General features: G+C 42.6%; 48 protein-coding genes and 1 riboswitch (1 of these 49 only partly in view). Of the genes, 18 read left to right on the forward strand and 30 right to left on the reverse strand.

The features are described from left to right. Positions 1 to 66: 66 nt before the first annotated feature. Positions 67 to 543 (reverse strand): heme-binding domain-containing protein, encoded by a 477-nt coding sequence (locus tag G458_RS0106945; RefSeq protein ID WP_026951261.1) that lies wholly within the window; start codon positions 541 to 543, stop codon positions 67 to 69. Positions 544 to 545: 2 nt separating this feature from the next. Continuing rightward, positions 546 to 935 carry a heme-binding domain-containing protein gene (locus G458_RS0106950; RefSeq protein ID WP_026951262.1) on the reverse strand — a complete coding sequence of 130 codons (390 nt, stop codon included), beginning with the start codon at positions 933 to 935 and terminating at the stop codon, positions 546 to 548. Positions 936 to 1,238: 303 nt separating this feature from the next. Here G458_RS0106950 and G458_RS0106955 point away from each other — a divergent pair, with 303 nt between their 5' ends. Then, positions 1,239 to 1,952 (forward strand): class I SAM-dependent methyltransferase, encoded by a 714-nt coding sequence (locus G458_RS0106955; RefSeq protein WP_026951263.1) that lies wholly within the window; start codon positions 1,239 to 1,241, stop codon positions 1,950 to 1,952. A 63-nt stretch (positions 1,953 to 2,015) separates the two neighbouring features. Here the strand turns inward: G458_RS0106955 and G458_RS0106960 are convergent, their stop codons facing one another. Beyond that, positions 2,016 to 2,945, reverse strand: coding sequence for an alpha/beta hydrolase (locus tag G458_RS0106960; RefSeq protein WP_026951264.1), 930 nt, complete (start codon positions 2,943 to 2,945; stop codon positions 2,016 to 2,018). An 898-nt stretch (positions 2,946 to 3,843) separates the two neighbouring features. Here G458_RS0106960 and G458_RS0106970 point away from each other — a divergent pair. After that, positions 3,844 to 4,821, forward strand: coding sequence for a hypothetical protein (locus G458_RS0106970; protein WP_026951265.1), 978 nt, complete (start codon positions 3,844 to 3,846; stop codon positions 4,819 to 4,821). A 141-nt stretch (positions 4,822 to 4,962) separates the two neighbouring features. On the opposite strand, the gene G458_RS0106975 is transcribed toward G458_RS0106970, so the two are convergent. From G458_RS0106975 to G458_RS0106995, 5 genes are all read right to left on the reverse strand, one after another. Continuing rightward, a complete protein-coding gene (locus G458_RS0106975; protein ID WP_026951266.1) occupies positions 4,963 to 7,965 on the reverse strand; it encodes a PVC-type heme-binding CxxCH protein in 3,003 nt (1,000 codons plus the stop codon). Positions 7,966 to 8,049: 84 nt separating this feature from the next. After that, positions 8,050 to 8,700, reverse strand: coding sequence for a tetratricopeptide repeat protein (locus tag G458_RS0106980; RefSeq protein ID WP_026951267.1), 651 nt, complete (start codon positions 8,698 to 8,700; stop codon positions 8,050 to 8,052). A gap of 12 nt (positions 8,701 to 8,712) precedes the next feature. Next, a complete protein-coding gene (locus G458_RS0106985; RefSeq protein ID WP_026951268.1) occupies positions 8,713 to 9,696 on the reverse strand; it encodes an ABC transporter ATP-binding protein in 984 nt (327 codons plus the stop codon). Between the two features lie 4 nt (positions 9,697 to 9,700). After that, on the reverse strand, positions 9,701 to 10,720 hold the full coding sequence (locus G458_RS0106990) for an iron ABC transporter permease (protein WP_026951269.1): 1,020 nt from the start codon (positions 10,718 to 10,720) through the stop codon (positions 9,701 to 9,703). A 26-nt stretch (positions 10,721 to 10,746) separates the two neighbouring features. Beyond that, positions 10,747 to 11,913, reverse strand: a complete 1,167-nt coding sequence (locus G458_RS0106995; RefSeq protein WP_051287133.1) for an ABC transporter substrate-binding protein — start codon at positions 11,911 to 11,913, stop codon at positions 10,747 to 10,749. A gap of 101 nt (positions 11,914 to 12,014) precedes the next feature. Then, positions 12,015 to 12,265, forward strand: a riboswitch (cobalamin riboswitch). A 112-nt stretch (positions 12,266 to 12,377) separates the two neighbouring features. Here G458_RS0106995 and G458_RS0107010 point away from each other — a divergent pair. Continuing rightward, positions 12,378 to 14,222, forward strand: a complete 1,845-nt coding sequence (locus G458_RS0107010) for a TonB-dependent receptor plug domain-containing protein (protein ID WP_051287096.1) — start codon at positions 12,378 to 12,380, stop codon at positions 14,220 to 14,222. Continuing rightward, a complete protein-coding gene (locus G458_RS0107015; RefSeq protein WP_035467885.1) occupies positions 14,219 to 15,265 on the forward strand; it encodes a YncE family protein in 1,047 nt (348 codons plus the stop codon). Before G458_RS0107010 ends, G458_RS0107015 begins: the two co-directional genes overlap by 4 nt. Positions 15,266 to 15,419: 154 nt before the next feature. Here G458_RS0107015 and G458_RS0107020 read toward each other — a convergent pair whose 3' ends face one another. Further along, on the reverse strand, positions 15,420 to 15,842 hold the full coding sequence (locus tag G458_RS0107020) for a nucleotidyltransferase substrate binding protein (RefSeq protein WP_026951274.1): 423 nt from the start codon (positions 15,840 to 15,842) through the stop codon (positions 15,420 to 15,422). A 63-nt stretch (positions 15,843 to 15,905) separates the two neighbouring features. Continuing rightward, a complete protein-coding gene (locus G458_RS0107025) occupies positions 15,906 to 17,351 on the reverse strand; it encodes a S1C family serine protease (RefSeq protein WP_026951275.1) in 1,446 nt (481 codons plus the stop codon). Between the two features lie 219 nt (positions 17,352 to 17,570). Between G458_RS0107025 and G458_RS0107035 the strand changes: the two genes are divergently transcribed. Further along, on the forward strand, positions 17,571 to 18,737 hold the full coding sequence (locus tag G458_RS0107035; protein WP_026951276.1) for a 1-deoxy-D-xylulose-5-phosphate reductoisomerase: 1,167 nt from the start codon (positions 17,571 to 17,573) through the stop codon (positions 18,735 to 18,737). Further along, positions 18,738 to 20,057, forward strand: a complete 1,320-nt coding sequence (rseP, locus tag G458_RS0107040; RefSeq protein WP_026951277.1) for an RIP metalloprotease RseP — start codon at positions 18,738 to 18,740, stop codon at positions 20,055 to 20,057. 50 nt (positions 20,058 to 20,107) lie between these two features. Here rseP and G458_RS20345 read toward each other — a convergent pair whose 3' ends face one another. The 3 genes from G458_RS20345 to G458_RS0107055 are packed head-to-tail and all read right to left on the reverse strand — an operon-like array spanning position 20,108 to position 24,479. Further along, complete coding sequence (locus tag G458_RS20345; protein WP_035467886.1) at positions 20,108 to 21,379, reverse strand: cation:proton antiporter domain-containing protein; 1,272 nt, start codon at positions 21,377 to 21,379, stop codon at positions 20,108 to 20,110. Next, positions 21,379 to 22,074 (reverse strand): hypothetical protein, encoded by a 696-nt coding sequence (locus G458_RS0107050; protein WP_026951278.1) that lies wholly within the window; start codon positions 22,072 to 22,074, stop codon positions 21,379 to 21,381. The genes G458_RS20345 and G458_RS0107050 overlap by 1 nt, the downstream gene beginning before the upstream one ends. Before the next feature lie 11 nt (positions 22,075 to 22,085). Continuing rightward, a complete protein-coding gene (locus G458_RS0107055; RefSeq protein ID WP_026951279.1) occupies positions 22,086 to 24,479 on the reverse strand; it encodes a P-loop NTPase family protein in 2,394 nt (797 codons plus the stop codon). 286 nt (positions 24,480 to 24,765) lie between these two features. Between G458_RS0107055 and G458_RS0107065 the strand changes: the two genes are divergently transcribed. From G458_RS0107065 to G458_RS0107085, 5 genes are all read left to right on the forward strand, one after another. Then, positions 24,766 to 26,028, forward strand: a complete 1,263-nt coding sequence (locus G458_RS0107065) for a hypothetical protein (protein ID WP_026951280.1) — start codon at positions 24,766 to 24,768, stop codon at positions 26,026 to 26,028. Positions 26,029 to 26,038: 10 nt separating this feature from the next. Next, entirely contained in the window at positions 26,039 to 28,084 is a 2,046-nt protein-coding gene (locus tag G458_RS0107070) for a Kelch repeat-containing protein (protein WP_026951281.1), read from the forward strand. A gap of 244 nt (positions 28,085 to 28,328) precedes the next feature. Beyond that, positions 28,329 to 30,806 carry an endopeptidase La gene (gene lon, locus G458_RS0107075; protein WP_026951282.1) on the forward strand — a complete coding sequence of 826 codons (2,478 nt, stop codon included), beginning with the start codon at positions 28,329 to 28,331 and terminating at the stop codon, positions 30,804 to 30,806. Positions 30,807 to 30,874: 68 nt separating this feature from the next. Then, a complete protein-coding gene (gene hslU / locus G458_RS0107080; RefSeq protein ID WP_026951283.1) occupies positions 30,875 to 32,272 on the forward strand; it encodes an ATP-dependent protease ATPase subunit HslU in 1,398 nt (465 codons plus the stop codon). 35 nt (positions 32,273 to 32,307) lie between these two features. After that, positions 32,308 to 33,042: an SDR family NAD(P)-dependent oxidoreductase gene (locus G458_RS0107085; RefSeq protein WP_026951284.1), complete on the forward strand. Its 735-nt coding sequence runs from the start codon at positions 32,308 to 32,310 to the stop codon at positions 33,040 to 33,042. Here G458_RS0107085 and G458_RS0107090 read toward each other — a convergent pair. Beyond that, positions 33,039 to 33,530 carry a SixA phosphatase family protein gene (locus G458_RS0107090; RefSeq protein WP_026951285.1) on the reverse strand — a complete coding sequence of 164 codons (492 nt, stop codon included), beginning with the start codon at positions 33,528 to 33,530 and terminating at the stop codon, positions 33,039 to 33,041. The two genes, G458_RS0107085 and G458_RS0107090, sit on opposite strands and share 4 nt — an antisense overlap. Positions 33,531 to 33,617: 87 nt before the next feature. Between G458_RS0107090 and G458_RS0107095 the strand changes: the two genes are divergently transcribed. Further along, on the forward strand, positions 33,618 to 33,809 hold the full coding sequence (locus tag G458_RS0107095; RefSeq protein WP_026951286.1) for a cold-shock protein: 192 nt from the start codon (positions 33,618 to 33,620) through the stop codon (positions 33,807 to 33,809). A 38-nt stretch (positions 33,810 to 33,847) separates the two neighbouring features. Here G458_RS0107095 and G458_RS20350 read toward each other — a convergent pair whose 3' ends face one another. Further along, the gene (locus G458_RS20350; protein ID WP_051287097.1) at positions 33,848 to 36,343 is read right to left on the reverse strand and encodes a mechanosensitive ion channel family protein; all 2,496 of its coding nucleotides are present in this window, start codon (positions 36,341 to 36,343) and stop codon (positions 33,848 to 33,850) included. 185 nt (positions 36,344 to 36,528) lie between these two features. On the opposite strand from G458_RS20350, the gene G458_RS0107105 reads away from it, so the two are divergent. The 3 genes from G458_RS0107105 to G458_RS0107115 all read left to right on the forward strand — a co-directional run bounded on the left by G458_RS0107105 (position 36,529) and on the right by G458_RS0107115 (position 39,994). Next, entirely contained in the window at positions 36,529 to 36,957 is a 429-nt protein-coding gene (locus G458_RS0107105; RefSeq protein WP_026951287.1) for an Hsp20/alpha crystallin family protein, read from the forward strand. A 164-nt stretch (positions 36,958 to 37,121) separates the two neighbouring features. Beyond that, positions 37,122 to 38,624: a S1C family serine protease gene (locus G458_RS0107110; RefSeq protein WP_026951288.1), complete on the forward strand. Its 1,503-nt coding sequence runs from the start codon at positions 37,122 to 37,124 to the stop codon at positions 38,622 to 38,624. A 92-nt stretch (positions 38,625 to 38,716) separates the two neighbouring features. Then, the gene (locus tag G458_RS0107115) at positions 38,717 to 39,994 is read left to right on the forward strand and encodes a serine hydrolase domain-containing protein (RefSeq protein WP_026951289.1); all 1,278 of its coding nucleotides are present in this window, start codon (positions 38,717 to 38,719) and stop codon (positions 39,992 to 39,994) included. A 123-nt stretch (positions 39,995 to 40,117) separates the two neighbouring features. On the opposite strand, the gene G458_RS0107120 is transcribed toward G458_RS0107115, so the two are convergent. The 4 genes from G458_RS0107120 to G458_RS0107135 all read right to left on the reverse strand — a co-directional run bounded on the left by G458_RS0107120 (position 40,118) and on the right by G458_RS0107135 (position 43,709). Further along, on the reverse strand, positions 40,118 to 41,515 hold the full coding sequence (locus G458_RS0107120) for an MFS transporter (protein WP_026951290.1): 1,398 nt from the start codon (positions 41,513 to 41,515) through the stop codon (positions 40,118 to 40,120). A gap of 85 nt (positions 41,516 to 41,600) precedes the next feature. Continuing rightward, entirely contained in the window at positions 41,601 to 42,548 is a 948-nt protein-coding gene (locus tag G458_RS0107125; protein WP_026951291.1) for an FAD-dependent oxidoreductase, read from the reverse strand. Between the two features lie 61 nt (positions 42,549 to 42,609). Then, positions 42,610 to 42,975, reverse strand: a complete 366-nt coding sequence (locus tag G458_RS0107130; RefSeq protein WP_026951292.1) for a DUF2200 domain-containing protein — start codon at positions 42,973 to 42,975, stop codon at positions 42,610 to 42,612. After that, a complete protein-coding gene (locus G458_RS0107135) occupies positions 42,972 to 43,709 on the reverse strand; it encodes a gamma-glutamylcyclotransferase family protein (RefSeq protein ID WP_026951293.1) in 738 nt (245 codons plus the stop codon). Before G458_RS0107135 ends, G458_RS0107130 begins: the two co-directional genes overlap by 4 nt. A 101-nt stretch (positions 43,710 to 43,810) precedes the next feature. On the opposite strand from G458_RS0107135, the gene G458_RS0107140 reads away from it, so the two are divergent. Next, positions 43,811 to 44,647 carry a hypothetical protein gene (locus tag G458_RS0107140; protein WP_026951294.1) on the forward strand — a complete coding sequence of 279 codons (837 nt, stop codon included), beginning with the start codon at positions 43,811 to 43,813 and terminating at the stop codon, positions 44,645 to 44,647. A 27-nt stretch (positions 44,648 to 44,674) separates the two neighbouring features. Here G458_RS0107140 and G458_RS20355 read toward each other — a convergent pair whose 3' ends face one another. Beyond that, positions 44,675 to 45,616, reverse strand: a complete 942-nt coding sequence (locus G458_RS20355) for a tetratricopeptide repeat protein (protein WP_051287099.1) — start codon at positions 45,614 to 45,616, stop codon at positions 44,675 to 44,677. 71 nt (positions 45,617 to 45,687) lie between these two features. Continuing rightward, on the reverse strand, positions 45,688 to 46,506 hold the full coding sequence (locus tag G458_RS0107150) for an amidohydrolase family protein (RefSeq protein ID WP_026951295.1): 819 nt from the start codon (positions 46,504 to 46,506) through the stop codon (positions 45,688 to 45,690). A gap of 243 nt (positions 46,507 to 46,749) precedes the next feature. On the opposite strand from G458_RS0107150, the gene G458_RS0107155 reads away from it, so the two are divergent. Then, on the forward strand, positions 46,750 to 49,065 hold the full coding sequence (locus tag G458_RS0107155; protein WP_035467887.1) for a GH92 family glycosyl hydrolase: 2,316 nt from the start codon (positions 46,750 to 46,752) through the stop codon (positions 49,063 to 49,065). Positions 49,066 to 49,108: 43 nt separating this feature from the next. On the opposite strand, the gene G458_RS0107160 is transcribed toward G458_RS0107155, so the two are convergent. The 3 genes from G458_RS0107160 to G458_RS0107180 form a co-directional block, all read right to left on the reverse strand. Beyond that, on the reverse strand, positions 49,109 to 50,011 hold the full coding sequence (locus tag G458_RS0107160) for an NAD-dependent epimerase/dehydratase family protein (RefSeq protein ID WP_026951297.1): 903 nt from the start codon (positions 50,009 to 50,011) through the stop codon (positions 49,109 to 49,111). Positions 50,012 to 50,109: 98 nt separating this feature from the next. After that, a complete protein-coding gene (locus tag G458_RS0107165) occupies positions 50,110 to 52,599 on the reverse strand; it encodes an O-antigen ligase family protein (protein WP_084438834.1) in 2,490 nt (829 codons plus the stop codon). Positions 52,600 to 52,623: 24 nt separating this feature from the next. Next, on the reverse strand, positions 52,624 to 53,235 hold the full coding sequence (locus tag G458_RS0107180; RefSeq protein ID WP_245579243.1) for a protein-L-isoaspartate(D-aspartate) O-methyltransferase: 612 nt from the start codon (positions 53,233 to 53,235) through the stop codon (positions 52,624 to 52,626). A 201-nt stretch (positions 53,236 to 53,436) separates the two neighbouring features. Between G458_RS0107180 and G458_RS0107185 the strand changes: the two genes are divergently transcribed. Beyond that, the gene (locus G458_RS0107185) at positions 53,437 to 54,537 is read left to right on the forward strand and encodes a glycoside hydrolase family 130 protein (protein WP_026951300.1); all 1,101 of its coding nucleotides are present in this window, start codon (positions 53,437 to 53,439) and stop codon (positions 54,535 to 54,537) included. A gap of 116 nt (positions 54,538 to 54,653) precedes the next feature. On the opposite strand, the gene G458_RS20360 is transcribed toward G458_RS0107185, so the two are convergent. The 6 genes from G458_RS20360 to G458_RS0107215 all read right to left on the reverse strand — a co-directional run. Further along, the gene (locus G458_RS20360) at positions 54,654 to 55,487 is read right to left on the reverse strand and encodes an agmatine deiminase family protein (protein WP_051287101.1); all 834 of its coding nucleotides are present in this window, start codon (positions 55,485 to 55,487) and stop codon (positions 54,654 to 54,656) included. Next, positions 55,484 to 55,996, reverse strand: a complete 513-nt coding sequence (locus G458_RS21380) for a hypothetical protein (RefSeq protein WP_051287103.1) — start codon at positions 55,994 to 55,996, stop codon at positions 55,484 to 55,486. The genes G458_RS20360 and G458_RS21380 overlap by 4 nt, the downstream gene beginning before the upstream one ends. Before the next feature lie 44 nt (positions 55,997 to 56,040). Continuing rightward, positions 56,041 to 56,421, reverse strand: a complete 381-nt coding sequence (locus G458_RS0107200) for a hypothetical protein (protein WP_026951301.1) — start codon at positions 56,419 to 56,421, stop codon at positions 56,041 to 56,043. Next, a complete protein-coding gene (locus G458_RS0107205; RefSeq protein WP_026951302.1) occupies positions 56,418 to 56,978 on the reverse strand; it encodes a hypothetical protein in 561 nt (186 codons plus the stop codon). Before G458_RS0107205 ends, G458_RS0107200 begins: the two co-directional genes overlap by 4 nt. A 127-nt stretch (positions 56,979 to 57,105) precedes the next feature. Next, the gene (locus tag G458_RS0107210) at positions 57,106 to 57,432 is read right to left on the reverse strand and encodes a hypothetical protein (RefSeq protein WP_026951303.1); all 327 of its coding nucleotides are present in this window, start codon (positions 57,430 to 57,432) and stop codon (positions 57,106 to 57,108) included. A 35-nt stretch (positions 57,433 to 57,467) separates the two neighbouring features. Then, positions 57,468 to 57,671, reverse strand: the final stretch of a protein-coding gene (locus tag G458_RS0107215) for a VPS10 domain-containing protein (RefSeq protein WP_026951304.1). It continues 2,934 nt past the right edge of the window; the window shows 204 of its 3,138 coding nt (coding positions 2,935–3,138); its start codon lies off the right edge, out of view; it ends in the stop codon at positions 57,468 to 57,470.

Genomic DNA, 57,671 nt, shown 5'->3' on the forward strand with positions numbered 1-57,671 from the left:
TTGGGACAAAAGCTCAAAAAAATAGCGCAGGGACACTGCGCTATCCAATCAAAATTTTGGGAGGAATCAGAGTTCAGAATCATCCTCCTCAGCAATGATATCCATGGTAGCTTCTGCCCATTCCATAATTTTTTGGCGCTGAGCGGCATCAAGTTTAGCATCAGAATGCAACACAGTATAGATCGGCATTGGCATATGTTCTTCTTCCACTTCGGAGTAGATATCGTCCAAAATGGCCAATTTGCCCATCATGTCATAGTCATTCCAATTAGAAAAATTGACCTCTTCTCTAGCTTCCCGGATATCTTTGGCCACCAACCAAGAGGAAGGGGCCACATAGGCATACCAAGGATACCGGGTAGTATTGCTATGGCAATCGTAGCAGGATTTTTTGATCAAGGAGGCGACTTCGTCAGAAACGATTCCCGATCCGATGAGATCTCCGGGATTATCAGTCTTTACTTCTGGCAAATCATTGGGAACTAACTGAATAACCAAGAAGAGGATTCCTACTCCCCCAAGTAAATATTGCCAAGTCTTCATACTTATTTTTTCTTTTTTCCTGTGCTCCATTCCTTCAGTGTATTCACTTCAGCTTCTGTCAGTTTTTTATCAGGATTAGACGCCAAAAATCTTTCAGGAGGCATAGAGCCTTCGTCGAGGACTTCTGTGATTTTGCCCATGGTCGCCAGGGCTTTTGATTTTTTGGCATCTTCCAAAGCATCCCAATCCAATTTAGCCTTTCCTTTTTCATTTTTGGATTCTGCATTGTGGCAGCCGTAGCATTTTTGCTGGACGATGGCCTTGACTTCACTGGGTAGGGCAGGAGTCTCGGGATGCAAGGTGATAAGAGTGTCAGCTTCTGGTTTGGGGTTTGCTTGTAGGAATAGCATTCCTACTAGTGCTGCAATGGGAAGGAAAGATAATTTTTTCATAGGTGCATAAAAGGCTTTGTAAAATAAATTACTGTGAAAGTTTTAATTCAGCCAATTTTATTGGTTGAAATACTACTAGAAATATACTGATTCGCAAATGATTGGTTACATACCCAGATCCTAGTCCTATGGTTAGAATAGATGAATGGGGTCATATCAAGGGATGAATTCGTACATTTTCTCGACTAAATGACCGAAAAAAACTGGGTCATACCGGTTCATAAATCCTATTCGGGGAAGAATTGCCTTTAAAAAGAAGGAAAACACTTAGGGATTTAGCGTGTTTTTTAGAAAACAATTGACATGAAACGGATTTTAATGCTTCTGATTTGGGGATTTTCTTTAGCACTTCCAAGTTTGGGTCAAAAGAAAGACTCATCCTATTCCTATAAGTCTCCCAGTTACGATGGCATTGGAAAGGTGTACATGGGAAGGGAAATTTCCTTTGTGATGGGTTTTGAAGGCATGTCCTGGCTGGAGCGACGCAGCCGCGAACAGGAGGAAAGCGTGTCCTTGGCCATAAAAAATCTTCCGGTTACTCCTTCTAGCATTGTTGCAGACATCGGAGCAGGCTCGGGATATTATACGTTCAAAATTGCTCCCAAAGTACCTCAGGGAAAGGTTTACGCGGTGGACATTCAGGAAGCGGCAGTTAATTATTTGAAATCCAAATCGAAGGAATTGGGGTTTTCGAATGTGATCCCTGTGATGGGCTCTGAAAAGTCCCCCAATCTCCCGGAAAATTCCATAGATCTCGCCATCATGGTGGATGTGTATCATGAGCTCGAATTCCCAGTGGAAATGCTGGAGGCTATCCGCAAATCACTCAAGTCGGGAGGGAAGCTATTGCTGATCGAATACCGAGGCGAGGATCCAGAAGTGGCCATCAAACCGCTACACAAAATGACTGTCAAGCAGGCTGAAAAAGAACTGTCTGCAAGCGGATTCAAACTAGTCGATAATGGGAAGTTTATGAAAATCCAGCATTTTCTGGTTTTTGAGAAAAATGTAGATTGAAAATTGACAGCCTCTTTAGCATCAAAAAGCCCTGCCGAAGATTTAATTCGGCAGGGCTTTCTATTATTTTTTGATCAAAAACTGGTTGACGTCCAGCCAATGGATAAAGGCATCAAACCATCGGTTACTTGTCCGATTGGGATTCCCAAGTCCAAAGCCATGGCCGCCATTTTGGTAGAGGTGAAACTCTACCGGTCTGCCTGCTTTGTACCAAGACTCAATGATTCCGGATTGTCCGTTGTACAAAAAGTCATCCGTGGCAATCACATTAAACATCGGTGGGGCATCTGCAGGAACTTCCACCGGGCCCATGCCACCATAGATTGGACCAATAAAGGCCAGTTTCATGGTTTTGGAATTCAAGGTGGAATGCATGGTCAATCCTGCCCCGGCAGAAAAGCCAATCATGCCGATTCGATTGATGTCTACTCCCCATTCCTGAGCCCGATTGACGATCATGGCATAGGCAGCTTCTGCATCTTCCAATTGATTGGAAAGGTCACGCTGAGGAGGACGTGGAGCTGGAGTACCGGATTCGGTTGCTGCAGTAGGTGCCGGCGCAGTACGGGGACGGTTCATCCAAGTGGAAAAGTCCTCGAGTGCAGGCGGAGTTGGATTTAATCGGTACTTCAGGACAAATGCAGCGATGCCTTGCTTGGCTAAAGCTTCAGCCACTTCCCAGCCTTCATTTCCCATAGATAGCCAGCTAAAGCCACCTCCTGGAGCTACGATCACCGCGGCTCCATTGGCTTTCCCGGGTTCAGGTAGGAAAGGAGTCAAGGTCGCCGTAGAGATATTCCGTGCCATGGGATCACCCCACTGCCGAAACCAGGTTTCTGGTGCCGGTTGATTGTCAACCCCGCCTGTATTCAGAAGGATGGCATTGGGTTCAGCAGGGTTTTCGAGGGGGTAAATGGTGCCGTCTTGGGCGAATGCGGGAATGGAAAATGCCAGACAAAAGGCGATCAAGCCTGATGGGATCAGTTTGTTCATAGGGTTAGGTTTTTGGGGTTTGAAAGGAGTAAGATATTGGTTTTCTGTGGGAAAAGTCAGAGGGCTCACCAAATAGATTTTTTGCCGGGATATCTTTTAAAGAGCTGGAATAATACATCGTCCGTCCTGATGGGACTTTGGTCAATTGGGTGGTGATCCATGAAAACCAGAGGTCGAAACCTCTGGCAAGGTGATGGGCCGTCCCTACGGGACTGAAAAGAATAAATGCCGCAGGTATGAGCGATTTCCTAGCCAGCTATGGTTAGGGAGCGGCGGTTGGTCAGCGAAGTCGAACCAAGTCGAACTATTAATGGCTGGTATAATAGAATAAGCATCAGTTTTCCAAAAATGCCTTTAGGAATGGCTGATATTATCCTGAAAACAAAGCCAGAAATTAGTAAAATCAAGATTTGAATTTCTAGCGAATCAATAATTCGTTTGGATAGTCGAGCGTAGTTTCAAACTACGCATAGGCAAGCGTCAAACTACGCTCAGGGAGGGAATTGCAAATTCCTTAAAATAGAAGAGCAGAGCTGACATCTCCGTTTAGAGTCCAACAGTAATTTTGTAATCAGGTTAGAAACTAGTAGTCTAAATTAAGAGGAACCTTTGCTTATTCAACCTCTGATTCTAACCTCAGAAAGTGAACCCCACACCTTTGAAGTTTTTGCAAAATTTGCAATATCTAATGTAACTGATGTTTAATAAGTAAGAATCAATACATCCATTAGAAAATTGGAATCAGTTGAAGTGTTTATCAATAATATTAAAAAGTTATTTAGTCAGTTAAATTTCTCAACACGTATTTTCTAATGATACCTTTTTGTTGTCATTTAAAAAACAACAGGGATTGCTGAAAACCTGAGAAAGAGTAGGTAAAACTAAATGAATTATTTTTATGAAACCTGAACTAAAAACAACTCAGATTAGAGAAATTAGAAAGTCAATTCTATCTTATTATGATCGTGAGGACAAAAAAGAAAAAAGAAATTCAAATAATGTCCAATTTAAAAAGTCATCCACACTTATAGTGTCACCAGAAACCATTCAAACATTGGGTGAAAATGTAGAAGGTTCTGAAAGAGTAGGAAGAATGTTTGATACTCGTACACTTTATCCGCCACATGAATATTTCCATGAATCTTCAGTAAAAGCAAGTAAATTAGATCGTTCAGAAAGTGAATTTTTTCAATCTACAAATAGCTCAAAATCAGAAGATAATTGGCTAAATTTTTCCTTAGTATTGGGTCAATTATTCAATATTGTATATAAAGGAAATTCTTCAATTCCTAGTCTTTCGTATTTTACTACTGGTGGTTCATCTAGTTTTGGTGATATTATTCAATTTAGTACTCCATTTGACAGGAATATTTTTGTGAAATCAAAGATAAATGCATTATTACCAGATATAAAGAATCAATGGTTTTATCTAGATAGAGGAAATCTTGATATAGCAGAGATTGGTATTGAGGCTTATCTTCAAACGCATTTGGCCTGTAGGCCCAGCAATGGAAAGAGTATTCAGACTCAAAAATTCCATAAGTTTTTGGACGTATTTGATTCTGACGAAAATCATCGTGAATTTTATGAACAAAGTGTATTTACAGTTGAGAATTTCATAAAGATTCCAGCTGGTGTTTCGGAATTTACTTTTTCAGTTGGAATTAGGGGCAATATTTATTCAACGAAAGATTTTTCAAATTTTTCCTCTCTTGAAAGCGATAAATATGGATTTGCTCTCCTTGATTTAAGACACACATTATACGGAAAGCAAACCCCTATCTTAAGAGATCCTTTAGGAGCTTGGGAGAAACAACCTTCTGGCGGAGTACTATTATTTATAGAATTAGAATTTTATGAAGCCGAAACACTTTAGGTAAGTTTCCCCGCTAGAGGTGGTCAAATCTTGGTTTGGACTGGGTGGAATTTGTAATTCCACCCTCATATCCTTACCAATTTTTAATTGGTTTTTGTATTGATCTTATTCCATTTTCCTCTGCCAATTTTCTTATATCTATTACTTCAACCCCTCCAAATAACTCACCAAATCCACCAACTCCTGTTCGCTTAGCGGGAAGGCCGGCATCAGGGATTCGGAAAGTTGGGTGATGGATTCAATGTTAGCGAGTTTGTAGATTGTCTGCTCGCCGCTGCCGACCAGCTTCACGATCAGGTCGTTTTCAGTCTTGGAGTTCACAATGCAGCGGATTTCTTTTCCATCCTTGAATTTCACCAGTTGGGTTTCATACCCAAATCCCATTCCTTCAGAAGGATTGATGATGGCATTTATCATGGCGTCACGGCTGAGTTTGGCACCGATCTGGGTGAGCCCAGGTCCGAAGTCTATTCCCTCATTTCCAATTTTATGGCAAGCCAGACAATAGGTGTTGGCAATGGTTTTTCCTTTCTCCAGATCTCCTTTTGCCGAGAGCATTTTCACCAAATCGTAGCCTTGGGCAATGCTGTCCCCATACTTTTCCAGCGCGAGTTGTCGGATATTCCCATTCCAGGAGCTCATCAGGATTTTTTGGGCTGTAGGAAGGAGATCGGCTGGAATCTGGTCCTCCTTGGCAAACTCCCATAAGACAGGTTCAGATTGGTATCCTTTAGCTTCCTCCATGGCCGCAGTTCGGATGGCGTTGGAAGCTTGATCATTTTTCCAGAATTTGCTCAGCAGCCTGGCCATTTCAGGACTATCTACCGCTCCAAACTTCCGGATAGCCAAAATAGCTTTGGCCTCTTCTGGATTTCTCATGGCTTGCTCAGCTTCGGCAAGGCCATAGAGTTGCACAAAAAGCCCTGCAGACTGATTGGCAATAGATCGGTTTTCATCCTGATAAATCATTCCCAAAAGCCGCTCTTTTTGGTCTTTGAGTTGGTATTTTCTGACGATTTCCAGGAAATCACGATCATCTTCAATGCTTCCTGCTTTAGCCTTGGCCAAACTGAAAAGCTGGGAGTCCGGCTTTTTGGAGTCAAAAGCTACCTGTCTCAGGATGATGACCTGATCTTCGTTTTGGCCTTTGGCCAGCAGATTTTTCAGAGTTTGGTTTTTCAATTCTGATGATTGGAAATCCAAGGCTCTATAGTAGCGATGATCTGCGGGACTTTTTTCTGCTAAGATCAGTTCTTCCAAAAGTGCTGGTGTAGTCACCGACCTTGATCTCCAGATCAGATCTTTGGCTTCCTGGGAATTAGTCCATCCCTGACCTATTTTTGCCAAATAGGCCGATAAATAGCTGTTCCAGTGGTATTCGGCCGCAATCCCCAAGGCCTCGAGATACCAGCGGTCTCCGCTTCGATAGCCTTCCGCCAGTTTTAACCAAATTGCGAGGTTTTCTTCGTACCGGATGGCAATGGCCACTTCTCGCCGAACCTGATCGGAAGGATCGGCAGCGAGAACCGGCAAAAATGAAGGATCTTTGATCGGGTGGATTCTAGAAGCTCGGACTGCTGCTACCCGGATATTTTCATCGGCATCTGCAGCAGCTTGCCGGATATATTCCTCCCCGGTGGGAAGATGGCAGAGCACCCAAAATGCCCGGGCTTTCATACGGGAATCATCCGAGGCATAAAGTTTTTCCAAAGCAGCTTTTGCGTCTTCTCCTTTTTCCTTCAAGGCCATAAATGCCTTGAAATGGATCGCCCGATTGGGATTTTGCAGGAGTTCGATTAAGGATTCTACAGAAGAGTAATCTGGAGTCTCAATCTTGTATTTAGACTTTTTCGGAGCGAGACGGTAGATTCTCCCTTTTTCCAAATCACCCACGGCATGGCCACCCACTCCGGGATCGTACCAATCAGAGATGAAGATCGAACCGTCAGGCGCCACCGTCACATCGGAGGGTCGGAACCAGTTGTCTCGCTTGTTGCCATCCAGAATAGGCTTGACCTCTCCCGTAAAGCCTGCCCCGGCCGCTTGGACAGGATACATCCGGATCACATTGGGTCCGGCGTCGGCGTGGATGACTTGATTTTGATATTCAGAGGGGAGGAGCTTGCCTTCGTAGACCAAGATGCCAGTGGGCGAACCCGCATAGTTTTGGATCAAATTGGGAACGACTCCGGGATCATTCAGGTGCCAATGCTGGCGCCAAACCGAATCTTCCATATTCACACGACGGGTTCTCCAGTCGGCCTTGGTTATTTCATCTTTGAACCCATAGTTTCCATAGTCCATCACGTAGTTGATCCGTGTGGAACGGTTTCCATCGTCATCGTTGTCACTTTGCCACATGCGTCCATAGCTGTCTAAGGCGAGTTCGTAGTTGTTTCGGAAATTCCAGGCCAGTACCTCCGGATTGCTTCCATCAGGATCACATCGAAAAACCATCCCTTCCTGATAGGGTGCAGTTTCTGAAATAACTGGCCGGCCTAAAGGATCCAAAATCGGACTTCCATCAGCATAGTGAAGTCCTTTTCCCTCGTTTCCATAGTTGAAATATAGCTTGCCATCGGGTCCGAAGGTGAAGGCATGGATTCCATGATCGTGCTGCACGCCGCCCACACCCGTGAAAAGCACTTCTTTTTTGTCTGGCACATCGTCTCCGTTTTCATCGGTAAACACAAAGACATTGGGGCTGACGGAAACAAAGACCTTATTTCCAAAAATCGCAATTCCCAAAGCCGCATTGATATCCGTGCCTTGGTAGAAGACGGTGGATTTGTCGGCTTTTCCATCCCCATCGGTATCTTCCAAAATTAAAATACGATCACCTTCGGTCTTTACCGGGTTTTTGGGATTGAGTTGATTTCGATAGTTATAAGCTTCCGTAATCCAAACCCGACCCCGGTCGTCAATGTCCATGTTGGTCGGATTCATTAGCATGGGTTCGGAGGCAAAAAGGGTAAGTTCTAGACGCTCATCCATGACTTCTATTCCGTCTAGAGCATATTCCACTGAGCGCTTTTGCTCATCGGTGAGGGCATCGTATTCTTCTTGGGAGAGCTGAGGTCGGGAAGTTTCGCAGGAGAATGCCCATAGGGAAAGACCCAAAAATGAAAGCAATCGGAGTTTCATAAGGTTATTATAGGTTGAGTAGCTTCTTGAAAAATAGTCGATTGTGCTGAAAATGAAAAGGATAATCCCGACTCTGGATTTTACCTACTTCAATTTATCCAAAAGTTCAGTTGCCTTGTTGGAAAACTCTCCTTTCGCACTGCTTGCTATTTTCAGTTGTGCTTTTGCTTCATCTATCTTGTTCATCTGAAGATACCCCAGCGCCTTATACCATGCTATGGAGGCAGAATAGGGTGATTCCTTCGAGATCAAGCTGAAAATCGGAATAGCTTTTTCTGGTCTTCCTGATGCTAGGTGGCTTAGCCCTAGATGGAAAAGAACTTGATCTGACTCGGATTGGGCTAGTAATTGTTCAAAAATAGAAGTGGCTTGATCAAAGCGCTGGGCTTGATACGCCTCCAATCCTTGTTTGAGTTTTGGGTTTTGTGATTGACTGATGAGTCTATCTACCGGGTAAGGTTCGTAATATGCCGAAAACAACTTGGGCCCTTGAGGCAGTGCAAAAGTGTAAAACAAAAACACACCAGCGGCTACAATTATTAATGCGATTACTATTGAAATTAGGATGGATTTGACCCTTGAGCCGGAGCTCTCCGGGGTTTTCCAGGTTTTGCGAAATAGCTCCAATTCTGCTTGATAACGTGGGTTTTCTTCTAGAAGCTTTTCCAGTAAGCTCTTGTCCGAAGGGCTTAATTTCCCCTGAAGGTAGTTTCTAAAAAGCTCATCTTGGTCCATATCTAGAATGCTTCAGGCCGATTTTAAAAATTGGATTAATTCCTCCAAGCTTGCAAAGATTTTGGAATTAACCTCTAATTGAAAAGGATTTTCTTTGACTTGGATTTTTGTTTCAAGCTTAAAAATCCCCGCTTTTTCCAATGCTTTCCTTACCCAATAAGCTAAATGTGCAGGACCTTGAATGGATAATTCGGAGACCTTATCCTGAACTTCCAATCGCCCACTTTGAGGGCTATATTGGTACTTTTTGGAAGGCAAAAGCTGGTTGATTTTTCCGGATATAATCAAATCCTCCGGGCAACCGGAAATCAGGGGATTGCTGCAAGTCATCAGCCAAAACCGGTCTGCGGTCTCCACCGCAATCTCCAAATCATGAGTCACGACTAAAATAGCTTTTTGCTCCTGAATGGCAATTTCCCGCAGCAATTGCATGATCTCAAGACGATTGACCAAATCCAGATGCGCGGTAGGCTCATCCAAAATTATCAGTTCTCCATTCTGGGCAATGGCCCTGGCGATCATGGCTTTTTGTCTTTGCCCATCGCTGATTTCACTCAGTCGTTCTTTGCGGAGGTAGCCGATTTTGGTCCGAGAAATGGCGTTTTCTACCGCCTCCCGATCTTTTTCACTCAATCTCCCAGACCAACCCGTGTGAGGTGTTCTTCCCAAGGCGACCAATTGTTCCACGGTCATATTTCCAGGGAATACAGGCTCGGTCAAAACCACCGCAAGCCGAAGGGCTAGCTGCTCCAAAGAAATGTCAGAAATAGGGCTGCCTTGGAGGATCAATTCCCCTTTCCAAGGATGAATCTGGCCCAAGATAGCTTTGATCAGGGTTGATTTTCCAACTCCATTGGGACCCAAAAGACAGGTGAGTTCCCCCGAATAAAGCTCAAAATTCAGGTTCGTAAGAATTTCCTTTTTAGATCCTTGATGAAGATACCCGAGATGGAGTGACTTTCCCTGAAGCGCTAGGTTTGATTTTGAATTTGTCATCACATTAAAAATCTCGGCTTAGATTACGTTTCAAAATCAGGGATATTACCACTGGAGCTCCGACCAGCGAGGTCACTGCATTGATGGGAAGAGTACTGGAATAGCCCGGCAACTGACCTACTGCATCGCAAAGCAAAAGCAAGATGGCTCCTAGGATTGCGGAAGCCGGAAATAGGACCGCGTGGTCGGATGTTTTCCAGACCATTCGGGCCAAATGTGGCACTGCAATGCCGATAAAGGCGATTGGTCCACAGAATGCTGTAATTCCGCCGGCGAGAATTCCCGTGCTGAGAATCATGATCCAGCGCATTTTCTCCGTATTGACACCCATACTTCGGGCATAATTTTCCCCTAAAAGAAGTGCATTGTAAGACTTAACGGAGAGGAATACCGGAATCAATCCCACCAAATCCAAAGAGCCCAAAATCACAACTTGATTCCAGCCTAAGGCTCCCAGACTACCCATTGACCAAACAGTGAAAAGCTTCAAAGCTTCTGCTCCGGAAAAAAATGATAACACCGATATCACAGCCGATACAGCTGAACCGAACATCAGCCCGACAATTAAAAGCGTCATGCTGTCTTTTACTTTCCAAGCCACTAGGCTGACCAGGGATAAGACCAATCCTGCTCCCAATATACCCGCTATGGCTAAAGCCCAAGAGTTGACTCCGCTAAGCGCAAAGCCAAATGCTGAGCCTGCCAAAATCAATAGGGCTACTCCAAGTCCAGCCCCCGAACTAATCCCCAAAACAAAGGGGCCTGCCAGTGGATTCCTGAAAAAGGTCTGCATTTGAATTCCGCTAAGACTCAATCCTATGCCTGCACAAATGGCCACCAAAGCCTTAGGAAGTCGGTAATTCAGGATGATTTGTTCCCAGGATGACTTCTGCCAATCTCCCGAAAATAGCCCGCTGAGAATATCACCAAAAGGTATCCATACCGAACCCATACCCAGGTTGAACAAGAAGCTCAAGCCAAGGAAAAGGAAAGCGATTGGAAAAAGATATTGGCGGAAATTCATGGAAGAATTGCGGTCTTTCGAAAGGGTTAATTCAACTTCTGATAGAAATATAACTCATACTCCGGCAATAGTTCTGGGTGGAGGATTTTGATCAGGTCTTTTAGGATCAGATCTGGTCTCATATAGCCCAATTCAAAATATTCCAAACCACCTGTTTCTCCTTTTTTCCCAGTGTAGGTAAAAACTTTTCCGTTTTTCCAAGGTGAAAAAGAACGGTAACGAGCCTCTGAATCTCCCATGGATTTCAAATCTGGGAAGTCTGCCGAACCGATCCAATAATCCGCATCCATAGCTCTGTCCAGTACAAATTCATAATTTAACTGAAGGCTTCCAGTCCCACTTTCCGAAGAGAAAATATAGTCTCCACCTGCATTTTCGAGGATTCGTGCTCCCCAGCTTTCGGCACCGGGAGCATACCAGATATCCTGATACATGACTCCGCTAAGGACTTTTGGACGGTCTAAAGTCTTTGCTTCAGCAATCAGTTTTTCAGCCTCCAGATAGTCAGCCTCAATTTTTTCAAATTCGGCCAAAGCCTCCTCATATTTTCCTAGAAGTATCCCGGTAAACTTGATCCATTCTGCGCGACCCAGAGGATGCTGTTCTACATATTCCCCGTTGATCAAAGCTGGGATTCCCGCCTGTGCCAAAAGGTCTAAATACCTCAAATCCTCCCCCAAAGTCGAAATCATAATCCAGCTGGGTTGAAGCTCAATGACCAGTTCTGGATTAGCAGACGGTCCTCTTCCCAGATCCCTCACCTTCCCTTGGGAAATCCAATCCCGTGCTGCCTTGGAAGAGATCAAATCCGGATTGGGGAATGCTCCAAGGCGAGAAGTTTCTCCCAAAATATCCAAGTGTGGAATCTGGGTAGTAGAGGTCAGAGCAACGGTGGAAACAGGGAGTTGAACTACTGCATCAAAGCCTTCCTTGGGGTGTTGGGCACCTTCATTCAGGATAAGATAATGATAGGTTTTTTCGGCTCCGGTATATCCTTGGCTGACGTGAATTTCGAAGAAGTTTTCTCCTTTAAAAATCTCAAATCCTTTGGCATAACTGAGGGGGATCTGAGTTTTTTCGAAGGTGACTGGATCCTTCTTTTGGCATGAAAAAATCAAAAGAAGGAAACTTAATCCAACAACATAAATGATTGGAAAAAAGGAGGTTGATCGTTTGGGGAATTGGATTTTCATCAGAAGATGGCCACAAAATTTTCTACCAAGGTAAAGGAGAGGAAGTCTGCTTTCCAAAATATTTTATGGCTGACCACTTTTTTCACAATGCAAAAAGCCCTTACATTTGCTTCGATGAAGGTTCTCTAGGGTCTCGAAAATTTCGGGATCCAAACTAGAGATTAAAAGGGAATCCGGTGGAACACCGGAGCTGTCCCCGCAACTGTAAGTCTGTCCTTTTTGGAAGTTTCAAGAAGGAAAAATCTTTTGCACTACCGCGCCATTTTTCCAAGACCGACATTGGTCGGAAAGGAGAGAGAAGGCCCGCAAAAGTCAGATGAGCCAGGAGACCTGCCTTGGTCAGCTGATTCTGTGCTTTCGGAGGAAAAGCGAAGAAGACTTGTCGATACGCCCCTTGGGGTTGGTTTTCATTTCTTCCCATTTCTTTCAAGCCCGAATCGAATTGAACTTTAATTCGATCAGGCATGATGCTCGTATTGTGGATGTTTGCTGGATTGGGCTGGATGCCCCTCCAGGACACGGTTTCTTTGTCGGAGATTGAGGTCTCTGCACCTTCTTGGGAGCATTTTGCTTCCGGACAGAAAGTCATTTCCTTTGAAAAGAGGGAGTTGAATGACTATTCTGCCCGGTCCTTGGCTGATCTGTTGCAAGAAAAGTCTCCTGTGTTTGTCCGCCAGTACGGTTCTGGAATGCTCGCTTCTCCGTCCTTTCGGGGTACTTCTGCTGGGCATACGGCTATTTTTTGGAACGGGATCCCTCTTAATAGTCCTTCTTTGGGACAAAGCGATCTGAGTCTGATGCCTATTCAGGCCATAGATCAGGTCCAGTTGCAATTTGGAAGTTCGGGGGCTTTAATGGGAAATGAAGCCATAGGAGGGAGTGTCCACCTGAAGACAAATCCTAGTTTTGAAAAAGGACTGAAGGCCAATTTTTCTCAGACTGCTGGAAGTTATGGGCTTTTCCATTCGGGCACCAGCGTACATTTTTCTTCCCAAAAACTCAGTATCCAATCCAGATTTTACAGACAGTTTTCAGCAAACAAGTTTCGATATCGGGATCTTTCCCTGCCAGGGACTCCTGAGAAATTTCAGGAAAATGCACAGGTGGAGCAAATGGGATGGGTCCAGAACTTGAGTTGGGTCATTGGGGAAAAAGATTTGATCAAAGCTTCCTTTTGGTGGAATCAGGCAGATCGTCAAATCCAGCCGGTCATGGGGTCCAGAACCCGAGACCAGCAGGAAGATCAGAGTTTCCGGGCGGTTTGGGATTACACACATTTTTGGAATAATTCCTCAGCCAACCTCAAACTGGGCTGGGTTCAAGATGAGCTCAATTTCAATGGGATAGATAACCAGACTTCGCAATTTTTCCTTATCCCTGAATGGAATTTTGATTTCTGGGATAATTGGGAATTTAAAGTAGGGGGAAGGGCGACTTTTGCAAAAGGGGAGTTGAGTACCTATTCCGCGAAAGATAACCGTCTGGAAACCTACCAAAGTGCTCTTTGGAGACCGAAGGAGGTACTTTCTCTGAGTTTGAACTTACGGCAATTAGCCTTTGAGGATCTATGGAAGCCCTTTTTGCCAAGTCTTGGAGTAGATTGGATTTTTTGGAAAAAAGAAAAGGAACAATGGATGTTGAAAAGCTCCATGGCAAAAGGATTTAAAGTTCCGACGCTGAATGATCGATTTTGGGAGCCAGGTGGCAATCCGGACTTATTGCCGGAGGAAAGTCTTTCTGGGGAACTTGGCCTACATTGGACAAAAAGGGGATTTTTTAACCTGGAGCAAAGTCTCACCTATTTCCGGATGAAGGTGGATAACTGGATTATTTGGATGCCCATGGGGGCAGTTTGGTCTCCTCAGAATATTCGGAAAGTCACTAATCAAGGATTGGAATACGAAGGGAAATTGGATTGGTCCAGTGGTCCCTTGGATTGGCAGGTTCAGTTGGGTTATTCACTTACCCAAGCTTTGGATCTGACTACTGATTCCAATCGTCCCCAACAGCTGCCTTATACTCCACGTCATCAAACGAATACTGCTTTGAAGGCTGAATTAGGGTCTATTGCCTGGGATTTTTCCGGTACCTGGGTAGGACAGCGGTCCATAGGAACTGGAGATTCCCGCAAAATGGATCCTTTTCATATCTGGAATACGGGAATTTCCTGCTCAGCCTTGAAATGGGGCAAAGTTCAATTTCCAATCAGATTCCAAATCCTCAATCTTTTCAACGCGGATTATCAGGTACTATACCTCCGAGCCATGCCGGGTAGAACTTATCAATTTAATTTATCCATACATCTATGAAGTACATTTTCAAAAATCAACTTTGGGCTCTAGTCCTAGTTTTATTTGCTTTTTCCTGTCAAGACGGAAGTGAAAAACCTCTGGGGAAATATGAAACCGGAGTTCTGATCCTGAATGAAGGTAATTTTGGCACCAATGACGGAGAGGTCTATCATTACAATCCATCCCTCAGAGCCTTGACGGGAGAGGTTTTTGAGTTTGAAAATAGTAGGCCATTTGCCGGTTTATTGGAAGATTTGGTACTGGAGGAAGGTCGACTTTATTTGGTGGCAAACACCGGTAAAATCGAAATTGTAAATCCGGATAATTTCAAATCCATTGGTGCGGTCACTGGCAATTTGGATCAGCCCCGGTCATTGGCAACGGCCTCCGGGAAATTGTTTGTCTCAGATTACGGACCATATGACGCCAATTATCAGACTCCGGATTCTTATGTGGCGGTGATTTCCGGATTAGATGGAGGTGCTGTAAAGACTAAAATCGAGGTTTCCGACAAGCCTGAGGATCTTTTTGTTTCGGGAAAAAATGTATTTGTCGCATGTGCTTCCGGAAAAGTGGAAGTGATAGATGCGGATTCTGAGACTTTAATCAAGACTATTTCTATCCCGGGCAAACCGACCCAGTTCTTGGAATATGGGGGGAAACTTTGGGTTTACTCTTATCAAAGCACTCAGGTTTCATTTCATGCAATTGACCTCGGGAGTCTTCAAGCAGGAGAGGTAAAGTCCAGAGCCCTGCCTAAAGCTACTAGCCGAATTGCTTTGGGAGACGGAGGACAAGTTTACGTGGTGACCAGTTCTGGCTGGCCAAATTATGAAGATGCTGTCGCTATGATTTCATTGGAAAATGAACAGATCAATGCTGCCTGGAAGAAGGGGACAGGATTTTATGGAATTGGCTATGACAGAGAAAGGCAGGAGGTCTATTTGGCCAATGCAAAAGGATTTCAGGGAAATGGGGAAGTGGTGATTTATCAAAAAGATGGAACACAACTGTTATCCATGGAAGTGGGCAGAGGTCCTTCAGGGTTCTTGTTTAGGTAAAAGTCAAAAAAGAGGCTGTCTTTTATGCTGTAGTTTTGTCAGCCTGAGCGTAGTCGAAGGCGGTTTCCGAAATTCTGGAATACATTTCGACTCCCTGCCTAACCATCAGGTAGGAGCTCAATCTGACAATCCCTTCTTTAAAGACAGCCTCATATTATTTCTCCATTTCCTCCAACTTCTTAGTCATCGTATCCTCAAACTTTTCAAGGAGGTCGATGTATTTCTTTTGGATGTTGTCCAAAAACTGCTTTTGGGTGTCTAATTCATAGACTGGATTGTACTGGATTCGGTCGATGACCATGTCCAGCCAAGATTTGCCGTCATCGATCAGATCTGCGTGGAAAGCTTCCACCGTCGCATCACGAGAGCCGGAGAATGGACCTTTGCCCATTTTGTCAAAATACTTGGCGATTACTTTCAGGGCTAATTCATGGGTGATTTCAAAATTGATAATCAGCTGTCTGTTGGTGTTTTCACCGGGTGAGTTTTTGGCCCGATTGGCAAAAATCTTCAAGTCTTCCAAAGCGATGGAAAACTCCTCAAGACATTTTTCGCAGGATTGTGGCAGGGTCTTCATAGGCGATCAATTTTATGGAATTTAACTAAAAAGAATCGGGGAGACCAGAGTCTCCCCAATATTTTATCGGATATTATAGCTCTGCATGAAGGGCTGTCCATTAGGGCTGACACCTTCCAATTTCAGTCTTCCGCTGAATTCCTCGAGGTATTTACCCAAGGCTTTGGGATCTTTGGCAGGCATTTCATTCACATGGGTAATCACGTACCCGTCACGGAATCCTAGGTCTCTCAGATATCCTCTGGAGAGGGAGCTGATTTTGATGCCATAGGGGATTCTCAGTCTGTCCTTTTCTATGGTGTTGACGGCTTCCAGCCTTGCTCCCAAAAGTGCGGAAGAATAATATTCACGTTTTATGATTCCGGTTTGACCTTCTAGGTTTTGCAAAGTCAGGGTCATGGATTTGACATTTCCTCCTCGCATGATATCCACCTTGACCTGATCGCCTGGATAATAATAGGAGAGAGCTTCCTCAAAGCTTCCCTTGCCGGTAATCTTCCAATCTCCGATCTGAAGGATCACATCATTCTTTTGCAAGCCTGCTTTTTCGGCTGCACCTTCTCTCAAGGTATGCGTGACAATGACTCCGTCCAGAGTTTTGAGTTTCATTTCCTCAGCCAACTCAGGCGTGATTTCCACTACATCCACACCAGGGATGGCTTTCTGAACTTCCCCGAATTTGATCAGGTCATTGGCGACTTTCATGGCTACATCTACCGGCACGGCAAATCCATAACCGGTATAGGATCCTGTTCTGGAAAGTATGGCAGTGTTTATTCCCACCAATTCTCCATTTACATTGACCAAAGCACCTCCGGAATTTCCGGGATTGATAGGTGCGTCAGTTTGGATAAAGCTTTCCAATGGAAAATCTCCCCCAAGAATATTGATCTGTCTTTCTTTGGCGGAAACAATCCCAGCTGTGACCGTGGAGGTCAGATTAAATGGATTTCCAACTGCAAGCACCCATTCTCCGATTTTCAGGTTTCGGCTGGAGCCACGTTTGATTTCAGGAAGGTTGCTTGCTTCAATTTTTAGAACAGCGATATCCGTGTTTTTATCCGTCCCAACCAATTTGGCTTTGTAGGTTCGTTTTTGATGAACCACCTCGATGGTTTCTGCTCGGTCGATCACGTGATTGTTGGTGACGATATAGCCGTCCTTGGAAATGATCACTCCCGATCCGGTGGACACTTGCTGGGAAGGCCCAGTGCCGAAGAAATAGTCAAACATGCTATACCTTCGGTAGTCCGTTCCGCTGAAATTCTTGATGAAAACCACAGACTCGGTGCTGTTTTGGGAGGCTTCTATAAAAGAAGTGGTCGGATCAATTTTCTCAAGTGATGAGTTGGGCTGGAAGTCATTGGCCAACTGGGTGGTAAGTCGGGATTCCGGGAATCCGGAATTTTGAAAATCCTTTGCCTCAGGGGCTTGTATGGAAAGCCAAAATGCGGCTCCGGCGATACCCGAAAGGAAGGAAATGGCGATAGATTTCACAGTTGAGTTCATAGTAATTATTTACTGAATGAAATGAAATAGGTTTTCAGTCGATTTTCCCCTTCACATTTTTTAAGAGCTGAATAGAGAGTCTGGAGTTCAAAAATTGTCCCAAATGCCAAAATGTGACGGGATGTACAAGGAAAAGTCAGTCCATTTGGTAATTTTGTCAGCCTTAGACAGAACCTTCCGTCGTCCGGAAGGTTTTTACATTGGTAAGAATCGATCTGAATGATAGAACCCAAGCGTATAGCCATCCTGGGAAGTACAGGAAGTATTGGAACCCAAACTTTAGAGGTCATCCGAAAGCACCCGGAAGATTTTGTCGTAGAGGTCCTTACTGCACAAAACAACTGTGATCTCCTTATAGAACAGGCTTTGGAATTCCAGCCTAATGCCGTGGTCATTGGCAATGAATCCAAATATCAACAGGTCAAAGAAGCTTTGATTCCGCATGATATCAAGGTTTTTGCAGGGCAAAAGTCCATTGCTCAAGTCGTGGAAATGGATTCCATCGACGTGGTTCTGACGGCCTTGGTAGGATATTCGGGATTGATTCCGACGGTGCATGCCATCAAAGCCGGAAAGCAGATAGCTTTAGCCAACAAGGAGACTTTGGTGGTGGCCGGCGAGATTATCACCGCTTTGGCCAGGGAAAACGGTGTGAATATCTATCCGGTGGACTCAGAGCATTCTGCCATTTTCCAATGTTTGGTTGGGGAATTTCATAATCCGATTGAGAAAATAATCCTGACTGCCTCAGGTGGTCCATTCCGTGGAAAAGATCGGTCTTTTTTGGAGACTGTCACCCGGGAGCAGGCGCTCAAACATCCCAACTGGGATATGGGTGCCAAGATTACCATTGATTCGGCCTCATTGATGAACAAAGGCCTGGAAGTCATCGAGGCAAAATGGCTTTTCGGCTTGAAAACCGAGCAGATCGAAGTAGTCGTGCATCCTCAAAGTATCATCCATTCCCTGGTGCAATTTGAAGACGGTTCGATCAAAGCACAACTTGGACTCCCGGATATGCGTATCCCAATTCAGTTTGCCTTGAGCTATCCACATCGTTTGAAGAGTGACTTCGAGCGATTTGACTTCACCAGATACCCACAATTGACCTTCGAGCAACCGGATCTTGAGACTTTCCGGAATCTCCAACTTGCCTTTGATGCTTTGGCAAAAGGGGGCAATGCTCCTTGTGTACTCAATGCTGCCAACGAAATTGCTGTGGCTGCATTTTTGAACCGGGAAGTAGGGTTTCTGGAAATGTCGGATTTGATAGCCGAAACAATGATCCAAACGGAATTTATTGCCCGTCCAAGTTTGGAAGATTATGTGCAGACAGATCTGCGGGCAAGAGAAGTAACTGAAAATTTAATAAAGTCTAGAGTATAAATGGAAACTTTGATCATGGTGGGCCAGCTGTTGCTGGGCTTGTCTATTTTGGTAGGCCTTCACGAGCTGGGACACTTGCTTACCGCCAAAATGTTTGGCATGAGAGTAGAAAAATTCTCCATTGGCTTTCCTCCAAAGATTGCAGGATTCCAATGGGGTGAAACGGAATATTCCATCGGGGCTATTCCATTAGGAGGATTTGTAAAAATCTCCGGGATGGTAGATGAATCCATGGATACCGAGCAGATGGCTGCAGAGCCTCAGCCTTGGGAATTCCGATCCAAGCCGGCATGGCAGCGCTTGATCGTAATGCTGGGCGGGATTATCGTGAATGTGATCACCGGGATTGTCATTTTTGTGTTTTTGGTGTATAACAATGGAGAAACTTATTTTTCCCGTGATCAAATCATCGAAAATGGAATTGTAGCCTATGAATACGGTGAATCCATCGGACTTCAGACGGGGGACAAGATATTAGACATAAACGGTGAACCATATAACAGCATCACGGACCTGACTAGCGGAGCTGCCTTATTGAGCGAGGATGGATACTACACGGTGGACCGTGATGGAGAAACTCTTCAAATCGCAATCCCTAGAGGCTTTATCAATACGTTTAATTCAGAGGAAGCATTTTCCAAATTCGTGGGAATCCGGTTTCCATTTGAAGTAGGGGTAGTGGATAAAGGAAGCGGAGCCGAAGCAGCAGGAATTGAGGTTGGAGACAAAATCCTGGCCGTCAATGGACAGGAGGTTTACTACTTTGATGAAATGCAATCGACCTTGAAAGGCTTGGTGAATAAGGAAGCTGAAATCATCCGTCAGCAGGGCTCAGCAATAGACACTTTGATGATTCCGGTGACCGAAGATGCCCGAATCGGAATTGCGGTGAATCCCCTGATCGAGCCGGTCAAGCGTAATTATGCCTTTGGCGAAGCGATTTCCAAAGGGACTTCCAAAGCCTTCGGTGTAGTGATTGTCAATGCCAAAGCTTTGGGCAAAATGTTTACAGGGGATGTATCTCCTAAAAATGTGAGCGGTCCAATCGGAATGGCTAAAATTTATGGTGCCTCTTGGGATTGGGTAAAATTCTGGAGCATCACAGGTTTGATTTCCATGATTTTGGCCTTTATGAATTTATTGCCGATTCCTGCCTTGGACGGTGGACACGTGATGTTCTTGCTTTATGAAATGGTATCAGGACGAGCTCCATCCGATAAGTTTTTGGAAAATGCCCAGAAAGTTGGAATGGTGATTCTTTTGGCATTGATGGTATTTGCCATTGGAAATGATATTCTGAAGTTTTTCACCGGAAGTTAATTTCCCAAAGAAGATTAAAAAGTAAGGCCGGATAATTCCGGCCTTTTTTGTTATTCAGACTTTTCCTCCAGAACACTGGGGACTTTCCATTTTACACTTCCCACCCCTCGGCTTTCAGCTATTTGGAATGCTTTGGAGCTTCTCCTTTTCTCATAAATCATCGCAAAAGTCATGATCAAACTAGTTCCGATGATGACAAAAAGTAGAATCCCCGGTTCGAAACTGGCAATCTGAGCTTCTACAGGAATGGCATAAAACAGCAATACCGTAATCAAACCTCTAGGGGCGATAAAGACTTGTGGCAAAATATCTTTCCCCTCGAAAATCAGGAGCAAAACAAAGCGGATCGCATAGATGGAAAGAATCAGCAAAGTGCTGATCATCGCCACCTCAAAACTGAAAAGTGAGGTAATCGCAATGGTCAATCCGAATATTACAAAGAAGAAGGTGCGGACCACAAAGGCAGTTTCTGCCGTGATGATGTGGAGTTCATGATAGATGTGATGTGCCTTCTCGAAGTTGACCCAGCGGGCCAATTTCCCCTGGAAAAACAAGCGCATGTTCGCTATTACCAACCCGAAAATCAAAATGATGATCAAAGAAGAGAGGTGCATCTTCTTGCCGACGGCATAGAGTAAAAGCAAAACTGCAATCAACAAAAAGAGTTTTACCTGACTTTTGATGTTTTGGAAAATCAGGATAATGGAGTAGCTGGCCACAATGGAGATGGCGACAGTAAGGAGGAAATTTCCACCAAAACCCACCAGACCGGTGTCTTCGGCGGGGCTGAACTTTCCACTCAGGAAATAAAAAAGCATAATTCCCAAGATGTCTGAAAAGGTGCTTTCGTAGATATGAAACTCCCGTTTTTTACTTTTCAATCCGATCACACTCGGAATAATAATGGCGCTGGAGAGAATAGAAAGTGGGGTGGCATAGAGCCAGGCCGATTCCCAAGTCATTTCCGGGATGTAATAGTATAGAATATAGGCTGCGGCCCAGGTTGAGGCCAACAATCCAATCAAAGCAATCCCCAGGGATTTGAGAATAGGAATGAGTTTGTCCCGCTTGAGCTCTAACTCCAAAGCAGCTTCCAGCACAATCATAATTAAGCCCACAATTCCCAAGACTTCCAAAATCGGGAAGAAATCCATGGTCTCAGAAGTGTAGCTTTTGAGGATGTATTGGAGTCCAATCCCCAGCCCGATCAAAAGCAGAACGGCAGGGATGTTGGTCTTTTTGGAAATTCCATTGAAAAGGAAGGATAAGATGATGATCACCGATACTTCGATGATCAGATTATAGGATGATATGATTTCCATTACTTGTCAAAATTTTCTGAATTGTGGGTTGCCATTTCATTTTCGTGGAGGAAGTTGATCAAATCCTCATTAGAGGCTCCTTTGGCCAAGGTATAGTGCAAGAGATAAACGTGTTCTGTGCTTCCTTTTTTGAGTCGGATTTCCTTCCCCAAAGCCAAAACAGGATGGTTGAAAACGAGATTTTTGATCTCATTATAGGGAAGTTGGGATTTGAGGAAAATAGCCCGTTGCTGAGTGGCTTGGGTGGAGAGTAGCGTAAATCCGGCTTTGTTGAAGGATTTGTACCAAACCCAGCGCTCTCCCTGATCCGTAGCGATTGCCATGCCCAGGCTGGCAATTTTTTGGATTTTTCCCCGGATTTTCCCGGCTTGGACCACCGTGCCTTCCGATACCATAGCGCTGGATCGGATTACCAATCCGCTGACATAATTTTCCAGTTGCCTGAATCCTAATCCCACGACAATAAGTACAAGGAATCCATGGGGCAATGGGTCCAGACTGACGAATCCACCGATGACTATCAGCCAGGCAATCGGCTTATACAGCAGGCGGATTCTATGGAGCCAATAGAGATTTCGGTCGCTTATCCGCTTTTTTTTCAAGTAATCAGAAATCAGCAGGAAGCAAAAAAAGAATACTAGGTAAACTCCCGAAACTGTCAGAATTAAGAAGATCAAATCATTCCATGAGGTCATAACAATCGGGGCTAGTTGGCGAGTAATTCATGATAAACCAAAACAGCGTACAGGTCTTGCCTTACGGAGTTTTTTACCATCAATTGACCTTGAGTATTTCTTTCCAAAATATTGATGTTCAGAAGTTTTCGGACAGCTGGCTTGTACTTTGTCTCGTAGTTTTGAGTGAATAGCCTCTTCAGCTCGAGATCTGTGCAGTATCCAAACAGCAGGCAATGCTTCAAAATCAGAAGCTCGGGAGTTTGAAGAAAATCGTTGAGATGGGTTTCTTTTTCAGTAAAGCGGATTGTCCCTTCGGGTTGGATATCGGTACAAAAGATCCAGGCCTGAAGTACTGCTCCGATATTGAAATCGTGCTTTTTGGCCAGCCAATTGATTTTTTTCCGGATTTGAATTTCCGTCATCCAGACACCTTCTTTTTCAAAGATCTTTTTATGCGAAGCTCCATGCCGAAGCATCACCGCTTTGTAGATTTCATCAAATTTGGCGGTTTTGACTTCCAAAAGGTTGGTAAACCCTTCCGAGAAATTCATTAACGTATCCAAGTGAAGGCAAAGTGATTTGGTAATTCCCAGAATCACAAATGCTTTGGAGTAGTTGGTGTTGATAAACTCAATCAGGGCCGCTGCATTGTCGGCCAATGAGGTTTCCTCGTTTCGCCAAAGATGCAGGTCATCCAACACGACAATCTGTCGGGAGTTATGCAATGATCTGCTGATGAAATTCAGGGCCTGACCCAGATTTTCGGTAGTTTTGAATTTCCGTCCTTCCACCGTGATGTTCTCATTAGGCTGAAGGATCAGGACTTCTTTGGCCGGAAATAAATGAGCGGCAAATTCCAAAAGGGTTGATTTTCCGCTGAGTGGAGGCCCAATGACTGCAAGGGAACGATTGTTTCCTTTTTTCCAAAGGTTGACCACAGATCTGATTTCTTCTTCTTGGGCAGGTCTCCTGACCATAAACAGGTCTCCCAGGAAGTTTTTGTTTTGGAAAAGAGCGTGGTAATGATCCGGTATTTCTTTTTCATTCCGGGTTTCCAAAATGCCCAATGCGATTTCCAGCTTTTGATGCGGAGTGGTTTGGGTGACCACCTTCATTTTGTTGCCCAGCCGGGACCAAAGGCTACCAATGGTTTGGGTCCAGATATTCTTCTTTTTGGAGCTGCTTCTTAGGCGGGCAAAATTGGTCTGAAGAGGTACCTTGAGGTATTCGGCCTGCCTGTAAACCTCGGAGACTTTAAATTCTTTCTCCAGCAATTCCTCGATCAGATGAACCGGATGTTCATTTTGGTTGGCGGTAAGTTTTTCTTTTTCAATGATCTCCTTCCAGGATTGGATTTCGCCCTGCACATTGGGAGGAGAGCTGGCTCCTTTGGCAAAACTCAAGCTGTTTTTGATCCTATTGGCGACGTTGAGCAGCTGGGATGATACCGCTTCTTGATGATCCCAGAGGTCGATCATTTCTGGAAGAATTCGGTAATCCATCCATTTTTGGGTGTTTTTTCGGAAATCGACTTTCTTAATTATGAGATATCCTTCCTGTGTTTGCACCGGAATGGAAAGTTCTTTAAGCAGATTGATTTGATCTTCCAGCTGTCGGATATTGGAATCTGAATTGATTTCCTGGGCTTTGCCGGAGCTCAAAAGAGCAGAGAAACTGGCAATGACCTGATCGACTTCTTTTTGGTTTTGATCCAACAGCATCAAGTCTTCCAGACACTGGTTTGTTTTTTCTTGATAAAAGCGGTTGGTCATCACCACTTCATCCTTCATTTTGAGGACGAGTTTTCGGATTTTGGTGTAATCCTCCTGTGTCTTTTTCAGTTGCCGTCCGCAATCGGCGATTTGATCGAGTTGCTTTTGAATGGCCTCAAACTGGGACTTATAGATTTCTCGTGGATTTGAAAAGTGCTTGATGGAATCCAGTTTTTGCTTGAACAAGTCCTCTCTGCTGTTCATACTTTCGTATTCACTGGAGAAAAACCCTTCCATTTTTTGGCATTCCTGAACCAATAAGCTCATGACTTCCTGCCGGTGGTTATTTTCCTTTTCCTCAGAAATAAAGCCCTCTAAATGCCTCAATTCCGCAATAGAGAGTTGGAAAAGCGAATCACGAATCAGAAATAGAATGGATTTGAATCGGTCTGGGTAGGAAAAGTGAAATAGATAGTTCGCGGCTAAATGCGTGGCTTTACTCTCATCCAATTCCAGAAAGCACTGCTCCTCTACCTTCAGAAAAGAATGAATAAGCTGCATACCTTGGTGGTGCAGGTATATCTGGAGTTCGTCTGATTCAGTGATTTGAGATAGCCCATGATTGAAATCCCGAAAATCATTCAGAAATAAATCCACCAAAGATTCTTGGGACTCTGTCGGGATATTTGGGGATTCGGATAAAGTTGACATGATTAGGCAATTCTTTTTCAAAGTAAAAAAATGGGCTGAATAAATCTGAATCCTTTAGAATTTGATTTTTCAGAATTAGCCTTTAGAATTTTTTGAAAAAGGTAATTTCTGGGATTTGTTATCAAGGTGATCGAAGTTAGCAAGAAATGGTTTTTCTTTTTTGAAGCCAGAAAAGACTCCCAAAGTCAAAAAAATAATAGGTTTATTTTCAGCTATTTAATTTGTAGGATAGGTGAATTCTTTGAAATTAGAAGAGTTACTATTTATTTAGGAAAAACATGTTTCCATGAATACACTATTTTCCCGAAGTGCTCTTTTTTTAGGGTTGATAATTTTTGCACTTCCTTCTTTTTCCCAAAACTTTAAAAGTTCTCCTTCTGCTTGGATAAATTATTCCCAAGAGAGTTCTGGAGATTATGTGATTTTGAATTCAGGGGAAAAGATCTCTGGCACTATTGTCCGAAATTTCAATCAGACATTTTACTCTCAGATTGTTTTTGAATCAAAGCAATCAGTATCGACCTATTCTCCAGAGGATATTCAGGGATTTGGGCTTGAAAATGGGCAATTGTTTCTGTCCGGAAAGCTTCCGGACTCGGATGAGCTCAATTTCATCCAGTTCATTGTTTCCGGGCCATTGATTCTGAGTAGTTACAAAGAAAGATTTTTCATCAGTGATTTGAAAAAGACTGAAGAGCTAAAAGCCTATTACCAACGAACAGAAGTGAACGGGAAGGAAATTCGAAAATACATGAGACCTTTCATCGTTCCGCTCAAAACCTTTTTTACAGGAGATTGCGGAGTGGGGTTATATGACAGGATTGATAAAATACCCTTTTCCGAATTCGCTCTGACGCGGCTTTTCAAAGAATATTTTGACTGCCTCGAGGTGGAGTATAAGGTCCATGCTGCCGAATCTTCCTGGGCTTATGTTTCTCCTACACTCGGGATAGGCCTGAATAACTTTACACTAGGCTCGCCTTCTCGTCTCGAAGGAAGAAAAGACCGACTGGATCAGAGTCTTGGATTTATGGGTTTTGTCGGGGTGAGATTTCATGATTTCAGACGATTACCTCGATTTAGCACAGAGATACGTTTTGCCTATTCGGTATTCAACACGGAAGTTTTGAACAGTTACGAATCTTCTAATTTTTATTGGACCGGTTCGGAAACTGTCAAGGAATCAGCCATTTATATCCCCTGGAGTTTTAATTACAGTGTGGTCAAAAATCAGCGAATGGATTTGTATTTGGGAATTTTGGGAGGTTTTTGGTCACCAAAGGTCACTCAGGAGAATGGAATCGTGGATCAGAGATTTCTGCCTTCCCAAGATGTGTTTTTGACGGAAGGGCCGATTTTGGAGCTTCAGGATTCCAAATTTATTTCAGGGCTGAAGCTTGGGACAACCCTTCGCACAGCTTCCAAATTCAGAATTTTTGCAGAGCTGGAGGCCACTACTCAATCGAATTACTATAGGTTCAATTTGATGAAAGGTCTTTCGGAATACAGTAGAAACAGAATTGCATTTCAAGTAGGTATTGAATTTTAAGTGTAAGTAAATGATAGTAAGAAGTTTGATTTTTGGGTTTGTTGCCTTGATTTTGTTTTCCTGTGCACAAGATGAAGTGGTTCCGAGAACCAACCCCAGGTTTAGCGTAGTAATGGTGCAGGAGGTTGATTCTGAAGGGGCGGAGTTTGCCGCTAATATTTATGACTTTGGTTCTGAGGAAATATTGGAATATGGCTTTGTCTATGGGAGGTCTCCGAGTCCAACTTTGGATGATTCTGATTTTGTCAAAGAGGTGGGTATGCCCTCCAAGGAGTTTAAATTGAAAGCCATCCATTCGATGCGAATCAACGAAAGGATCCATGTGGCGGCGTTTATCCGGACTTCGCAGGGAGTGGTTTATTCCAAGTCTCGGGATTTTACCAGTCGGGGAGCGATAGGATTTATCATCGAAAAAATCGAAGTAGCTTCCGAGGTGTATTATGATGACACGATAAGGATTTTTGCAAAGAACCTATCCAGATCTCCTGCTCAGTACAAGGCCAGAATCCAAAATAAAACAGCCATTGTCAGCAAGATTTCCGAAAGCTACTTTGACATACTAATCCCACGCGGACTTACGTTCGTCGAGGGAAATGGTCCTTCACAGCCCTTTGAAATGGTGCTGGATGTGGCTGGGAAAGAGGTGAGTGTGGAGCAGACTTTGACTTTCAAAAAACCGGTTTTTGCACAGGAAGGTCCCCAGGAGTTGCTGTATACCCAGGACCTTAGGCTGAAAGGGCAGTATTTGTATGACGAAAACCTAAGGATTCGCTACAAGGACAAGACTGGAGATCAATGGGCCATTAAAGTCAAGGAAATGGGTGAATTGGAAACTGTGATTCAGCTGAATGCCAATTTCACAGAGTCCAGCCCAGTCTTGGAAGTGATTATCCGTGGGGAAGTTTACCCTCTGTCGAATCTGCTCAAACTGAAGGAAACCAAGATTGATCCAGATCAAAGGCATACATTTAGGTCTTTTGGAGGGAGTTTTATTCTGAAAGGAGAGAATTTCAATCCCTATTCCGCCAACTTTAATCAGCTGAAATTTGAAAGGGACATTTTCGACTTTCAAATTACTTCTGTTACTCCAACTCAAATCGAGGTCAATTTCAACTATAAATACGGAACTTCGGCGGTCAGGGAAATTCCTGTTTTGGTTACTAATGCCGGTTTCCCATCCAAGAATTTCCTAATGCTAGAATGGACCTCACCAAGTATCCCTGTGATTTTTGTTGAACCCAGATATCACGGGATGGGCCGTACCGTTAGCCTAAATGATACGGGGTACTATGTGGGGCCTGAAGGGATATTTGAGATCAATATTTTTGCAAAAACCTTCCGAAAGCTTGCGGATGTCCCAGTTCCAGGCCAAGATCCGACCAAGTTTTTTGCCTATGCGGCAGAAGGAAGGATTTATTTTGGGACTTACTATGGGCAAGAATTCGTTTCTGAGAAGAAATTCTACTCCTTCAATCCTGCCAATAACCTAGTTACCGCCTTGCCAAATATTCCGAGCCCAGACACCCAATTCCAATCTATAGTCTATCATCAAGGAGCCTTGTATTATCAGGGAGATGAAATCGACAGGAATACCGGAGCTGACGGAAACATCCGAAGGTATAAATTCACCATCAGCACTGGGACTTGGGAAAAGCTCCCGGACATTTACCAGCCAAATGGGCTTGGGGATACCTTTCCCACATTTGAATGGAATGGACAAACCTATTCTGCTGCGATTATAGAATCTGGTAATTTAGGGATAGGTTCTGCTTTATATCGGTTTGACACCAACTCTTTCACTTGGGTTAAGGTCCAAGACCTGAATGGGATTTTTGCGAGTTTTCAGGTCAATCAGTTTCATAGGCTTGGAACCAAAGTTTACACCAAATCTCAATTTCAATTTGCAGAGCTGGATCTGGAAACCATGAAAGTGAGTTCTCCGAGTTATCTTTCAGGAGGAGATAGTCCGCCGGCCTATGGATTTGTGGTAAGAGGAAAGATGTACTATATGGTGGGAGACCGAATATCTGAGTTAGATCCCAAGTATTTTTATTGAGTGGAAAAATCAAAATGTCTTAGAACTACAATTCTGATTTGGGGAATATTGAAATTAAAACTCGGGAAGAGCTAATTTCTTGAATTAGAAAGGAATTAAGAGGTGAGATTGAGATTATTCTGCCATTCTGACCCATTTCCCTTTTGGCACCTGTCTTGAACCTTTAGGAAGAACCTTCGTTTTTTGGAGGTTCTTCCTTTATTTTAGCGATACACTGACAGCAAGTCTGTCAACCTGTCTATATATGAGCCAATTTGAAAATAACATTTTCCAGAACCTGATGAACGGTGATTATGCCGGTGAAGGAGACTTGATACAGTTGATTACTGACGAAGAAGACCAAGATCAGGGGACGGAATCCTTTGAAGAGGAAATTCCCATTTTATCCGTTAGAAATACAGTTCTTTTTCCCGGGGTAGTCATTCCGATCACAGTGGGGAGACAGCGATCAATTCGCCTAGTCAAGAAAGCGTACAAAGGCAACAAGCTTATCGGAGTTTGCGCACAGATCAACCCCAACAATGACGATCCTGCATGGGAGGACATATACCATGTAGGAACGCTCGCCAAAATCATCAAGATGATTGTCCTTCCGGATGGAAACACGACTATCATCATTCAGGGGAAAAAGCGATTCCAAGTCCGTGAGACCATTACGGATGATCCGTATTTCATTGCCAAAGTGGATTATTTGGAAGAAAACTTCCCCAAGAATTCCAAGAAGATCAAGGCATTAGAGGAATCTCTCAAAGATGCCGCAATCAAAATCCTTCACCTGAATCCGGAAATCCCAAGAGAAGCTCAGGTGGCTTTGGACAACATTGACAACACGCCTTTCCTGACTCATTTTCTTTCTTCCAACATCAACGCATCAGTAGAAGCAAAGCAACGGCTGTTGGAAATCAACGACGGAGTGGAGCGTGCGACTTTGCTTTTGGAATTCATGATGAAAGACATCCAAATGCTGGAGCTGAAGTCTGAAATTCAAAAGAAAGTTCATACCGACATCGACCAGCAGCAGCGGGATTATTTCTTGCGGCAGCAGATGAAGGTCCTCCAAACCGAATTAGGAGAGGAAGGTCCTGAAAAAGAAGTTGAAGACCTCAGGATGCGTGGAGCTCAAAAGGCCTGGCCTGCGGAAGTCAAAAAGCATTTTGAAAAGGAGCTGGACAAAATACTTCGCATCAACCCATCGGCAGCTGAGTATCCAATTGCCCTGAATTATTGCGAAACCTTGGTCGAATTGCCTTGGAATGAATTTACCCAAGACAACTTTGACCTCAAGCATGCCCGGGCAATTCTGGATTCAGATCATTTTGGTTTGGAGAAAGTGAAAGACCGGATCATCGAGTATCTCGCGGTGCTCAAACTCAAAAATGACTTAAAAGGCCCCATTCTTTGCCTCTATGGCCCTCCGGGAGTAGGAAAGACTTCTTTGGGTAAATCTATTGCCGCGGCTTTGGGCAGAAAATATATCCGGATGTCTTTGGGAGGTCTTCATGACGAGGCTGAAATCCGTGGACACCGAAAAACTTACGTCGGTGCCATGCCGGGTAAGATTATTCAGAATATGAAGAAGGTTAAAATCTCGAATCCGGTCTATGTATTGGATGAGATTGATAAGCTGTCCTCAGATTTCAGAGGAGATCCTTCTTCTGCCTTTTTGGAAGTGCTGGACCCTGAGCAAAACTTCGCCTTCTTGGATAATTACCTAGAAGTGGAATATGATCTCAGCAAGGTGCTCTTTATTGCCACTGCCAATTCCTTAGATTCCATTCAGCCTGCATTGAGGGACAGAATGGAAATCATCGAAGTGACAGGTTATACTTTGGAAGAAAAGCTGGAAATCGCCAAGCGTCATTTGGTGCCGAAGCAACGAAAAGAGCATGGCTTGAAGACCAAAGATGTCAGCTTCGAAAAGGCTGCCTTGGTGAAAATTATTGAGGATTACACCCGTGAATCTGGGGTTAGAAATCTGGAACGTGCTATCGGCAAGGTGATCCGAAATATCGCCAAGTCCATTGCGATGGAGGAGGAGTACAACCACAAGGTCAATTCAGAGGCCGTACGTAAGATTTTGGGGTCTGAGATTTTCGACAAAGAAAGCTATCAGGATAATAGCGTTGCTGGAGTGGTGACGGGACTTGCCTGGACCAGCGTAGGTGGAGAGATTTTGTTCATAGAATCCAGCCTTAGCCGTGGAAGAGGGAAATTAACCCTTTCCGGCCAGTTGGGAGATGTGATGAAGGAATCAGCCATGACTGCTCTTTCTTACCTGAAATCCAAAGCTGAATCACTTGGAATTGACCATCGGGTATTTGAGCAATACGATTTGCACATTCACGTGCCTGCAGGAGCTGTACCTAAGGATGGCCCATCTGCGGGGATTACTATGTTGACTGCAATGGCTTCCGTATATACGCAGAGAAAGGTTAAATCCAAGGTGGCGATGACCGGAGAGATCAGCTTGATCGGAAAAGTAATGCCTGTAGGAGGTATCAAAGAAAAAATTCTAGCAGCCAAAAGAGCAGGAATTAAGGAGATCATTCTTTGCAAAAAGAACATCCGGGATATCGAGGAAATAGATCCACAATATGTGAAAGGAATAGAATTCCACTTCGTGGACAAAGTGGGCGAAGTTTTGGATATCGCCTTGACCAAATCCAAAGTGGATAACCCTCTGAAATTTACTTTCTCGGACGAAAAGAAATCGAATGATTAATCAAGTCTGGCAAATCCTATGGCTTGATTAAAAGGCCTTTTGGCTCAAGATAACTAAACCACAACAACATGAATTCAATTGACTCCCTTACTCCCAGACAAATCGTCGAAGAGTTGGACAAATATATCATCGGGCAAAAGGATGCCAAGAGAAATGTAGCCATCGCTCTTCGGAATAGGATCCGAAGAATGATGGTGAAGTCAGAGATCCAAAAGGACATTGTGCCCAACAACATCCTGATGATTGGGAGCACCGGGGTCGGTAAGACCGAAATCGCCCGGCGTCTTGCAAAAATCGCACAGGCACCATTTACTAAAGTGGAAGCATCCAAGTTTACCGAGGTCGGATATGTCGGACGCGATGTAGAAAGCATGGTAAGGGATCTGGTCGAGCAGTCCGTTCATTTGGTTCAGGATATCAAAAAAGAGGAAGTTAAAGTCAAAGCCGCTGATGCGGTGGAGGAAACAATTTTGGATATTCTGATTCCCCCGGTCAAAGGTGCGGGATTCACCAGACAGTTGAATGCGAATCAAGAGCTGGATGCAGAGCCAAACTCTGATACCGAACTCAATGAAAGGACTCGGGAAAGATTTCGGGAAAAACTGCGAAACGGAGAGTTGGATGACCGCAAGATAGAAATCAATGTCAAGGCAAGTTCTCCCGTGGGAATTGGGATGATTGGCAATGGAATGATCGATGATGCCAGCATGGCTGGGCTTCAGGACATGATCTCCGGGATGATGCCCAAAAAGACCAAAAAGCGGAAGTTGACAATTTCGGAAGCCAGAAAAGTGCTTTTGGAAGAGGAGATGTCCAAGCTGATTGATCACGATGAGGTCAAGGAAGAGGCAATCCGCTTAGCAGAAAACAATGGAATTATCTTCATCGATGAAATTGACAAAATTGCGTCTAAGTCCGGGAAAAACGGAGGCGGACCTGATGTCAGCCGGGAAGGGGTGCAGCGGGATCTTCTGCCTATCGTGGAAGGTTCCTCGGTCAATACCAAATATGGTGTGGTCAACACAGATCATGTGCTCTTTATAGCTGCAGGCGCATTTCACGTCAGCAAACCCTCAGATTTGATTCCGGAACTTCAGGGTAGATTCCCGATCAGAGTAGAGCTTCAAAGTCTGACTCAGGAGGATTTTTCAAGGATTCTCAGAGAACCCAAAAACGCCTTGACTAAGCAATATCAGGCCTTGTTTGAGGCAGAGCAGGTGTATTTGGAATTTAATGAGGAAGCCATTGAGGAAATCGCCCGCTTGGCCTTTTTGATCAATCAGGAAGTAGAAAATATCGGCGCAAGAAGGTTGCATACGGTCATGAGTCATCTCTTGAATGACTTCCTGTTTGAGGTTCCTGATTTGATTCAGGCAAACTCTAAGATCATGATTACCAAAGAAATGGTCCAAGAACGATTAAATGCTTTAGTGAAAAACCGAGATCTTTCACAATACATTCTTTAATTTATAGGCACTGAAAAGTGCCTTTTTTAATAGCGATGACTAAGACATTACTCATTTTGACAGGCCATTCCAAAGGATTAGGAAAAGCTATTTTAGAGGAATTCCTTAACCTAGAGAATGTTAAAATTCTGGCGATTTCCAGATCCACTTTGGGTTTGGATCGGGAGGACTTGCAAGAGATTTCTCTGGATTTGAGTGACCTTGATACCTTGGAAAGTAAACTCCCTGAATTATTTCCTCAAGGGGATTTTGAGAACATCATTTTGATCAACAATGCCGGATGGATCGGAGAAATCAAGCCTGTCGGTAAGCTGGAGCCAAAAACTATCCAGCAGGCAATTCAATTGAATCTAGTCTCACCCATGATATTGACGGATACCTTCGTCAAAGCCTATGGGGACTCTGTAGCTACAAAAATCATAGTGAACATCAGCTCGGGAGCAGCTCATAAGCCCCTTCCTGGCTGGGCTGAATATTGTACAAGTAAGGCAGGTTTGGCGATGTTTTCCAAAGTGGCGGCGGAAGAGTTGAAGCTAAAGGGGATCAAAGTATATTCCCTCGCTCCTGGAATTGTCGATACGGCCATGCAGGCAGATATCCGAGAAGCTAGGGCTGAGGATTTTCCTGCATTGGAAAGATTTCTGAACTATAAAACTGAAGCTCAACTCAGCACTCCGGAAGAAGTGGCCGGAAAAATATTATACTTGGTTTCCAATCCGGAGAAATTTGAAGAAGTAATCCAGGATGTCAGGAATTTTTCAGTTGGTTAAGCCTTCTTTTTGGGATAATCCACAAACCAGACTTCCGCATTTTTGGCATCTATATCTTTCCAAGAGTCCGTGTGAAATTTGAATCCAAATTGACCTGAAGTAGGCAGGTTGTCCAAGTTTCCTCCCAATTCTTCAATCAAATCATTCATTCCGGGATTATGTCCCACCACAAAAATCAAGTGGTGATGATCATTCTGCATTCGAAGGTATTTTAGAATGGTGTTGGGGGAGGAATGATAAAGATCTTCTACCGGATTCAGGCATTTGGGAGAAATTTCAAGCACCTCTTGGGTAAGCTGAGCTGTATGAAAAGCCCGTGTTGCGGTGGAGCTTAAAATCAGGTCAGGAATGAGATTTTTTTTCTTCAGACGCTTGGCCATTTTGGGGGCATCACGCAATCCGCGCTCTGCCAAGGGTCTATCGTGATCTGCTAAAAAAGGATTGTTCCAAGCTGATTTTCCGTGTCTAATCAAAATAATTTTCTTCATAACGACAGATTTAAAATGATTCTTTTGTTTTTTTAAATCAAAACTTTACTTTTATTCCCATCACAATTCCAATTATATCAATTTATTATGTTTACCGGAACAGTAAAATTTTACAATGAAGCCAAAGGTTTCGGCTTTATCGTTGACGACGAATCTAACAGTGACATTTTTGTGCATGCCACTGGGTTGGTTGATAAAGTTGCCCAGAACGACAAAGTGACCTATGACATCAAGGACGGCAAGAAGGGACCAAATGCCATCAACGTCAAGAAGGCCTAAGATATTCTCCTGAATGTATTAGCTTAGAATCCCCCGGATTAATCCTCGGGGGATTTTTTATTTTCAGGCTCCTGATTTCCGAACCTTTCCGGCAGGTTCTTGAGGTAGATATCTCTTTTTGGAAAAGGAATCTCAATGCCATTCTCATGGAATGAGTCGAAGATTGACATCATCACTTCATTTCTCATTTCGAGATGAATATCCATCGTGTCCACCCAAAACAAAACTCTGAAATCTACCGAGCTGTCTCCAAATGCTTGCATGTAGACTTTGGGTTCGGGATATTTCATGATGCTGTCTTTTTCCAGTGCCTTTTGAATTAACTCCCTGACTTTTTGCATGTCTGAATCGTATGCCACTCCAATGAGGAGTTCCACTCTTCGACGTCGATCTGAAAGTGTCCAATTGATCAGTCGCTGGGAAAGTAAATCCCCATTGGGAACGACAATCTCAGATCCGTCATAGGCTTGAATTTTACTGGCTCGGATTCCGATTTCTTTTACTTTTCCTGTACTTGGCCCCACTTCTATGTCATCACCGATTTGTATGGGTTTTTCAAAAGCCAAAATCAACCCGGAAACCAAGTTGTTGATGATGGTCTGAAGACCAAAGCCAATTCCGACAGAAAGGGCTCCCAACACTAAAGTGATTTTATCCAAGGAGATCTTGGCTGCAGTGGCCGCAACAAAAAAACCAACGGTCAGAATAATCAGCCGGATGATTAATACGGTACTTCCGAGTTTCTTCGAAGTAGTGTCTGTAGCAGATTGATCTTTTAGCGAAATGAAATAAGCTATGTTGGTAGATAGTATGCTGGACAGGTATAATAAACCTGCAAAGAGTAATAGGCTTCCGTAAGTAAAAGAAGTGTCGCCCAGCATCCTTTCTTTGGATAATACTTCAATAATGGAATCGATGAAATATTCATTCAAGGCAAGGTTTTGTAATAGGACAGTTCCCCAAAGTACCAGCGCGAATATGACTAGGATGTTTCTCAGTCGTTTTTGGATTTCCCTGAAATTCAAAAAAGCGGTAATCGAATCGGATTTTTTGTGGCTTTCTATCAGTAGGTAGATTATTTCCGTCAGGATTTTTACAAAAAAGTATAAGGTAATTGCGTGTGCAAAGGCAGATACTCCGGCCACGCTCAGAATCTTGGCCAGGCTGAATCTTCCCAATAAGTTTGCCAGTACCGATATTCCCAGCAGAACAATGGTAAACACCCGGAGGCTGATCAGTAGTTTGGCTTCACTGGAATTGTCACTGTTAAACTTTTCCTTTGCCCAAGCCAACAGATAGATGACTAAAAGGCTTCCAATCAGGAAATACATTCGCTCCTGGTAGGCAATTTCCCAATAAAGATTGCTGAGGGTGAAAAAGACAAATACTAAAACGATAACAAGCCATTTTTTTACCAACTGCCTGGAATAGGATTTAAGGATTACCCATGTACACAAAATCACCTGTAAGAAAATAATGAATGTAACAAAGGTGATGGAGGTGAGGTCAAAAAGGAAGATCAATATTGGGCTAAGTCCCAAGATAACTCCCACTGTCGGGGATTTCTTCAAGAAGAAAAGCTTCCCGAGCATCATGTGGTTTTTGGAATCAGTTTCCTCTTTTTTAAGCTCTGCTAAGAGGCTTTTTACATAGTAAACCATCCCAATAATGACCAGTATAGCTATCAAGGCACTATAGCGATAGGCAAAAACCTGCTGTTTAAACAGAGTCCAGTTTAGATCCAGAGACTCCAAAGTTATGCTGAGGATGGACTTGGGGGAGGCAATCGAATAGTCCTCCCACAGAAAATTAATTTCCTTGGATAGAAGGTTCTTTTCCAGCTTTCGCTTGCTCTTGGAGACATAATTTTGAAGCTCCCTTATTTTGATATTAATGTTGCTGATTTGGGACTGAAATCTTGCGGCCTGGAGTTCTTGGTAAAAAATCGCGCTGTCAATGGACTGGATATTTTTCTTTAGAGAACTGATCTCTTGGCTATAATCTGGGAGCAAAAGAGAGTCCCTGATTTTGTATTTGAAGAAGTTGTCGTTTCGGATATTGCTGAGCAAGCTGTCTTGGAAGTAGAGTCTGTCGAGCTTACTTTGAATGATTTCATCCAGCTCCAGGGATTCCTCCAGGGCCTTCTCCAAAATCCTGTCCAGGGCATTAACATACCGGAAGTTGAAGTTAGGATTGGAGATGTTTTTCCGTTCTTCCAAGGCATCTACTATTCCCCGCAATTCCCAAATCTCTCTTTCCAGGGTCAAGGTGTCCAAGGTTTTTTCCAGTTCCAGCTTAATCTCATTGGATTGAAGGGTGAATCGCCTGCCTTTCTTGATTAATTCATCCAGGGTAGGAGCAAACTCTTTGGATAGGCTGTCCGATGAATTAATTGGGCCTGTGAGGACGACAAGGCTGTCTTTTTTGGAAACCAGCAGGCTATCGGACTTTTCTTGGGCATAAGCTGGCTTGCCGATTAGGGCAAAAAAGAAAAAGCTGAAAAGCAGGAAAAGCAGATCAATGCGAAGTTTCATAGGGCTTTGTCAAGAAAATAAAAATAGTAATAATTCTCAGGAAGGGAGGTTACTTTTTGTTTGGTGAATAGGTCAATATGTCCCTTTTTCCTTGGGATATGAGATAAAAAGAGACAAAATGACTGAAAAATTTCACTGGTATGAAATTTACATGTGGAGAGGTGTAAAACAAAACCAACACAACTATGAAACTTGTAAGATATAATCAACTCGAGCCGCAGATGCCGGCTACCTTCAGCGGATTATTGGACAGATTCTTTCAGGATTCCTTTGGTCCATCCATCAAGCAATTCAGTCCTTCAGTGGATATTTCTGAGGATGAAAAAGCCTATGAAATTCAAGTGGCAGTTCCCGGTGTGAAAAAGTCAGACTTTCATATTGACTTGACAGATGGGAAGTTGACCATTTCTGGAGAACGAAAGTTTGAGGAAAAAAAAGAAGGCAAAAACTTCCATAGTATTGAAACTCAGTATGGGTCATTTAGAAGATCCTTTTTTATCCCGGAGGATGTCATTGAAGAAAAAGTGGAAGCAAGCTATGAGGACGGAGTTCTTAAAGTAAATCTTCCTAAAAAGGAAAAAAAGACAAGCAAAGCGAGCATTGTCGTGAAGTAAGCCAAGAGCAGGGAGATCCTGCTCTTTCATTTTTTTTAATCCCGAAATGAAATCAAAAAGCGGTTAATTCTTGTTAATTTGATGACATTCAGTGATCCTAAAGCTTTTAAAAAATGTATTAGGATTAGAAAATTGTGGAATCTAAACGAAAGGAAAAAAACGATATGAGTAAAAAACAATTCTTTCTTGGAATGCTACTGGCCGCTTTTCTTGGAGGAGTTATGGCATTAGCAGGGGTGAGTTTTCTGATCAAGCCCCAAAATGGACAGAGCTTCGACGAGAAGCAGCAGGCGAGTTTTGTCAACATGCTTTCCGGAGAAAATTTCACGATCCCTGATGGGATTAATTTTGTGGCCTCAGCACAGATGGTCACTCCGGCGGTTGTACACGTGAAGAGCCAAGTTGCCTACAGCCCAAGGGCTCAGAGAGATCCGATTCAGGAGTTTTTTGGAATTCCTGATCCCAGAGGAAATCAAGGCCAAGGCGGGAGTACTATGCCGATGAGCTCAGGTTCAGGAGTGATTATCTCTTCGGATGGATATATCGTCACGAATAACCACGTGATCGATGGAGCGACCAAAGTGGACATTTCCCTAGAAAACAACAAAAGATACGAGGCAACCATCATCGGTACAGATCCGACTACGGATTTAGCCTTGTTGAAAATTGAAGCCAACAATCTACCCTTTGTCAAATTTGGAGATTCTGACAATACCAGAATCGGAGAATGGGTACTTGCGGTAGGCAATCCATTTGATTTGAATTCCACCGTCACAGCAGGGATCATCTCTGCCAAAGCCAGAAATATCGGGATTCTAAGAGATGTGGAAAACAACCTTCAAATTGAATCTTTCCTTCAAACTGACGCAGTGGTAAATCCGGGAAATTCAGGGGGAGCATTGGTGAATTTGGCCGGGGAGCTGATTGGGATCAATACGGCTATTGCTACGCGTACAGGAACATTTTCAGGCTATTCCTTTGCTGTCCCAAGTACCTTGGTCAAGAAGGTGATGGATGACCTGATGAAATATGGAGCTGTTCAGCGTGGACTTTTGGGAGTAAGTATCCAGAACGTCAGTCCTGAATTAGCAGATTTACTGAACAAGAAATTCCCTGTTGAGCAAGGTGTCTATGTGGGTGGAGTGAATGAAAATTCTGCCGGTAAAGAAGCCGGTATCAAAGAAGGCGATATCATCATCACCATCGATGGTCGGGCCGTCAACAATGTAGCCATGCTTCAAGAAATGGTGGCAAGGAAGCGACCTGGAGATAAAGTAGAAGTGGAATATATCCGCGATGGAAAAACTTCTAAAACCTCAGCCACTCTCAAGAACTTCTCAGGTGACACCAATATCGTCAAGCGGGAAGCGCCAAAAGCCTTCACTTTTGGAGGCTTGCAGTTTGAGGATCTTCGTGAAAGTCAAAAACAGCAACTGGAGATTTCCGGTGGAGCTGTGATCAAGTCCAACAGCAATGAAGCTTGGAGAAAAGCCGGTGCAAGAAATGGCTTTATCATTACCTCGGCAATCGCTGACAACGGTAGAACCAAAATCGGTAGTGCTCAGGAATTAATTGACTTCTTGGAAGATCACAGAGGAGAAGAAATCGTCATTTTGGGAATGTTCCCTGATGGTACAGATTATTACTTCGAACTTCAAATCGATTAAGAATTTATAGAATTCATGAAGAGGCCGGTATTTACCGGCCTTTTTTTGTGCTAAAATTTTGTACTTTCCTCCTGCCTTAACCCCATAACCTTATGAAAACAAGATCTTTATTACTAATACTTTTCGTCCTTGGCTTTTCCACAGAGCTCTTTTCCCAAACCCTATCCACTTCAGTCAATTCCTCTGTACCTGGAATTTCCAAAGAAAGACTGGGGAAGCTGGATGCAATGCTGGATGAAGCTATTCTAAAAGACCAAGTGCCTGGTTTGGTAGCCATGGTGGTGAAAAACGGGCAAGTAGTTTATCATGCAGCTAAAGGATTTTCGGATGTGGAAAGCGGGAAAGCCATGGAGAAAAACTCAATTTTCCGGATTGCTTCCCAAACCAAGGCGATCACTTCCACGGCAGTGATGATCCTTTGGGAAGAAGGGAAATTCCGTCTGGATGATCCTATTTCCAAATACATTCCTGAGTTCAAAAATCCTCAAGTACTGAATACTTTTCGCTATGCAGATACGACTTATACAACAAAATCAAGCTCCAAGGAAATCACCATCAGGCATCTCTTGACCCATACCTCAGGCTTGGGCTATGGGGTCATTGACGGGGATGAACGAATGCGAATGATTTACCACAAGGCTGGAGTCACTGACCTTTTTACCACAGAAAATATTACAATCAAAGAAAGTGTCATGAGGCTTGCGAAGCTGCCACTGCACCATGAACCTGGCGTGAAATATACTTATAGCGAAGGATTGGATGTGTTGGGTTATTTCATAGAAGTGGTGTCGGGAATGCCCTTTGATCAGTTTTTGAAGACCCGAATCTTTGATCCTTTGGGAATGAACGATACCCGGTTTTATTTAAATGACATCCAAGTTCCGAGATTGGTTACGGTACATACAAGAAAAGAAGGCAAATGGGCTCCTTTTCCGGTGACTTTTTACGATCCTGCTTATCCCAAAACAGGGGCTAAGACTTTTTTCTCAGGTGGAGCCGGGCTATCCAGCACCACCGAGGATTATGCTCGGTTTTTACAGATGTACCTCAATGGAGGAATCTACAATGGCAAAAGGATCTTGAGTCCCCCTACCATTCAGACAATCATGACCAACCAAGTAGGGGATCTGCTGGGCGATGGAGGAAAAGACTATGGACTAGCCTTTGGATTAGTCGATGAAAAAGGAGTTCAGCTTGGAGGGATTGGTAGTCTTGGAACTTTTGACTGGGGAGGCTATTTCAACACCCAATATTTTGCAGATCCAAAGACGGGAATCATCGGCTTGATCTTTAAGCAGACCTCTGGAGCCGGAAACGGGGATGAGACAGGCTGGAAGTTTAGACAAATGGTGTTTAGCCTGGTGGAATAGAGTTGATTTATGGGGAAGAAAGTTATTTGAGTGATCAGTCTCAGTGATCAGAGGCAGTTTCTGTGTCCAGTTTTAGGATAAAGGTCCAAAGCCTTAAACCTGGTATTTTGATTATTTAGTTTACTATTCCGCCTTTAGATTTTCTCCGTCTTTAAAGTGCAGTCGTCTGAAAACCAGTGCCGAGAGCATGGTTAGGGTTCCTATGATTAAAAAAGTAAAGCGAAATGCCCAATGGATTTCATCTTGGCTTAATCCCAAGTCCCCCCGGAACATTTTCAAAACAATCAAGCCAAATGCAACTCCAAAACCAATTGCCAACTGCTGATTGACCGAAAGTAGGGAGTTTCCACTACTGGTTTGGTAAGGTCTTAGATCCGCGATGGCGATGGAATTCATTGAGGTAAACTGAATAGAATTAAAAAAACCAATGACCAAAATTATCGGCAGGTGCCAATAGATGGATTTGTCCAGACCGGGGATGGAAAAACTGCATATCAGTAGCCCGATGATAAAGGTATTGGTCATCAATGTGGACCGATAGCCAAACTTGTTCAAGATTCGGATGACTACAGATTTACCCAGCATGGCTGTCAAAGCCATGGGAGCTAGCATCCAGCCGGAAACTACAGCGGACTCTTGATAGGCTATTTGAATCATCAAAGGTAAAAGCAGAGGCACCGAGGAAATTCCGAGTCTGGTAGCCAAATTCCCCAAAATACCCACCCGAAAGGTCCGGACTTGAAAAAGATCCAAAGGGAAAATGGGTTCTTCTTCTTTTCGGGCATGCCGATAATAATAAACCAACAAAAGGAAGCCCAAGGCCAATCCCAAAAGGAGCGGAGTGGTCTGGACTGAATTGCCTAATAGTTCTAAAGTAATGGAAAGGATAAACGTGGCTGCAGCAAAGATCAGGAAGCCCTTTAGGTCAAAGCCAACGGATTTTTGACGGAAGTCCGGAAGGTAAATTAGACTGAGAATGATTCCCAAGAATGCAATGGGTAGGTTGATCAGAAAGATCCAATGCCAAGAAGCATAATCCACCAAATACCCACCTACCAAAGGTCCTAAGATTGGACCGATGAGTGCCGGGACAATGGCATAATTCATGGCCTGAACAAGCTCATTTTTCGGAAAAGATTTGATCAGAGTTAGCCTTCCCACAGGAGTCATCATACTTCCACCGACCCCTTGAATGACTCTGGAGATAACCAGTTGGTTGAGGTTTTGGGACAAGGAGCAAAACAAGGATCCCAAAGCGAAAAGCGTCAAAGCTCCGATAAAGATCTTTTTGGTTCCAAATCGGTCCGCCATAAATCCGCTGATTGGCATAAGCAGGGCAACCGTCAACACGTAGCTGATGATGGCATTCTGCATATTTAGCGGAGATTCTTCCAAGTCCTCCGCAATGGCTGGCAGAGAAGTATTCAAAATCGTAGAATCCAGCATCAACATAAAAATCGCCGTGGCCAAAATGACGGGAAGAATTCTTTTGTTCCTAATGCTTAATTCCGTTGAATTCATTCGAAATCTCTATAAAAATGGTGTTTAGCGGTATCGTAAAAAAAGGAAATAAACCCGCATTCGGTTCATTTCCCTTCTAGATTATTCAATTCCTCATTTGAGCTTTTTTTAAAATCTCTGCCAACTCTGTGGCACATCCCCAAGCTACGGTGAAGCCTGCTCCTCCATGCCCGTAATTATGAAAGACATTCGGGAAATCGGGGTCGAATTCAAATCGGACTGCACTTCTTTTGGGACGGAGACCAACAATAATTTCTAAGAGCTTTGGATCCGAGTTTATTCCAAAACCTTTCAGGCGAGTCAGGATTCGAGTGGTGTCTTCTGGATCTATTTCCTCATTCCAATCGTCTTCATAGTCAGTTCCGCCGATCACACAATCTTGACTTCTTTGGATGATGTAAGAGAGAGCTCCTTTACGGGTGGGATCAGCAAAGGAGGGGACATCCAGTTTTTCGACTCTTAGAATCTGACCGCGCATCGGGTGAAGGTCCCGGTCCTTACAGATTATTTTGGCTCCCAAACCTGTACAGTTTATCACCCATCCATCCAAAGCTGCCAATTCGGAAAGACTGGAAATTGTTTTTTGCTCAAAAGTACCTCCCTGTGCAAGGAATTTTTCCAATAAATAGGGGAGATAGAGTGGAGGCTCAGCTAAGGGGACTTCAGCGATAAATCCTTTTTCCATTCCCATGGGAAGTTCCTCTTGAGTAGCTTTTCGGACCGTGCCTTTTGGTAATTCATTGACCCATTCTTCTTTTTTTTCATCCGTGTAGGCATTCAAAAATGGAATGAAAGAGACCCCTGCTGCAATTCCTTCCTCAGACTTGTACCGATGATAGGCTGTTGCTGCCCAAAGACTGGATTTGTCTTTGGGTTCGATGGCATAGGGAAACCAAACGGCTCCGACTTTACGGGAAAGGGTAGATTCCCATTGGTCTTTTGCCAAAATCCGGACGGTGAATCCAGATTCCTGCAAAGCGATTGCTGCAGTCAAACCAATAATTCCAGAACCTACGACGGTGACTTTTTGCATGAAAATTCAATGGGTTTTCAGAAAGATTTAATAATGGATTTTCTCTTAAGCTTGCTTAAAATCATCCCTGACGTAAGATCTTTTCCATTTTTTTCCCTTTGGCCAATTCATCCACAAGTTTGTCCAGATACCTCACCTTCTGGGTCAAAGGGTTTTCGATTTCTTCTACCCGGTATCCACAGATGACCCCAGTGATCAAAGATGCATTGGGGTGGAGATTGGCCTTTTCAAAAAACTGCGAAAAGGTGGCTTTTTCCTGAATCAATTTCTCAAGGTCTTGGGCAGAAAATCCAGTAAGCCAAGTGATGACTTCATGAAGCTCGTCCACCGTTCTGCCTTTCTTTTCAACTTTGGCGACATAGTGAGGATAAACTGATCCGAAGCTCATATCCGCAATTCTTTGGTCTGTTGTGCTTGAATTTTTCATGGGTCTATGGGGTATTTCTTTTTTAACTCTTCAAATATTTCCACCGGAGGATTGATCCAGGGCAATTGTAAGTTTTCCTGAATGATGTTAGGTGAAACCGGGTCAGTGCTTTGGTAATACTCTGCTTCAAAATCTTTTCCCCAATATTCAAAAGCATCCAAGATGATCTCCCAATAGCTTTGTTCGATGATGTTATGGGTGTAGTCATCCGTAGGCTCGGCATAAAAATCAGGATGTGCTTTATATGCAAAGACCGGCCCTCCTTTTACCTCGTATTCCTGTATCAAATCCGTGACCTCAAATCGCTCATACCCTAATTCCCAACTGTCATAGGTTGGAAGATCTTCCAAAGGAACAATATACAGCACTCCATTGAGCATGGTGTTTGGGCTTTGTCGGATATTCAGGAAAAGTAAGTTTTTGGGGACGATCGTGTCGCCATTCACCAAGATTGCGGATCGGTAGAATTCTCCATTAGGAGTAAAACCCGGAATGGTGGTCGGCAGCACAAAACTCCAGGAGCGCTTGTAGCCTAGGATATGTGCTGGTAAAAATGGGCCGTCATAGGATTCCTCCAAAAGCCCGGTTTCAATCAGCTTTTTGGACATCAGCGAACCATAGCCAAACATGCCTACATGTCCTTCTGGAATGACAAAGGTCTTTTTGGATTCTTTGCAGCCGAGTAGAATCAAAATCAAGGACAGGTGAAGGAATGCTTTGGATAGTATTTTCATCGGAAAAAATAATATGCTGGATTAGATGGGAGTAGGATTCTAAGTTACTTTTTTTTGAATAAACCCTTGTTGAATTAAATGATCAGTTTGTATTTTTTGGGATGGAATTATCGATCACAGACACTCGACTTTTTGGTGAAATCGTCACTTTTAATCATGAGAAACATTTTGGTTTCATTAGGACGCAGGAGGGGGAGAGCTATTTCTTCTATCAGTCTGAGGAAAACTTCATGGTAGATATGGAGGAAGGACTGATTTTGAAACGATACTATGCGAATGTCGGAGATATTGTGTCCTTTTGCCTTAGGCCTAACTTTCGGGAGGATGATCCCCCAGTGGCTGCTGGCTTGATCAGAATGGGAAATTTTCACCGGCTGAACATGATCCGGATGGGTAAAAAGCAGGACTGTTTAATAGGGACCCTTTTGGCTTTTGGAAAGACCTTCAGGATCCGTCATCGGGAAACCAAAGCTTTGGTAAATGTGGTTTTGAGTCCGTCCTCCAAGGATCCAGAACAATGGCTCACCGAAAAACTGGGTTGCTGGGTGAAGTTTAAGCTTACCCATAATGAGGATGAAGAAAAGGTCAATGCCTATGTAATGGGTATTCCTATTCGAAATGGAGTGAAGAGGTTATTGATCAAAATGGAAGCTGGCGAGTTGGTTCAAGGAAAGGTAGTTCACCGATCCAATGCAGGCATCACATTATTTCTCTCAGATCATTACCTCAATGGAAATCTGAGTATCAAGTCAGCTACCACTCCTGAGGAGATCGCTTATTTCGAAAATATCAAAATGGGGCAAATGGTCAGTGCCTACCCCATTGAATACAATTTTGAAAAGGGTTTGGTCAAAATGGACTTTTTTAGACCAAGAGAATCAACAGAAATTCCAATAGAAATTCAGGTTTCTGAGGACCTGGAACTCCAGTTTGAATAGTGGGTTTTCTGAGCTACAAGGATCGGTTCAATCCCTAAAAAGCCGAATCCAATCCTGCTCAGCTGCGACATAGCCGAAGGAAGCAAAGGAGTTTGTCTCAAGCAGGCCTTCCATCAAGTTTTTGGCCAATGCGGTATCCCCGTGGTACAAATACCAATTAGCAACTCCATAGCGAACCGCATCATTGGAAGGATTGCCTCCCGGGCCTTGCTGAATCAGGGAATCCACCGGGATCCATCCCTTGTATAGCCTACAAAGGTCTGCATAGCTTTGGTTTTCTATGACTGTAGAGTCTCCGTGGATTGGCGCCAAAAGTGAATCGGCTTTTGACGGATTGCCCATTCGCTGCTGAATCATGTAGAGCCAATGGGTACTGGAGACGATGTTGTCATAGTGACTTCCACTGTCCCGGCATTTCAGATAGGCTTGGTATGCTTTTTCATAATCCCCCACGAGGTAGTAAGCTAAGCCAAGATGGTAATAGATATTTCCATGAAGGGAACTGACTGGGATATTCAAGGCATTTGGCATGCCGTCTGGCTCGATTTCGTTAGGAGTTCCTTGGATTAGCTCGGCAGCTTTTTCCAAGTCTGCGATGGCTTTGTCAAATTGCCGTACGGAAATGTATCGATGACCTCGATGGCGGTAAAGCTTAGGCTCCGAGGGAAATTTTTCGATTCCTTTGGAAAATATCGCTATAGCCTGTTGGTATTGCCCCAAGTAGGCAGTCCGGCGTCCATACCAAATCAATGCCTCCAGATCTTCTGGATTTGACTCGTAGGCAGCTTTGGCTTCTTGGAATTGGGAAAGGGCTTTTTCAGACGGAGCAGGAATGGAATATTCTTTTCCCAGTGCGGTAACAAAGACCGAATCCGTGGCAGGAAAATCCCCCATTGATTCTGTGGTAGGCTGATTACAGGCCCAGGAAAGAGCAGAAAAAAGCAGTAGGCAAGAAAGGGTTCTTTTCATAGTGGGGGAGAATTACTTCAGTGAAAAATAAGCTTTTCCAGTATTTATGTGTTCTGACAACAGACGTTTCTCTAAAGTTTTTTGAGATTTTCCACATCAATTTTGAAAAGTTCAGCGGCATTTTGCCAGAGAATCAAATCTTTTTTCTCCTGGGTAAGGTCAAGTTGATGGATGAATTTCAAATAGGAACCCATGTTTGAAATCGGCCAGTCTGTTCCGTAAAGCAAGTATTTCGGATTTCCTGCATAGGTGATCATCTGCTCGATTTCATGCTTCATAAACCGTTCAAACTTTTCAGAAAAGTTGCCTAAAACAAGTCCTGAAATGTCAGAATAGACATATTGGTTTTTGTAAACCACTTCCATGCAGTCCTTGATCCATGGATTTCCCAGATGGCAAATCACGATTTTCAATTTTGGATAATCTACCGCCAGATCATCAATCTGCAAGGGGTGGGAATATTTCACCCGGCCCGTAGGAGCGTAGGTGTCACCGGAGTGAAACATGACGGGGACATCGTATTCGATTGCCATTTCATACCAGACTTTCAATCGGCTGTCATTGGGATAAAAAGGTTCGTATCCGGGATAGAACTTCAGTCCTTTGACCAGCCCACTTTCAAGATATTCTCCGATTTGTCTGATATCCCAGTGGTTGTAGTGCAAGAAGCTAATTCCAGCTACTACGCCCAGATTATCCCGGTGTGAGATTGCTTCTACCACTTTTTGAGTGCTGGGCCGGTGTTCGTTGACTTTGTAAGAAGTTAATACCAAGGAGTAGTCCACTTCATTTTCTGCCATATTTTCCAGAAGCAGGTCCAGGCAATCTTCCAGGGATTTGACTCTGTCTTCATGATAATTATTGATATGGGTATGAACGTCTATAATCATTGAGAATAAGTATTAAATGTTAAAATAGGATTGAGTGATGCCGGAACTACTAGATTAACCAAAAATCAACCATAATTCCAAATCTGCGAGAACTTAGGGCCGATGCGTCTTTTGTTTATTTCTTGTTCTTTACAAAAACGATTGCGTAAAAACACCTTCAAATTTCACTCTTTGGAGATCAAGAAGGTTTGTTTTCTGGATTTTTGAATCTTACTTCAAGAATCAACTCCGCTGATATTCACTATGAACCCAAGGAAACTGCTTACTTTTCTATTTGTCCAGGTTGCTGCCTTTTCATTTGCGCAGACAAATAACTCACTTGTCAATCTGGTGAATCCATATGTGGACAGTAAAAATTCCCGTTGGTTCTTTTTTAACACAGCCACCCGTCCTTTTGGGATGGTGAACTTGAGTCCGGACACAGACATGGACACGGATTGGGGTTCGGGTTACCGCTACGAAAGTGATTCGATCAAGGGGCTTAGCCATATTCACGCTTGGCAGCTTTCTGGAGTGTCCGTGCTACCTGTCTCCAACATCAATTTGCAGAAAAAAACAGATTTTGGATCTCCTTTTTCCCATGATTCAGAAATAGTAAAGCCTGGCTACCATCAGCTTTTCTTGGAGCGATATGGGATAAAAGTAGAGTTGACATCTACGCTGAGAGTAGGGTTTCATCGCTACACTTTCCCCAAAAATTCTCCTCAGCAAGTCATGATCAGACTTGGTGGAATGCTGGGCCCCTCTGAAATTCTGGATGGGGAAATTGTCCAGATCAATCCGACTACTTTCCAAGGCTATTTGATTAATGGGGGAAATGTCCGCAGACCGTTGGATACACATGTCTTTTTTGCCATTCAACTTAATCGTCCTATTTCAGGGATCAAAGGCTGGTCAGAAAAAGGAGTGACTTCTTATTTGTCTGAGATTCGTGGTAAAAACTCTGGGGCACTGTTGAGTTTTGATTCTTCAGAGGAGGAATTGCTCATGAAAGTGGGGATTTCCTATGTCAGTGCAGAGCAGGCAATGATGAATTTAAATTCTGAATTGGCCCATTGGGATTTTGAACAAGTAAAGCAAGAATCTTTCGAGGAATGGAATAGCTATTTGGGCAGAATTCAAGTCGAAGGAGGCACTGAGAAGGACCGCAGAAGATTCTATACCGACCTTTTTCATGCGCTTCAGGGAAGAAGGACGATTTCAGATTTTGATGGAAAATATGCCGACATGACCAGTGGCAAACTTTTGGTGAAGCAAATCCCCCTGAATGAGTCGGGAAAGCCCGCTTTCCGACATTTCAATTCGGATTCTTTCTGGGGCGCCCAATGGACCATCAATACGCTATGGCATCTCGTTTACCCAGAGATTACTGAGGAATTTGTCAACTCCATGCTTCGGTACTATCAGGATGGAGGATTGATTCCTCGCGGTCCATCCGGTGGCAATTACACCTATGTGATGACGGGAGCTTCCAGCACTCCGTTTATCGTCAGTGCTTATCAGAAGGGAATTCGGGGATTTGACGTGAATATGGCCTATGAAGGACTGAAAAAGAATCACCGTCCGGGAGGAATCATGGAGCGGGCAGGATATGAGCATAAGACGACTTTGGGGGGAGGGTTTCAGCATTATTTGAGAATAGGTTATGTTCCTTGGCCTATTCCGGAAGGCAGAAGGTTTGGATATCACCAAGATGGCCCAAGTTTGACATTGGAATATGCTTACCAAGACTGGACCTTGGCACAGTTGGCTTTGGCTTTGGGTGATGAGGCGACAGCTGATGAGTTTTTGCAGCGATCTGCCTATTATAAAAATACTTTTGATCCTGTGTCAGGCTGGATGCGTCCAAGAGATGTGAAAGGAAATTGGAAAACGCCTTTTGATCCTTATGAATACAATGCTGGATTCAACGAAGCCAATGGAAGTCAGGGAACCTGGTTTGTGCCCCATGATCTGGAAGGGCTGGCGGAATTGATGGGAGGAAAAGAGAAGGCCATTGAAAGGTTGAATGCCTCATTCGTAGAATCTGAAAAATTGGGCTTTACTTCAGGCACTTCTCATGCTCAAGAAACTCATCCCGAATACCGTAGAATCCCGATAAATTATGGGAATCAACCCTCCATTCAAACAGCTTTTATTTTCCACAAACTCGGGAGGCCTGATCTCACTCAATATTGGTCTAGAGCGATTGTAAAAAGAGTTTATTCAGATTTAAGTCCTGAAAACGGGTACAACGGAGATGAGGATCAAGGATTGATGGGAAGCTTGGCCGTACTGATGAAGGTGGGCCTGTTTCAAATGAATGGAGGAACAGAAGCGGATCCAGCATACCAAATTGGCAGTCCTATTTTTGATCGAGTTACCATTAGTCTGAACCCAAACTATTATTCTGGTAAACAATTCGTCATCAAGGCGGAATCAAACAGTCCCACCCATGTGTATGTGAAAGGGGCGAAATGGAGAAATCAAATTCTTGAGCATCTGGAACTTACCCACTCTGAAATTACAGAGGGAGGGGAGCTCGTACTGCAAATGAGTGAAGTGCCGAGCCGGTTTTGATTGAGGAGTACTTGATTTTAACTAAAAGGGTTTAATCAAATATTCAATCTTCCTGAACATATTTCCTCCAATTGTGCTGCTCTTGGAAGCCTAAGACCTCACGGATTTTTCGGTTGGAGAATAGAGCCTCATGTTCTTCCAATTCATATTTCAGAGGAACTCGAGGGAAAAACCTTTCCGCAAGCTCCTTGCTGGGAATCACAGCGCCATTGTGGTCATTCCCTGCATTGAATATTTGAAAGCCCAAGCCGTCTTTTTTCAAACACAAGTCCACGATTTGACCTAAATCTCTGGCATCGATATAACAAAAGGCATTTCGTCTCCGCACTTGTGGATGCTTGAAGTAATGTGGGAAAAGCTCTGCGTATTCATGGGGTTCAATCACATTTCCGATTCTCAGGGCATAAATATCCACGCCAGTTCTTCGCTGAAAAGCCCGGGCGGTTTGCTCATTGACTACTTTGGAAAGTCCGTAGCTGTCCATAGGATTGACGTCATATTCCTCGTCAAGAGGAAGATATTCCGGATCGGTTTTTCCATCAGAAAAGCAAATCCCATATGTCGTTTCAGAGGAGGCGATGATGATTTTTTTGATTCCAAGTTTAACAGCAGCCTCAATCACATTATAGGTTCCGACGGTATTGACCCGAAAAGTTTCATTGTCGGGTTTGATCAATATGCGAGGGACGGCCGCAAAATGAACCACCGCATCAAATTTGGGTACCCCAGTTCCCGGTTCCATCTCATCAAACCCAGCGTACATGCTCATCGCATTAAACATCTGACCTGAATCCGTAATATCTGCTGTAAGATTATCCACTCCGGGGTGATTGAGTGGTGTCAGATCTACATTGAGGACTCGGTGGCCTTGTTCCAAAAGATAGGGGATGACGTGTTTTCCGGCCTTGCCAGAGCCTCCTGTGAAAAGAATGCGAAGTTTTTGCATAAATGGTTCAGATGTAATGCGATTGACAATTCTTGGTTTAGAAAAAGTCTATCAATTATAAGATTTACTAGATAATACACTCTGTTGAAATCAAACGCTTATTTAGCTTTAAATAATGATTCATAATATTGGGATTTTTCCAAATTTCCTTTCTCTTTCCATAAAAGGATTAAATTCCTTACAGCAATTTCGGATTGACCATATTTCAAAGAATTCTCATAATTGGAAATGGCTAGGTCCTTCTGGTTTTGAATCAAATACAAGGTCCCCAAATTCACATAAGTTTGGAAAAAATCAGGAGATTCTGCTTCCAAGGATTTTGTGTAATAGTTGATGGCTTTTTTATAATCTTTTTCAAAATTGGTAGCAATAAAACCCAGGTTCTTTAGAGAAAAGTAGTCCTTTGGGTTTTCCTTTGAAACTCGCTCAAAGATTTCTTTTGCCTTAGTTATTTCGTTTTCTTGTAAAAGGCTATGTGCCCAGGAGTTTAAGAAGTTTGGTAATTCCTTTGGATTTCCATATTTCTCAAAGTCTGATAAACTTTTTTCAAAATAATTAGCTGCTTCTTTGTAATTGCCTACATTATAACTGTCTATTGCCTCTTGATATAAAGGGACTTTTAAGCGATAGGTGTAGCTCTCTTTAAGTTTTGCTACTAGGGTGTCAGAAGGGAAGTAATAATGTGCAGAATCCATCAGCTGGAGTGCCTTTTCATTATTCCCAATTTTGCTATTTAGTGCAGCATTGTATTTCCAAGCTTCTATTTCACCTTTGTTTTTGACTGAAAAACTATCCAGAAGATTAATAGCATCTTCTTCTCTTCCTAAACCTTCCAGAATATTTGAATAGGTTTTGGCGTAGATGTAGTACTTGGGTTTTTGGGTGTAAGCGATTTTGATATACTTTTCAGCGCTATCAAGTTGGTTTAATTTTAAATATGCCGCAGAGATATAGAATTCTCTTTTGGTGTCAAAAGGATTTGGATTTTCTTCTAAAATGTTGATTGCTTCTTGGAATTTATTTTCTTTGATAAGATAGGAAGCTATTATTGTATTAATAGGTTCTGCTGAACTTGATAAATTTGGGATTTTTGGAAAATTTTCTGTTAAATATTCAGCGTTTAACATTTTGTTTTCTACAAAAGATGACTCTTTTATTAAGCGTTGCGTTTGAAGAGATTTTACATTTAGGTATAAAAAATAAATTGTAGGTGTTGTTATTATTAACAATACAATAGTTATAAACTTATAAATCTTATTTGATTTGAATTGAATTATATCCCATGTTATACTTTCAGAGTTGGCTATAGCTAAGCTTAAATAAATTATAAATAAGGATTGAATTTCTGGTCGATCTTGTGGAAAATTAAATAAGGCGTCAAAGGTGTAGGCAATTAATCCAAATGTTGCCAAAAAATGTAAATCCAGACTTCCAATTGTTTTTCTTCCTCTTAAATAATTCAGCATGTTTGAAAAAGAAAAGAAAAATATTCCTATAAAACAAAGACCTCCAAATATTCCAGTTTCTGCTATGATCTCAAGAAAATCATTGTGAACTTTATAGTGGTAAGTAAAGTCAGCCCTTGAAAGGTTTTCTTTTTCCAATATTCTAATTTTCCAATTTCCTAATCCAACTCCTAATAGAAAATCATTTTTTATAAGGTCTTTTGTTAGTCCCCAAGAAATAGACCTTTCACTTGCTGTGACATCTGATTGAATCGTTGCAAGACGATTTGTGACGCTTTGATCATAAATACTTCCTGTTTTTGGATATAAGTTAGTTTGTACGAAAGAGAATGTTATCCAAGAAAAAATTAGAACTGTGAGGTAGGTTAGTAGTAGGTTGATTTGACTTTTATTTTTTTCTTTTAAGTAAATTATGATGATGAATATAAAGTAGAATATGGAAATAACTAGTAATGCTAAATACATAGATCTAGTACTTAAGAATAACGTTGCTAAAATCCCAAATAAAAGACTGGTTATTCCTATTTTCTTTCTCCAAGAATTCTGAAAAGTCAATAGAAAAAGGGAAAAGGGTAATTTGATTAATATTGCTGCAGATAAAATATTTTTGTTTGAATATCCTGCTTTTATTTCAATAATGTCTGGTAATTTTCTGTTAATAAAATTGTTTATTTCAATAAATACCTGAATAGAATCAAATATTAGCAAGGCAGACATGGCAATTGCCAAATGCGTGATTGGTTTTTTGTCCTTGAGTAATACGGACGATAATATCCAGACTGCAGTAAAAACATTGAATATTTTACTGAAATGAATTATTGATTCCGATAAATTTATTGATTTTACAAAAGAAAGTAAGGATATTAGAATAAGTCCTGTATAAAGAATCCCTATTTTTGTTTTTATAAAATGAAAAAAGTCAACTGAATTAATCACATTAGACTTTGTGAAAAGTGCGCTTGCTAAAATTAATAGATTGAATATTGTTATAGCTAAAAAATTGGGACCATTGGTATCAAATGAGTTAAAGTTTGGGGTAAATATGGTAATAAATCCATATCCGAAAAGTATTATTAAACTTGTCCAATTAATTGGCTCTAAGTTCTGAGATTTTTTCTTCATAAATTTTATATAAATTTTCTTTAGTTACTTCAAAGTGTCTCTGGTAAATGGTACAAACCGAACTGGAAATAAAACTTTGGTTCTGATTTTACCTTTCTTTTTCTCTAAAATCCTAAGTTCCTGAGTATTGGAAGTTGGGCCGACAGGAATGATCATTTTCCCTCCTTCTTTTAATTGGTCGATCAAAGGCTGGGGAACTCTTTCAGGAGCGGCAGTGACAATGATCGCGTCAAAGGGTGCCTCCTCAGGCCAACCAAGATATCCGTCCCCGATTCGTACTTGTACATTTTTATACCCTAGTTGGGCAAGATCTTTTTGTGCTTTTTTTCCCAATTCCTCCACTATTTCAATGGTAAATACGTCTTTTACTATCTCACCCAATACAGCCGCTTGGTATCCCGAGCCCGTTCCGATTTCCAAAACCTTCATCTCAGGTTTGGGATCAATTGCTTCCGTCATAAAGGCTACAATATAAGGTTGTGAAATGGTCTGTCCATTTCCAATCGGCAAAGGAGTGTCCTCGTAGGCCAAATGACGCACATCTCCCGGGACCAATTGGTGTCTGGGTACCTTGAGCATCGCTTGGAGAACTGCGTTGTTCTTGATTTCCCTGGCTTCCAATTGGCTTTTAACCATGTTTTTGCGCAAGGTTTGGTAATGGCCAGTTTGAGCCATTGTAGTAAGGAAAATCAGCAACAGCAATCGGAGCATTGTAGGGAAATGTTTGCCGGAAATTTTTTTAATATACCAAATTTGAAAGGCAAAGGGAATCTAAAAGAAGCTTTGGATTTCGCTTGTGTATATTTCCTTTGCGTCTGTATTAGAAAAAATCTCATGATGACTCGAATTATTACTCTTCTTCTGGTTTGCCTTTTATCTTATTCTGCATTTCCTCAGGAAAAACCCTGGATGTTGGGACCTTTCCAGCGTCCTGAAAATGCGCAACCGGTCATTTCACCATTGCCAAATTCTTCCTTCCAAGACCCAATGTCTGGGCGGAAAGTCTTTTGGGAATCCATGGCAACCTTTAATCCTGCCGCAATTGTGAAAAACAATCAGGTGCATTTGATTTATCGGGCAGAGGAAAAGTTGGGGGAAAAAGAAATTGGAGGCCATACCTCCCGCTTGGGAATGGCGGTTTCCTCAGATGGATTCAATTTTGTCCGGGAGAATCAGCCGTTCTTTTATCCTGATAATGACTCCCAAAAAAAGTATGAATGGACAGGAGGTACGGAAGATCCTCGAATTGTGGAGACTGAGGAAGGGCTATATGTATTGACTTATACCCAATGGAACCGGGATGTGCCCCGATTAGCCGTTGCCACCTCCAAAGACCTGCGAACTTGGGAAAAGCACGGACCTATTTTTGAAAAGTGGAAGGATGGAAAATACCATAACACCGAATCCAAGTCTGGAGCGATTGTTACCCAACTGAAAAATGGAAAGCTGGTAGCAGCAAAAATCCATGGGAAGTATTGGATGTATTACGGGGTGCCACATATCTGGCTGGCTACTTCCGAGGACTTGGTTAATTGGACTCCGGTGGAAAATCATGAAGGTAACCGGGTGCCAGTCCTGAGCCCAAGGCCGGGATTTTTTGATTCCTGGTTGGTAGAAGCAGGACCTCCTCCAGTCCTTACCGAGGATGGAATTTTAGTCCTGTACAATGCCGGAAATTCCCAGCCAGTCGGGGTAAAGAATTTGGGAAACCGGGTCTATACGGGTGGGCAGGCTTTGTTTGATGCTCAAGAACCTTGGAAATTGCTGGATAGGACTGATTCACCTTTTATCCAACCTGAGTTGCCTTTTGAAAAATCCGGCCAATATCCTGAAGGAACCACCTTCTTGGAAGGCTTGGTTTACTTCCATGGAAAATGGCTGCTTTACTATGGAACCGCTGATTCTATGGTCGGGGTGGTGAGTGCTCCGGTCAAATAACCCGACTTCCAAAAAATATAGCATATGGTAGGTTAGGTAAGCTTACCTACCATGTATTATCAAATATCATATCTCTGAATTAATAGGATTAAGTCATTTAGACCTTTGACGAGAATCTATCTACGAATATTCCAACTGATGCAATTCAGAATACCCCCATTACGGGCAAGATCATTGGCTTCAATAGGGATAATGGAATGATTGGGAAATACCTGATTCAGTATTTCAAGTACTTCATCATCTTCATCGAATCCAAAAACCGGGACAAAAATCACCTTTTCCATCTGGAGGTAATTGATGTAATCTCCATTGGCATGATCATTACTGGAGTTTCCATAAACATTGTAGGGAAGCTTGATTACTTTCAATCCGGTATTGTGAAGGGCAATTTCGTAGGCTTCATAGAACTTTTTGGGTTCTTTGGAATAGTCATTTGCCAAGACGGTATGCTCGTCCACAAAGCGAACCATTCCGTCGGCATGCCCCGTGAAATCTCCGGGCTGAACCGGTAAAAGAAATAATCGGTCCAATTCTAAAAGGCTTTGAAGCTCATCCAATAAATCATTCCTTTTCCAATCGGGATTGTCTTCAAAAATCCGATCCGTGATAAAAGCCTGATGGGCTGAGCGAACCAGGTTTCCACCATCCAATACGATTTCAGATTTCTGGACTTGAATTCCTAAACCGGCACAGATGCCATCGACATCGGATTTGGTTTTTTCATATTTCTTGAATTTCAGGTAACTGGGATCATAGCTGAACTGTACAAACTTCTCCCCAACCTGAATTGGCATATAGTCCACTGCCCAGACATCTTTGGTATTGGGTAAAAAATCGAAAGCCACTTTCTGCTTATTTAATTCTTTTTCCAATCGTGCATAAAACTCAGGATACTTTTTGGGAAGCGTATCAGCTAGGTAAAGAAAGTTGGTTTGGGAGTCGGGAGTCATTTTTTTGGATCTATCGAGAAAGCATAGTTTCTTCCATGCATTCCATTGATCTGTGCATTTTTTCCCAATCCTTTTCTGGGACCTGCGGTTATTGGTAAAGATTCAAGACCTTCTTTTTGGATCAGTTTGGTTTGAATGGAACCCTCAAATGCATTAAACCCACTGAATAATGTCATGGCACAAATCATTGGACCTTTGATTACCTTTTTCTCATTTAAGTCATAAATTCCACGAATTAAGATTCCACCTGTTCCTTCAAGTTCAGAATTATCCAAGGCAATGTCCACTCCAGAATAATGAAAGAACCAATCCCCAGCTTTCGGTTGAATGTGATTTCTTCCGTAGGTGGATTGATCTGGATGAGTTTTTGAATTCCAATAAAACTCGATCTCTATTAACCGATAGAGTTGATCATTTTTCTGAATTGCATACTGATCAAAAAGAATTCTTGCGATTTCTTTAAATCCGGTTTCGTTTTCTTTCTCAGGTGTGATTTTTAAAAAGTTCATCAATGTCGGATAGATTTTTATGTTTTTTAATATTAATTCAAAAGTTAGAAAGGAAGGGGGGTATCATCTTCTATTTGTCTTTTGCCGACACTTTTTGGATCGTTTAATTCCTTAAATAAATTTTCTATAGTTTCATCTACTTTAAAAAACTCTCTTTTAGCAGTATTATGTAGTCTACTTAAAATATCAAAATCATCATCACCTTTATAAGCTACAAAATTGTCTATTTTATCTCCATAGGAATTATATATTGCGAAGTCAATTGCTTCTATTCCGTTTTCTACCCAAGTATCTGTAGTTACAGCGCCCTTTTCTAAAAACAATTTAAATTCCTCATTTCTAGAAGTTTTTCCCCAAATAGCTTTTTTGGCCTCGGTTTTATTTATTATAGCATCGATAAGTTTTGATATGTTATTCGGTATCATATTTTTATTGATTTTAATTTTAATTCAAATTTTGTTAAATAAGTTGAAAGTTCTTCTAGATTTTTAACCACTTTTGTAAAATCCACTTTTCTTTTTGAATTTATCAGTGTTTCATTTAAGGAGTTTAAATCTATACCAAAGTCAAGAATTAATTTTTTATATTCTTCGTCAGATGTCAATTCATTCAGTAGAAGATCATTATTAAAATGTAATAGCATGTATTTTAAATCTAATGTTCTTAAACGAGCTAATTCTATTTTTTCATTTCTCAAAAATTCCTGAATTTCTTGATTTACCTTAATTGCTTTAGATATTTCTGATAATGAGTTTAATTGATTTACTTTTTCAAGAGTTAGATGTATTTGTTTGGATATTATTATAGATTCTTCCTTTAAAGCAAGAATATTAATATATGCTATTGAAAGACCTACAATTGAACAAATTGTTCCTATAACTGTAGCATAATTTGGTAAGGTCTTATCTGAATCTTCGAAAAAGTAAATGCAAAGTATGATTCCAACAACTCCAATAATTGATATAGATATTGTTTTTTTCATTTTCTTTGATGTTTGTTAACATTTATATTTTGCATTTTCTTATTTTTTATGCAAAATTTTAATTTAATCTTTATCATTGATAGTATTTAAAAATACAGATAAATTTCTTAAGAAAGAATTGTTATTCCTATTTCACAAATAACACCCCAACTCCCTTCTCAGTCGCTAGCTTATTAAAGGCTGGGATGGCTGTTTGAAGTAGACGATCGCCTTCGGCTTTGAGGGGTTTCCATTGTTCTGAAAGTCGGGCGTATTCGGTTTTGGTGCCTTCGTTGATTTTTGGAATGCTGCTTTCTCCATGATTGAGCATAAACATAAAGTTGGCGGTAAATTTATTCGGGAAGTTTTCCACATCGTCATAGGCGGTGGATCTCCGCTGAATCATGTCCTCATCCCAGGCTTTCAGTTCTTTCAGAAGTTTTTCTCTTGCGCTGGGTGAAGTTTGTAACTTCACCCAAATATCCTAATCAATTTGTTTTTAGAATAGGATCACCTTACAAACAACACCCCCACACCCATCTCTTTTGCCAATTGGTTAAAGGCGGGAACAGCAGTTTCCAATAAGCGTTTTCCCTCGGTTTGCAGCGGTTTCCATTCCTCCATCAGCCGGGCATTTTCCGCTTTGGTACCTGCATTGATTTTCGGAATGCTGCTCTCTCCATGGTTCATCATAAAGAGGAAGTTGGCAGTAAA

Origin of the sequence: Algoriphagus mannitolivorans DSM 15301, assembly GCF_000429425.1 — a bacterium.
GTDB classification, from domain to species: Bacteria; Bacteroidota; Bacteroidia; order Cytophagales; family Cyclobacteriaceae; genus Algoriphagus; species Algoriphagus mannitolivorans.

Excerpts from the sequence above, each read along its gene's own strand:
- G458_RS0107055 (WP_026951279.1), bottom strand. The coding sequence starts at position 24,479 with ATGTCAACTTTATCCGAATCCCCAAATATCCCGACAGAGTCCCAAGAA.
- G458_RS0107155 (WP_035467887.1), top strand. The coding sequence starts at position 46,750 with ATGAACCCAAGGAAACTGCTTACTTTTCTATTTGTCCAGGTTGCTGCC.
- G458_RS0106950 (WP_026951262.1), bottom strand. The coding sequence starts at position 935 with ATGAAAAAATTATCTTTCCTTCCCATTGCAGCACTAGTAGGAATGCTA.
- G458_RS0107015 (WP_035467885.1), top strand. The coding sequence starts at position 14,219 with ATGAAGTACATTTTCAAAAATCAACTTTGGGCTCTAGTCCTAGTTTTA.
- G458_RS0107125 (WP_026951291.1), bottom strand. The coding sequence starts at position 42,548 with ATGCAAAAAGTCACCGTCGTAGGTTCTGGAATTATTGGTTTGACTGCA.
- G458_RS0107200 (WP_026951301.1), bottom strand. The coding sequence starts at position 56,421 with ATGATACCGAATAACATATCAAAACTTATCGATGCTATAATAAATAAA.
- G458_RS0107110 (WP_026951288.1), top strand. The coding sequence starts at position 37,122 with ATGAGTAAAAAACAATTCTTTCTTGGAATGCTACTGGCCGCTTTTCTT.
- G458_RS0107205 (WP_026951302.1), bottom strand. The coding sequence starts at position 56,978 with ATGAAAAAAACAATATCTATATCAATTATTGGAGTTGTTGGAATCATA.
- G458_RS0107140 (WP_026951294.1), top strand. The coding sequence starts at position 43,811 with ATGGAATTATCGATCACAGACACTCGACTTTTTGGTGAAATCGTCACT.
- hslU (WP_026951283.1), top strand. The coding sequence starts at position 30,875 with ATGAATTCAATTGACTCCCTTACTCCCAGACAAATCGTCGAAGAGTTG.
- G458_RS0107025 (WP_026951275.1), bottom strand. The coding sequence starts at position 17,351 with ATGAACTCAACTGTGAAATCTATCGCCATTTCCTTCCTTTCGGGTATC.
- G458_RS0107070 (WP_026951281.1), top strand. The coding sequence starts at position 26,039 with ATGATAGTAAGAAGTTTGATTTTTGGGTTTGTTGCCTTGATTTTGTTT.
- G458_RS0106960 (WP_026951264.1), bottom strand. The coding sequence starts at position 2,945 with ATGAACAAACTGATCCCATCAGGCTTGATCGCCTTTTGTCTGGCATTT.
- G458_RS0107090 (WP_026951285.1), bottom strand. The coding sequence starts at position 33,530 with ATGAAGAAAATTATTTTGATTAGACACGGAAAATCAGCTTGGAACAAT.
- G458_RS0107095 (WP_026951286.1), top strand. The coding sequence starts at position 33,618 with ATGTTTACCGGAACAGTAAAATTTTACAATGAAGCCAAAGGTTTCGGC.
- G458_RS0107150 (WP_026951295.1), bottom strand. The coding sequence starts at position 46,506 with ATGATTATAGACGTTCATACCCATATCAATAATTATCATGAAGACAGA.
- G458_RS0106945 (WP_026951261.1), bottom strand. The coding sequence starts at position 543 with ATGAAGACTTGGCAATATTTACTTGGGGGAGTAGGAATCCTCTTCTTG.
- G458_RS0107120 (WP_026951290.1), bottom strand. The coding sequence starts at position 41,515 with ATGAATTCAACGGAATTAAGCATTAGGAACAAAAGAATTCTTCCCGTC.
- G458_RS20345 (WP_035467886.1), bottom strand. The coding sequence starts at position 21,379 with ATGGAAATCATATCATCCTATAATCTGATCATCGAAGTATCGGTGATC.
- G458_RS0106955 (WP_026951263.1), top strand. The coding sequence starts at position 1,239 with ATGAAACGGATTTTAATGCTTCTGATTTGGGGATTTTCTTTAGCACTT.
- G458_RS0107135 (WP_026951293.1), bottom strand. The coding sequence starts at position 43,709 with ATGAAAATACTATCCAAAGCATTCCTTCACCTGTCCTTGATTTTGATT.
- G458_RS0107165 (WP_084438834.1), bottom strand. The coding sequence starts at position 52,599 with ATGAAGAAAAAATCTCAGAACTTAGAGCCAATTAATTGGACAAGTTTA.
- G458_RS0106990 (WP_026951269.1), bottom strand. The coding sequence starts at position 10,720 with ATGAATTTCCGCCAATATCTTTTTCCAATCGCTTTCCTTTTCCTTGGC.
- lon (WP_026951282.1), top strand. The coding sequence starts at position 28,329 with ATGAGCCAATTTGAAAATAACATTTTCCAGAACCTGATGAACGGTGAT.
- G458_RS0107180 (WP_245579243.1), bottom strand. The coding sequence starts at position 53,235 with ATGGTTAAAAGCCAATTGGAAGCCAGGGAAATCAAGAACAACGCAGTT.
- G458_RS0106985 (WP_026951268.1), bottom strand. The coding sequence starts at position 9,696 with ATGACAAATTCAAAATCAAACCTAGCGCTTCAGGGAAAGTCACTCCAT.
- G458_RS0107010 (WP_051287096.1), top strand. The coding sequence starts at position 12,378 with ATGATGCTCGTATTGTGGATGTTTGCTGGATTGGGCTGGATGCCCCTC.
- G458_RS20355 (WP_051287099.1), bottom strand. The coding sequence starts at position 45,616 with ATGAAAAGAACCCTTTCTTGCCTACTGCTTTTTTCTGCTCTTTCCTGG.
- G458_RS21380 (WP_051287103.1), bottom strand. The coding sequence starts at position 55,996 with ATGAACTTTTTAAAAATCACACCTGAGAAAGAAAACGAAACCGGATTT.
- G458_RS0107020 (WP_026951274.1), bottom strand. The coding sequence starts at position 15,842 with ATGAAGACCCTGCCACAATCCTGCGAAAAATGTCTTGAGGAGTTTTCC.
- G458_RS0107065 (WP_026951280.1), top strand. The coding sequence starts at position 24,766 with ATGAATACACTATTTTCCCGAAGTGCTCTTTTTTTAGGGTTGATAATT.
- G458_RS0107035 (WP_026951276.1), top strand. The coding sequence starts at position 17,571 with ATGATAGAACCCAAGCGTATAGCCATCCTGGGAAGTACAGGAAGTATT.
- G458_RS0107050 (WP_026951278.1), bottom strand. The coding sequence starts at position 22,074 with ATGACCTCATGGAATGATTTGATCTTCTTAATTCTGACAGTTTCGGGA.
- G458_RS20350 (WP_051287097.1), bottom strand. The coding sequence starts at position 36,343 with ATGAAACTTCGCATTGATCTGCTTTTCCTGCTTTTCAGCTTTTTCTTT.
- G458_RS0107105 (WP_026951287.1), top strand. The coding sequence starts at position 36,529 with ATGAAACTTGTAAGATATAATCAACTCGAGCCGCAGATGCCGGCTACC.
- G458_RS0106995 (WP_051287133.1), bottom strand. The coding sequence starts at position 11,913 with ATGAAAATCCAATTCCCCAAACGATCAACCTCCTTTTTTCCAATCATT.
- G458_RS0107085 (WP_026951284.1), top strand. The coding sequence starts at position 32,308 with ATGACTAAGACATTACTCATTTTGACAGGCCATTCCAAAGGATTAGGA.
- G458_RS0107115 (WP_026951289.1), top strand. The coding sequence starts at position 38,717 with ATGAAAACAAGATCTTTATTACTAATACTTTTCGTCCTTGGCTTTTCC.
- G458_RS0106970 (WP_026951265.1), top strand. The coding sequence starts at position 3,844 with ATGAAACCTGAACTAAAAACAACTCAGATTAGAGAAATTAGAAAGTCA.
- G458_RS20360 (WP_051287101.1), bottom strand. The coding sequence starts at position 55,487 with ATGACTCCCGACTCCCAAACCAACTTTCTTTACCTAGCTGATACGCTT.
- G458_RS0107185 (WP_026951300.1), top strand. The coding sequence starts at position 53,437 with ATGACTCGAATTATTACTCTTCTTCTGGTTTGCCTTTTATCTTATTCT.
- G458_RS0107130 (WP_026951292.1), bottom strand. The coding sequence starts at position 42,975 with ATGAAAAATTCAAGCACAACAGACCAAAGAATTGCGGATATGAGCTTC.
- rseP (WP_026951277.1), top strand. The coding sequence starts at position 18,738 with ATGGAAACTTTGATCATGGTGGGCCAGCTGTTGCTGGGCTTGTCTATT.
- G458_RS0107160 (WP_026951297.1), bottom strand. The coding sequence starts at position 50,011 with ATGCAAAAACTTCGCATTCTTTTCACAGGAGGCTCTGGCAAGGCCGGA.
- G458_RS0106980 (WP_026951267.1), bottom strand. The coding sequence starts at position 8,700 with ATGGACCAAGATGAGCTTTTTAGAAACTACCTTCAGGGGAAATTAAGC.
- G458_RS0106975 (WP_026951266.1), bottom strand. The coding sequence starts at position 7,965 with ATGAAACTCCGATTGCTTTCATTTTTGGGTCTTTCCCTATGGGCATTC.